Raw genomic sequence first — 57,671 nt, 5'->3', positions numbered from 1 at the left:
AAGACTCTTTGACAGCGACAGGGATTTTATTCGCTTCATCCAACCTTGCCGCTTTTGCTCGGATACGTCTTTCCAGTTGGTCAACCAGGTCGTCATTAGCAAGTCTCTCACGCTGACGCTTCCCGTCCTCGTAATAACCACTCATATTTCGCGCACCGGTAAGACCCAAATCTGAGACTTCCGCCTCACCGGGGCCATTTACGACACATCCAATAATGGACACGTCCATCGGGGTTAGAATATCTTCAACCCTCTGTTCCAACGCATTGACCGTACCGATAACGTCAAACTCCTGACGAGAACAACTGGGGCATGCGATGAAGTTGATACCACGACTGCGGATCCGCAGCGACTTGAGAATATCAAAACCGACTTTAATTTCTTCCACCGGATCTGCCGCCAAAGATACTCGCAGGGTATCGCCAATGCCTTCGGCCAATAACATGCCCAATCCCACCGCACTTTTCACTGCGCCGGCCCGCTGCCCCCCCGCTTCGGTAATACCAAGGTGAAGCGGTTGTTCTATTTGCTTGGCCAGCAACCGATATGCACCGACAGCTAAAAACACGTCCGACGCTTTTACACTCACTTTAAACTGATCAAAGTTGAGCTTGTCTAGGATCTCCACGTGCCGCATGGCCGATTCTACTAAGGCTTCCGGCGTTGGCTCACCGTATTTTTCCTGTAGATCGCGTTCAAGGGAACCACCGTTTACACCTATGCGAATAGGAATGTTCTTGTCTTTAGCACAATCGACTACAGATTTAACCCGTTCCATATTCCCAATATTGCCGGGGTTAATACGCAAACAGTCAACCCCATACTCTGCGACCTTCAGTGCAATGCGATAATCGAAATGAATGTCGGCAACCAGCGGAACGGAAACCCGTTCGCGGATCGCTTTAAAGGCTTCGGCGGCGTCCATGGTCGGTACAGACACTCTCACGATCTCGCCGCCGACAGCCACAATGCGATTAATTTGTGCAACCGTTGCATCTACATCGGTTGTCTGGGTATTCGTCATCGACTGAACGGCGATGGGTGCGCCATCGCCTATGGGGACATTTCCCACATTTATCCTTATCGATTTACGTCTTGATATAGGATTTTCAGTAAACATGCTTAATCCTGCATTGGTAATGAGAAGCGAGCGATACGACCGTCCTGAAACGCGGATATATCAACGGCTTCTCCTTCATAGGTAATACTCACCCCGTCCGGAGCACCAAGGGTTACTTTGAAAGGTGGCTGTCCACTAATCGGCATCACCCGTCCGGTATTTTTTACGCCATAAGCAATCGCTTCACCCGTAGCATCTTCAATGTTAACCCAGCAATCTTCGGCAAAAGTAAACACCAGCGAAACCGTCTTTGCGGCGTCGTTTACCGCAGCAGCTTGCGCTTCTTCTCCAACGTCTCTGTGCTGAGTCAGTGCGCCGCCGATATCATCGACCTGTCTTTCTCCTTGCTCAGCCAACGCACCGGCTGCCCCAACGCTCTCTGATAGCACGGAATTGCTCGCGTCGCTTATACCAATATCAGCTACACCAGCATCCAAGCTTTCGGAATCGCTTTCGCCGGCCAATGCTAACATCGATGCCTGAGGATCTGCGTCCTGTAGTTCCTCTGATACTGAAGGCGACGAAACAGGCGCGGCACCAGTATCCGCAGGTTCGCTATCAATCTCATTTCGGGCGGCTTGAGACGCGGAACCGGCAGCCACTGGCGGGTTGTTATCCGTGCCAATGGCGCTGTTATCATCAGGCTGCTGATACCACCAAACTACAGAAGCGGCAACAATGAGCAGAAGAATTATCCATGTCACCATCATCCAGCGGTCGTCATGAGCCTGTTTAGCAACTTTCCGGGAAAAACTCTGTAACTTAGCCGGTGGTTTGGTGGTGGTATGTAACTTTTCAAACTCGCTTATCACCAGTTTGTCATCCACGCCGACCTGCTTGGCATACATGCGAACATAGCCTTTCGCAAAAGTTACAGACATGTTTTCATCGAGGCGGTCTGCCTCTATGTCATCAATATTTCGTTGTTTCAGGAAGAGCTTATCTGCCATCTGAGCCTGACTTAGCCCAAGTTTTTCCCGGGCCTGGCGCAACATTGCACCTGGCGTAGTGGTGTTGTCGCCCATCGCTTCTTCTGCCTGACTTTCTTGTGAACTCATTAGATAACCTGTCAGTGTTATTGGGGAGCCGTCAAACGCAAACGCATACCCACCACAATATCACCGGGGTCAGGTAAGTCGTTCCATTCTTGAATTTTGGCCATTTTAAGATTGTATTTCAGTGATATACGGTAAAGGTTCTCACCCTTTTGAACCACATGGTATCGACTTTGTGCGCCAGCGTCATCGCTTTTTATCGCGGGTTCCATTTTTGGGTTGTGGCTGGGGTTCGTTTTGATCGGAATGGATGCCTGTGGTTTCACTGAATTTTGCGAGGTCACCGGTGCGCCAGTCGTCGCTTCAGGGGCGTGAGCAGCTTTGGGTTTTGTCGTTCTGACAATCTGCGCGCTAGCATTTGTCTGACTCAACATTTCAGCTTTGTAAGCTTTGGCTGCAACGCTTTGGGGGTACATGGTAACGAGCATTTCACCGTAACCTTCAGCCGTTTCAGTGTCACCCTTTCCAGTAGCGATTTCAATGGCAAGCTGTATGGATTCCGGACTCACACGGGCTACTTTTTCATAGCGTCGCATGGCATTTTCTGCCTCATTCCAACGCCCTTGACTAATATAAATTTGAGTTAGCATAAACAGACTTTTGGCTCTGCTGGGCTGATGATTCAATGCGCTAACCAAATAGCGCAAGGCTTCGTCAGTTTCTCCCTGAGCCTGTGCACAAATAGCCATATTCTCATATGTTTCCGCAGAGTTTGCATACTGCTGATTATCAAGCGCTTTAGTAAAATACTCCGTTGCTTCCTCATACCGACGCTGCTGACAAAGAAACGCGCCATAGCTGTTTGCAATATCGGGATTTCTCGGCGCCAGTTTCAGCGCATCTTCATAGGCCGAATCCGCACGCGCCCACTCCTCTACAGTTTGGTAATAGTAAGCCAGAGAGTAATGTGCGTCAGCGTAACGAGGGGCAAACTCCAGCGCCTTATCCAGGTTGACCTTGGCCTGCTGGTAATTTCCGTTCTTTAGATACGTCAACCCCAGTGAAATACGAGTCTTTGCAGCCTGCTGTAAATCGAACTCATCCCCCGAGGGGTAACCAGGAGTTTGACTGACACAACCCGAAAGCAGCATTACCGCACCAAGTAAACCTAATCGCATGAACTTTTTACCTTTATTGTAAATTGTTATTGCGCCATTTTTACTGAAATTGCTTCGCCTTTCATCTGTTTCTTTAGCATTCGTTTGGTTCTGTCTACAACGTCACCAACCAACTGGCCACATGCTGCGTCAATGTCGTCCCCGCGGGTTTTGCGCACTACCACGGTGAGACCATAGCTCATCAGCACTTTTGCGAAACGATCGATGCGAGAATTACTGGAGCAAAGATACGGTGATCCCGGATAAGGATTAAACGGAATTAAATTAATTTTACAGGGCGTCTCTTTAAGTACCTTCGCTAATTCATGAGCTTGTTCGGTGCTGTCGTTAATATTTGACAGCATGACATACTCAACCGTTACCTTGCCCTGATTTGCTTTCGACTTGCTCAGATAGCGACGCACGCCGGCCAAAAATGCCTCAATATTGTATTTTCTATTGATTGGCACTATTTCGTCGCGCAACGTGTCATTTGGCGCATGCAGAGAAATAGCAAGGGCGACATCGATTTGGTCACCCAGCATATCGAGGGCCGGAACAACGCCCGAAGTACTTAAGGTAACACGACGTTTTGACAAACCAAAGCCGAAATCATCGAGCATGAGATCCATCGCCGGCACCACGTTTTTTAAATTGAGTAGCGGCTCGCCCATTCCCATCATTACCACATTGGTAATAGGTCGTTTAGATGTGTCTTTGGACAGCCCTAAAAAGGTTGCCACACGCCAGACTTGCCCAATAATTTCGCTTACCGACAGATTGCGGTTAAACCCCTGTTGAGCAGTTGAACAAAACGTACATTCAAGGGCACACCCCACCTGAGAAGACACGCATAAAGTGGCTCGCTCCGCTTCGGGGATCCACACAGATTCCACTTCCTGACCGCCTTGCAGTGCCAACGCAAACTTGATAGTGCCGTCACTGGCTTCCTGATAGTATGCAATGTCAGGGGCGACAATCTCGGCGTGTTCAATAAGTTTGGCACGCAGGTTTTTGTTGAGGTTCGTCATCTCCTCAAAGTCACTGACACCTTGCTGATAAATCCATTTCATGACCTGATCGGCGCGAAAGGGCTTTTCGCCAATATCGGCAAAAAATGCCCGCAGTCCTGCGCGATTGAGATTTAATAGATTTGTCTTTGCCATAAAAATTGACGACCCCGGTTATGTCTGAAAACGATATTGACCACACCCCTTAACCTGACGCCTCGAATAACGGGTAGCCATAGGTGCTTTTCTTGCCACCCCTGAAGTGCGAATGCTTCAATGCGTTTTCCTGTTTTAGAGATAAACCGCGATGGGGAAAACGACAGCGAATGATGTGGTGTGCTGCACAAATTTTAGCCGCGCATTCTACCACAGGCATACGCGCTTAGAAAGCCAGGTTCAAGCAAATTACGCCTCCCTATCAATCCTTGGTTCGACAAACAAAACAATCCTCAGGCTTGAGTGCATTGTTCATCTTGCCGACCATTGGTAAAGTGGTCAGGCAAACACAACAATAATCTGGCTTACAAGCCGGAACGACTCGGAGAACCTAATGAAAAAATCTATCCTCGCGTCAGCGGTTTTGTCCGCTCTAACACTGATAGCGTGCAGCCCAAACGAACAAAGCAGCCAAAACGCGAGCAAACCATCTGTTAATGAGACGATTAGCTCGGAAAATGTTTTACTCAAGCCTAGTCCACTTCCTTATCAGGCACCGGAATTTGATAAGATTAAAATCGAACACTACGAGCCAGCCTTCGAACAAGGCATGCAAGAGCACATTGAAGAGATTAACAATATTGCGGTTCAGGCTGGTGAACCGACCTTTGACAACACTATCCTAGCCATTGAGAAAAGTGGTGAATTGCTCAACCGAGTTACCACCATATTTTTTAACCTTTCAAGCATCGTATCAAACGATGAAATTCAGCGTATTGAGGCTGAAATGTCGCCCCGCCTCACTGCCCACAGAGACAGTATTTATCTCAATGCCGCACTGTTTGAGCGGGTGAAATCAGTATATGAACAACGCGAAGAACTCCAAGGTGAAGACAGGCGACTGACAGAAAAGACCTACGAGAATTTCATCCGCGCTGGCGCTAATCTCACTGATGCAGAAAAAGATCAAATCCGCGGCATCAACGAAGCTATCACTAAACTGGAAACAGACTTTTCCCAAAACGTACTGGCATCGTTTAAAAATGACACCATTGTAGTGAATGATAAGGCACAGTTAGCCGGACTATCTGATGGCGACATTGCTGGCCTCAAGAACGCCGCTGAAGCCGTAGGCAAAGACGGTTATATGATCACTCTGGTGAACACGACCCGTCAACCCATTCTCTCCAGCCTGGAAAACCGTCAACTGCGCCAGAAGATATGGGAAACCTCTGCAAATCGCGCCTTGGACGTAAATGGCCCCATAATTCTCAAACTTACTAAATTAAGGGCTGAAAAAGCCGCACTATTAGGCTTTCCAAACTGGGCGAGCTATAAGATTGAAAACCAAATGGCTAAACAGCCTGGAAATGTCTTTAAGATCCTTGATGATTTAGCGCCTCAGGCGGTTGAAAAAGCCAAGCAAGAAGCCGCGGATATTGAAGAAGTGATGCACGCTGACGGCGTTGAGGGATCGGTACAACCCTGGGATTGGGCTTATTATGCAGAAAAAGTCAGAAAGGCCAAATATGATCTTGATGACAGTGAAGTAAAACCCTACTTCGAGCTCAACTCGGTATTGGAAAACGGGCTCTTTTTTGCCATGGAAAAGCTCTATGGTATTACTTTCAAAGAACGCACGGACCTGCCAGTTTATGTGGAAGATGCTCGCTTATTTGAAGTCTTTAACGACGACGGCTCCAACATTGGCTTATTCTATTTCGACCCTTATGCCAGAGAAGGTAAGCGCGGCGGCGCATGGATGAGTGAATTTGTAACTCAGTCATTAATGAACGGAACTAAACCCGTGGTTTACAATGAACTAAATATTGTCAAACCGGCACCAGGTGAACCAACACTTTTGTCTTTTGACGAAACGCAAACCCTTTTCCACGAATTTGGTCACGCCGATCACGGCCTGTTTTCACTGGTAAAATATGCCAGTCTTGCCGGCACGAATACCGCTCGTGATTTTGTTGAATTCCCATCACAATTCAACGAAGACTGGGCTATCGACCCGGCGGTATTAGCAAATTATGCCAAACACTACAAAACCGGTGAGTCCATTCCTCAGGCCCTGGTGGACAAAATGATGAAAGCCGTCACCTTTAACCAAGGCTTTAATACTGTCGAATACCTCGCTGCGGCGCTGCTCGATATGGAATGGCACATGCTGAGTACGGATGCTGAAGTCACAGATGTAGCTGCATTTGAAAAAGCGGCTTTGGCTAAGCACGGTATTGACTACGCGCCAGCGCCACCGCGATACAAGTCAGCGTACTTCAGTCATACTTTCGCCGGTGGTTATTCGGCGGGCTATTATGCCTACTTGTGGACAGAAGTACTCGCGGCGGACGCATTTGCGTATATGGCTGAACACGGCGGGCTAACGCGGGAAAATGGCGACCGCTTCCGCAAAGAAATTCTGTCAAAAGGAAATAGTGAAGATTTAATGGAAAACTATGTGGAATTTCGCGGTAAAACGCCATCTGTTGACGCATTGATGAAGCGTCGGGGCTTAACGGAGTAATAGCGCGAATCGATAAGTTCGCAGTTATCAAAAGCACCGGACTGACCGCAAATATGAAAGGGGGAAGCGAATATGGCTTCCCCCTTTTTCAATGACGCGCTAAAGGGCCATCAATTTAACGCCAGTTGCATAAGTCAAAGAGAAGACTCAGCACTTACCACAAAAACAGTGGCAGACATTGGCTCCAAAGTAAGGGTTTCTCCTACACCAAAGGTTTTGCCATCCCGCAATCGGGACAACCGGGTATACCCTGACAACACAGAGCCGTATTTTCCCAAATCAAGTACGATTTTTTTCTTATTCAGTACCACCATCAACATGCCATCATCCACGTTGCCTGTTGTTCTGAAGAAGGTATAGACACCATCGTCAGGTGCATAGTGTTTCATCTCGCCCTTAAAGAACTGTGGGTGAGTTTTGCGCAGTGAGAGTAATTGCTTAACCCGTTCCTGCGCCCAACGTTCGTCTTTGTTCAAGCCTTCACCTGTAAATCCATTTTTGCCCTCGTCCTCGCTCCAACCACCAGGGAAATCAGTTCGGATGATTCCGTGGTCATCACTCTCCCCGTTTTGCATGAGGATTTCCGTGCCGTAAAACACCTGAGGGATGCCACGGGTGGTAAGAAACACTGTCATTGCCATGTTCCATTTGTTGAGATCGTGATCGACTTGCGTGTAAATTCTGCTCATGTCGTGATTATCCGGAAATATCACCACATTGTTTGCATCGCCGTAAAGAAAATCTGTAGCCAGTGTTTCATACAAGTTAATAAACCCGGCATCCCAACGCTCTTCACTGTTTACCGCTCTGACCACTGCGGCCTGGAGGGGAAAATCCATGACTGACGGCAACGCACTGTGATAACCGTCATGGCGATAGCTCCCCGCTTGCCAATAGGACGTGATGGCAGGGTTAACCGACCACTCTTCTCCCACAATGTTAAGGTTTGGATATTCCTCCATTAACCGGCTTGTCCATTGTGAAAGGAAGTCTTTATCGGAGTAAGAATAAGTATCAACGCGAATACCACTTAAATTGGCGTACTCCACCCACCATATCGCGTTTTGAATCAGATAATTGGCCAGATGTGGATTGCGTTGATTCAAATCCGGCATTGTGGGGACAAACCAACCGTCGCTAAACCCTTTTTTATCACTCTCAATGACATGGGGATCGTGAAGGGTTTCACGTTTATGGCTGGTCCCAACAAACTTACCACCGTTATTGATCCAATCTGCCGATGGCATATCTTGCATCCAAATATGATGACTACCAATATGATTGAGCACCATATCCATAATCAGGCCAATTCCACGCTGAGAAGCAGCCTCACTCAGTGCAACATAGTCATCATTACTGCCATAACGGGGGTCAATCTGATAGTGGTCTGTGATGGAATAACCATGGTAACTGTAATTGTTCATGGCATTTTCGAGCAACGGCATGCTCCAGATTTGCGTAAAACCCAGCTCTTCAATGTAGTCGAGATGCTCAATGATCCCCTGAATATCTCCACCATGTCGTCCCCCCTTCTCGGAGCGGGCAGCTTTATCGGCGTAACCTGGTATATTGTCATTTGTTGTTGAGCCATTAGCAAATCTGTCAGGCGCGATGAGATAAATTGCATCTTCAGGACCGAAACCTTTGCGTTGGCGGGCACCTTCACTGCGTGATAAAAGAGGATAGTGCAGTATTCTCTCACTCCCGTCTTCGTCTCTAAACGCCAGTACCACATCACCTTCCTCGGCGTGTTTCGTGTCCAGTGTTACAAACAGGTAGTTGGGGCTATCTAACTGTGTCACCGATGCCACATTACCGTTGCCATTGCGCAAGACTACGCTGTCGTCGCCAACCCCCTGAGCATAGATCATAAGTTCAACCACAGGAGCTTCCATACCGACCCACCAGTTGGGCGGGTAAGCCACCAGCGCTTTTTGCAAAGGGGCGGAAAACCCCATTGTTGGGATCACCAGAAGCCACAACAACGCACATGAAGCCACCGAGAATTTGAAACGATTGAATGTCTGCACAACGACCTCTTTTTTAAAATATTGTTAAATATGGAACCTGCGTCGATTTTACTGGCTCAACTGCCCAAGACCAACGCCCTGAATACGTATTCAGGGCCTCTGTAAACGGCAATACTCACGCAAAAAGTCATCGTGACTGGCCAGCTTTCCCACTGGTTCGTTTTTGATTTTTTTAATACTGGCCATCAATTCGAAGAGTTTTTTCTCTGACATCCCGTTAGCCAATGGATGATAGTCACCTGCCTTAACACCCTGCCCCATCAGTACTTGTAGCCATGAACTCTCAAGAAATAAATCATTTTGAGCTCTGAATAAATTGCCGGATGCCGTAAACAACTCAATCTTGTGCATAAGGCTTTCCGGCACCTCCATATTTCTTACGTCCTTCCAGAATTGACTGTCGTTACGCTCATTCACGTGGTAGTGCAAAATAATGAAATCGCGGATTTGCTCAAACTCCATTTGCGATTGTTTATTGTATTCCTCAATTTGTTTTTGCTTTATTCCATCGTGGGGGAACAAGTGCACAAGACGCACCACAGCAGATTGGATCAGGTGTATACTGGTAGACTCCAGTGGCTCTAAAAACCCGCCGGATAAACCTACTGCAATCACGTTTTTGTGCCATTGCTTCCGTCTCCTGCCCGTTCTGAAATGAATGTACTTAGGATCGCCTATGGGCGCCGTCTCTAAGTTGCTTGATAGTATATCGAGGGCTTGGTCGTCAGTGTAATGATGACTGCTATAAACCAATCCATTGCCATTTCTGTGCTGTAACGGAATACGCCATTGCCAACCTGCAGTATGGGCAATTGACCGTGTAAAGGGGCTGGTTTTTTCGTGGCGTTCTGAAGGCATGGCAACAGCCCGATCACAGGGCAACCAATGAGACCAATCTTCGTAGCCGGTATTTAGTGTTTGTTGAATTAACAAACCCCTGAAACCCGAGCAATCGACAAATAAATCCCCTGATATTTTTTTACCATCTTTGAGGGTGACACTATCAATATAACCGCTGTCTGCATTTTGTTGCACGCTGGTGATGATACCTTCCGTGCGTGTTACGCCCATTTGTTCACATTTTTTACGCAGAAAACGGGCGTAAAGAGACGCGTCAAAGTGGTACGCATAAGGCATTTCAATTATCGGATCCGGTGAGGCAATGTGAGCAAATTTACCGGCTTCACAAGCCAGGTAGTTTAAATCGTAGTCCCAAAGGGAGTCTTCTAGGCCGAGCTGTTGAGCGCGCTTAAAATAATGGTGAAACTGGCAAAATGCGAAGCTCTTGCCCGGCGCGCCAAACGTATGGTAGTACTGCTCACCATTAACACGCCAATTTTCAAAGCGTATGGCGAGCTTCATGGTCGCGTTTGTTTCTCGTATGAAGGCCTTTTCATCAATACCGAGCATGTTATTAAGAAGCGTGATAGGTGGAATCGTTGCTTCGCCGACCCCCACCGTACCAATGTCCTCTGACTCAATAAGGTTGACGCTAACCGTTGCGCCGAGCAGGCGCTGTATTACTGCAGCTGAAATCCATCCTGCCGTTCCGCCACCTACAATAACCACATCTTTAATTACGTTTTTTGTCATTTGACCGTTACCATCACACCCTTCACGCTACGCGTAGCGTCAATTCACTCCAAAGCTATCACGTTGCTGTGATAAAAAGAAAAAGCTCCAATCAGATCGACCAATGGAGCTTCTAAATCAGTTATTTTGTGTAGTGTAAAACGCCCTCTTTAGACAAGAGGGCATGGTTCCCATTAGAAAGTGTAGTTAACTCCCAGCAGGAAGTTACGTCCAAATTGTTGATATTGCGTAATTTGACGGCCATCACCAGGGTTTGCTTGAACAGTGGGTTCGTCGGTTAGGTTTTGTCCTTGAAGGGTAATGCGCAAGCCTTCCAGTGACTCGATGCCTGATTCGCTGAAATCATAACCGATTTGCGCATCCCATTGCTCCCCACCGCGGTCGTCAATTTGCGCCAGTGACAAACTTATTGCCCGAGTTTCTGTACTGAAAGGGTCTCGCTTCGTACCCGAAACCCGCACTTCAAAACCATTGCTTTCATAGAAAGCGGTAAAAGAGTATGACTCTTCGGATAAACCGGGCACAGCATCACCGTTATCAAATTGTCCGTCCAGGAAAGTAGCGCTTGCGAACACACCAAATCCTTCCAGAGAATCGTGGATAATGTCCAAAGGCAAACTGCCCTGCAATTCCCAACCACGAACAAACCCCTCCAAGCCATCTTCGCGGAAACTTACCACACCGTTAAATGTACCCGGTGGAACGATATCATTCTCGTCAGCAACACCATCACCATTGATGTCCGTTTGGCCGGATGTCTGGTGGAAACCTTCGATATAAGAACCAGAGAAATCGCCAATGGTTTGCCCTGCTATGTGCCAGTTCGTTAAATCTTTATAGAAGAAACTAACGGCAAAGTAACCAGAATCCGCAAAATAGTTCTCGTATGCAATATCAAACTGGTTCGCTTCCAATGGCTTCAGCCTTGCATTACCAGCACTCGCTGACCAAGGGCCATTAGCAACGTTAGTGGAAACGATTTGTTGATCGTTAAATGTAAAGCTCACTGTGTTGTTAGGCCTCATGTCATCCATGCGAGGGCGACTTAGTACTTTGCCTAACGCCGTACGTATGAATTGGTTTTCAGCAACTTCAAAGCTTAAGTTTAGCGTGGGCAAAACGTCAGTGTAAGCATCTCCATCACTTATAGGAGTTATAGAAGTGAAGCCTGTAGGGCCGGTTGTGGTGTTAAAGCCATCACCAGTTTGGTCCACACTGATCACTTGTAAGCCCAAGTTACCAAACACCAGCACGTCACCAATTTCGGTATCAATGTCAAGCTTAGCGTAAGTGGTTAATATTTCTTCTTTAATGGTGTAAGAGTCGCCTAACCGACCATTTTCAAATAATTCCGCTTCGGTTTCGATATAATAGCCGTCTCTGTAGAGCGCCAAACCATCGTAGGCAACTACGCCTTCAATACCGATAAAGCTTAAATCTGCAGTTCCTAGCGGATTGGGAATAGGGTCAGCGTCGGGCCATACGGGTGACGTGAGGTAAGCACCATTGTTATCTTTTTGTTTTTCCCGTTCCTGATAATTGACGCCCGCAGTAAGCTTAGTAAAAATGCCCCAGTCTACATACCCTTTTACATCAAGTCTTATTGCGTCTAAGGTCTCATCAAATACGGGTTCGTTCACAAAACCATCTTGCGCAGTATTAGGGCCAAAGCCTTCTACTCCTTGAAAACGTTCCACAGGTCCTAGTGAGCCACCCCAGGCTTGTGGACCGGCGAGACGCACTAACGTTGGATCAGCAAGATCAACACTGTCCAGTGTAGGGTGATCGCTATAAACCACACCCGTTGATGTCATCGTCCAAGCGCGCGGGGTAAGCGGGCGCCCATCCACACCGGCACGACCAACACCCGAATAACTTTCAATATCTGTGATGGTTTTATCCACTTTACCGCTGGAAACATCCAGTGTTGCCGTCCAGTCTTCATTGACAATGTATTCTGCATTAAGACCAAAAGTGGTTAATTCAGCTTTTTGCTGTCTGGAGTCATTTCGAATGACGGACAGGTAGCCGTCGTAGTAACCTGACGTCACCAGCCCATTGTCTACGCCTGTTATGGTGTAATCCTGCGTGCCCCATGCAGCACCGCCTTCCTCTACACCGCGCCTTACGTCATTTTCTTCAAAGTCGATGTAGAGGGCGTCCAGCTGAATTTTCAGGTCTTCATTAGGTGCATACTCAATAACCCCGGCAATAGACGTACGCTCCAACATTGCCGAACGGGTAAACGAATCATGCCCGCCTAGAATAACGGTACCTTCAGGTACTTCTACGCCATCTGCTGCTTTACTGCCATCCGCATCTGCATAGCCCCAACCGCGGAAGTGTTGTTCCTGCCGTGGCGACTCCATGTCGGCAATAGCAAGCGCTACGCCGATGGTGTCGTTGGCAAATTGATCAACAAAGTTAAACGACACCCGGTGCCCTTTGTTATCAAAATCCGGATTACCGGACTCTTCCTGGTTAACTTCGTAATTGGCGTTAATCGCCATGGTCTTTTTCGCCGTTAACGGGCTCACCGTCTGAATATCGATGGTACCACCAATACCTTGGGTCATAAGACCGGCTTCAGGCGTTTTGTAAACAAGAATATTGGAAACAATTTCAGTGGGGTAAAGATCAAACTCAACCCCACGGTTGTCGCCCATGCCTAGCAATTCACGTCCATTGAGCGTTGTACCCACGTAATTTTCGTTGAATCCGCGGACGGACAAGCCACTTGTGCGACCATTGCGGCGTTCACCAGCAAGACCTGGCAAGCGAGCCAGTGACTCTGCAACAGATGTGTCTGGTAGTTTTCCGATATCTTCTGCAGATAGTGCCTCAACAATTGACGTGTTATTCATTTTAATCGCCTGCGCGCGTTGCAGGCTTCCACGAATACCACTGACCTGAATAACTTCAAGTTCAGCATCTTCAGGCGCATCTGTGTTCGCGTCTTGCGCAAATACGGGTGAACTGCCAAAAGCCATGCCACCTGAAATGAGCGCAGCTTTTATTAGGTTGGGTTTAAATTGTTTCATAAAACGGTGTCCCATACGGTTATTTTTGTTGTCTTTTTGTTGTTCTTCTAACAATTCAATGACAAAACATCTCGGAGCTAATGCTATAGAGGACTTAGATATTGCACAATTGGCTACATACGTATTCAATAAAATTAATGCAACACAGAGTTAACATTAATCACTCATAACGATAACGAAAGAAACAACCAGAAATAAATCAAGTACCCCCATATCAACGAGTTATAGCAAAACCCCGTTAATGATGTGCGGTGTAAACAGCAAAAAAGCACTGGCTAGATTTAAATAGAAAAACAAAGGTGCGAACAGGGATTTTGAGAGGAGTATTGGAAAGCAACCTCACTTACACCTGTCGTGTAAGCGAGTTGCTTTACCCTGTATTGAAACTAATGGTTTTGTGCGCCAGTGATAATCGCCAGCGTGTTTCAAAAAAATAAACAACTCATTGATGAAAAACGGAGCCGCAGTTTTTCGCCAACTGATCAAAAGCATTGAAAAAATCATTTCCCATGCTAATAAACCCTTGACTGGTGTAGTGCCAGGGATCTGATGCAAGATACTTATAATTATTTGTATCGGTCATGTATGCAGCGCAAACATCGCGTTCTACAAAAAGTTGTTGGGCCAGGTGAACGCGACTAATAAACGGCATAATGTCTTCTTCCCCCAAACCGGAATCAGTTATTCTGCCAATCACAACAGGGATATCATCGGCCCGAAGTGCTGCCCTGAATAAGGCCATTAAGTTTGTCAAATTGTCGAGATAGGCATTAGCAGACTCTGGGCTAGTGTGGGCGTCGGCCTCCCCTTGCATCCAAATAATTCCGGCGGGGGTTAGCACATCTTCTTCGCCATCACCATCAACATCCCGCGCTGCAAAAGCATTCTTAATGGCCCGTAAAGCAAAATCATACTGATTCCTCCCTTCTCCCTCGTAAAAAGCTGGATGCCAGTTACTATAACCTGTATTTAGGGCTATGCCCGTTCCCCCTACCGCGTACTTGATAATGGCAATTTTTTTGTTTGGATAGGCACGGGTAATAGCATGAGAAAAGCTCAGTTCAGGACCAAATCTATCAGAAAGGATATTTTGTTTACCATCGTAGCTGAACCCAGCACCGTGGCCGGGTTGAACCTTCTCCCATATACCAATGCCAGCACCAGGCTGATTGTCGAATGCGCCATTGCCGTGAAATATCCAAACATTTTGTTGTTGGTTTAAGCCATCGGGAAGATCTCGGGTGTAACCGTAGCCGTCCATGTTTGATTGTCCGGCGAAAAAAAACGTTAAAAACTCTGCGGAATACGTGAGGGTGGAAAATACCGACAGCGCAATAGCTAATATCAATTTCATATTTAGAGCCTAAGTATTCAAAAAAATATAAACGTGAAAGTGCATATTCACTCGTAGTGGAAACCTAGGTTAATAGATATCAATAAATTTACACTATGAATACGATTTCATTAACATGCCAGTCATCTTTCCTTCCAGAGCTGTGAATCATTCCTTGCGCTAAATCAAAGCAGCAGGATGATACTAAGCCATACTGAAGATATGTATAAGGTAGCTAATGTCTGTTTAACGGAGTACAAAAGATGAAATTCACTTTAATTTTGCTAAGTACACTGCTGTTGGTCGCTTGCGAACAAGGTGCGCAATCTCCCCGGGGTTTTAGTTTGCCTGAGGGTGACATGGAAAACGGTAGGAAAGTGTTTGAAAAGTACCGTTGTCATGATTGCCACCGCATTGCCGGGCAAAGTGCAGAAGATGATACCAATTATATTCTTGCTAAACCCATTGTGCTGGGAGGAAGCGGTGTTCGCGTTAAAACTTACGGCGAATTAGTGACCAGCATCATAAACCCCTCACACAAGCTTACGCCCCGCCAGCCATTAAGCTTAACAAGTAAAGATGGCGAATCGTTGATGCGCATCGTCAACGACGAATTAACCGTAGCAGAATTGATCGATCTTGTGGCCTACCTGCAGCCCCTTTACAAGGTCGAGCCTTACAGAACCAGTGACTATAGACTTTACGAACTGCGTATCCCTGACAAAGCTAACTAATTGGCTCAAAACTGCGTGTTTTCGCACTGCTGTGTGCAGTGTTTTGTGAGTCAGTACTACAATGCTAGTCCGGTTTTTCATTCTTACCGTAAAGCCATTCTGCACACAAAAAAGTATAATAGTAGTGTCGGTAACCGATCATTAATCATCAGGCATAAAAAAAGAGAGCCTACGCTCTCTTTTTTCTACGCAGACACAAATTATCGCGTGCGCGGACAAATTTCTTCGTCAGAGAAGAAGTATGCAATTTCTCGGGCTGCCGATTCCGGAGCATCAGAACCGTGAACCGCATTTTCATCAATAGATTCAGCATAATCAGAACGCAGCGTACCTGCAGCTGCATCTGCTGGATTAGTTGCACCCATGATTTCGCGGTTTTTTACTACGGCATTTTCGCCTTCGAGAACCTGAACCATTACAGGACCAGAAGTCATGAAGTCTACCAAGGCACCAAAGAACGGACGCGCTTTGTGTTCAGCGTAGAAACCTTCAGCTTGTTCTTTGCTCATATGCACCATTTTAGACGCAACAATACGCAAACCTGCAGTTTCAAAACGGTTGTAAATTGCACCGATGACGTTTTTAGCAACTGCATCAGGCTTGATTATAGAAAATGTACGCTCGAGAGCCATTCTTCTGTCTCCAATAAATCATTAAAATTTTGGCCGCGAATTATAGGCAATTCCACCGCACTTGACCAGAGATAATCACGTTTCAATATCCGCGCATCATGAGTTGCATCATATCAGCGGCTTGATGAATCTTGAATGACAACATTATTAATTAATGGATTGTTTTGCCAGCGCTTTGATTTTCGAGACAATTGCGCGTAAACCATTTCCTCTGGTGGGTGAAATGTGACGCTCTAAATCGAGCTCAGCAAAGTACCAGTCAATATCGAAATCAAGAATTTGCCGAGGTGTTTTATTATTAAAGGCCGCCATTACCAAGGCAAGTAGCCCCTGAACGATTACTGCATCACTGTCGACATCAAACTTTACCAAACCATTTTCAATACGTGAGTCGAGCCACACACTGCTCTGACAACCTTTGACAAGTTTGTCGGGTGTTTTGGCTTCGTCGCTTAATCCCGGGATGGATTTTCCCAAATCAATGATATATTGATAACGTTGTTCCCAATCATCAAAAAATGCCAAGTCATCGATGATTTCCTGACTGTCAGGCAATGTCATTGTCATGCTTACAACCTATTATTAAAAAAATAAACCCGCTTCCAGCTGGGCTTCTTCACTCATCATGTCTCGTGACCACGGCGGATCGAAAACCAAATCTACCTTAACTGTTTTTACGTGAGGTACCATACCAATGCGATACTCAACATCGCCAACCAGTACAGGGCCCATACCGCATCCGGGAGCCGTCAAAGTCATTTCCACTGCCACTTGTTTACTGTCCTGATCGACGTTAACTTTGTAAATCAGCCCCAAAGATACCAAATTTATGGGGATTTCAGGATCATAGATGGTTTCCAGTGCATCCCATACCTGTTTTTCATTTATCAGACCGTCGTCACTGGCAGGAAAATCCAGCACCATTGCCTTTCTCCCAATGGCATCGGCGTCAGTACCATCAATGCGATACATATTTCCCCGCCAGGTAATGGTGTAGTTGCCTCCCAACTCCTGGGTAATGCTGACGAATTCGCCACCGGGTATCGTGGTTATCTGGCCTGCGGGAACGAGCCGTGCTTTACAGTCACGCTCGGTGACTACCATTTTCTGTGCTATTGCCAAAACGTATTAACCGATATTAAAACTTTCGCCGCAGCCACATTCGTCCACGACATTAGGATTGTTGTATTTAATTACACCATTGATTCCTTCGCGCACATAATCAATTTCGGTGTTTCTCACAAACTGTACTGCCTCTTTTGCCACAGCCACGGTTAGCGTATCGCTGGCCTTAACCAGCTCATCATCGGGCAATGGGGCGTCAGCCAGATCAAGAACATACGCATAGCCAGTGCAGCCACTGACTTTGGTAGACAAGCGAATGACACTTCCGGGTTTGCCACTGATTTTTTTCTCAAAATGCGCCACTGCGCTGTCAGTCAACGACACCACAGTTTGAGACGGAACAAAGGTTTCTACAGACATTATTGCCTCCAGCTTAAGCTAGCATCATTTGCGCCTTGCGAAGTGCATCAAACAAGATATCCACTTCCTCAAGGGTATTGTACAAAGAAAAGGACGCACGAGCGGTGCCCGGTATGCCGAGCTTCTTCATTAGCGGTTGGGCACAATTGTCGCCAGTGCGAATTGCCACACCCTGGCGATCGAGAATAAAGCCCACATCGGCAGGATGCGCGTGACCAAGCATGAAACTCATCACACCCACTTTATCAGTTGCCGTACCTATAATGCGCATATCGGATAAGGACTCCGCGTGTTCGTGTGCCCGCGCCAGTAAGCGCTTTTCGTGAGCCTGAACGGCGTCTAAATCCAATGCAGAAAACCAATTCACTGCTGCGCCTAAACCAATCACCCCAGCAATGTTTGGCGTCCCGGCTTCCAGTCTGTTTGGCAGGCTCCCCCATGTGGCATCCTGGTAGGTGACGTCGGCAATCATTTCACCGCCGGTCAACCAGACAGGCCAGGTTTCCAACACATCCGCTCTGCCCCACAATACACCTGTTCCAGTAGGGCCGAACAATTTGTGACCAGAGAATGCATAGAAGTCACAGCCAATATCCTGCACATCCACACCACCATGAGCAATACCTTGCGCGCCGTCAACTGATACCCATGCACCCACCGCTTTAGCTCTGGCCGTCATAACTTTAACCGGGTTTACCGTTCCCAACGCGTTAGACACATGGGGAAAGGCTACCAGTTTTGTTTTCTCGTTAAGTAAACCACAGTAAGCGTCTAAATCTAATTCGCCGCGGTTATTGATGGGGGCAACGCACAAGGTCGCGCCTGAAACCTTACAAGCCTGCTGCCAGGTAACCAGATTTGCGTGATGCTCCATTTCGGTAACCACCACTTCATCGCCGGCCTTTAACTGTTGAGCCAGACCTTTGGCAACCAGATTGATAGCTTCTGTGGTACCCGCTGTCCAAATGACTTCTTCGCGCCGGTTGGCGTTGATAAATGTGGCAACATCATTCCTCGCATTTTCATACAATCGTGTAGCCTCATCCGACAAGGCGTGAGCGCCGCGATGGACATTGGCGTTGGTGGTTGTATAAAAAGACATTATCGCATCAAGCACTGCCTGTGGTTTCTGGGTTGTTGCCGCGTTATCAAGATAAACCAATGGTTTGCCATCGAGTTTTCTCTGCAGTATTGGAAACTGCGCCCGAATTGCCTTAACGTCGAGGCTCATTTTACCTCCATCTCGGCAAAACGCTTACTCAGTTTTGGCAACAGCCAATCGGCAATCGCGGTCTTGGGAATTTGTGCCACCAGTTCTTGTACAAAACCAAAATTCAACATAACTAAGGCTCTGCTTCGTGATATGCCACGAGTAAGTAAATAGTACAATGCTGTATCATCAATTTCTGCAACCGTAGCACCGTGCGCGCATTTGACGTCATCGGCATAAATCTCGAGTTCAGGCTTGGTATTTATGATGCCACGGCGAGACAACAACAAGTTGCGGTTGTTTAGTTCTGCCAGTGTTTTCTGCGCATCGCGATGAATGTGGATCCGACCATTGAATACCGCCTTTGCACCATCACCAATAATGCCGCGGGCATTTTCCTCGGTGGTGCCATTAGGCACTGCGTGCTCGATACACGAATGGAGATCAAATAACTCATTCTCAGCCAACAGGTAAATGGCGTTCATTTTCGCATTGGCAAACTCGCCAGCATGCCAGATATCCACATCCAAACGCGACAATTCACTGCCATACCCCACAAGAGTACTGTTTAAGCTAGCCAGTTCGCTCAGTTTGAAGTGACTGCCACCGACTTGCTTCGCCTTACCGGTAAACATAGCAAAACGGTAATGCTCAAGATGGGCTTTATAACCAATACTGTACTCTGCAAATGCCGTGGTCAGACTTTCGCAACTACCTTCACCGAATTCCATAACCGTTGCTCGCGCGCCGTCACCCAGACGAACAATGAGGCGTGTATGGGCATCGCATGGCTGACTGGAGAGATTGGAGATGCGCATGACAGGTTCAATGCTTGCGCCGGCAGCAACATCAATGAAAACGCCGTTTTCAGCCAATGCATCGTTAACCAGGCCGAAGGTGTGTTTCTGCGGTTTAACTTTCCCGTATAAAGAAGATATAGCAGCCTGTTGATCAGCATCGGCATCTTTAAACTGGCAAATCGATACGCCTTTGGGTAAAGCCAAAGATGCTGTATCGGTAATTAACTGCCCGTTAGAAAAAACAATGTCAATGACCTCGAGGTTTTCGATAACAGGTGCACTGGCGGTAGTGACGTCTTTGTTTTCCACTACGACGCGCTTTTCGACACTGCTCAATGGCGTAAAGCGCCAGCTTTCGGTGCGACGGCCAGGCCAGCCCTGCAATTTTAACTCGCTCAGAGCCGCGTCGCGAGCCGGAGACAAAAAGTCAGAAACATTCTGAGCGTTGTCAATGACTTGTTCTAGCCATTGGCTCATGCTTCTGCCTCCTCATATTGTTTACCCAAAAAAGCGTAGCCGCTTTTCTCTACTTCAAGGGCTAATGAAGCATCGCCACTTTTGACGATTTTACCATCTGCCAGAATGTGAACGAAATCAGGTTTGATGTAGTCAAGTAGTCGCTGGTAGTGCGTCACTACAATAAAACTGCGTTTACCGTCGCGCTGGCTGTTAACGCCATCGGCAACCACTTGAAGAGCATCGACATCGAGGCCAGAGTCAGATTCATCAAGGATGCAAAGCGACGGCTCAAGTAAAATCATCTGCATAATTTCGTTTCGCTTTTTCTCGCCACCGGAGAAGCCTTCGTTGACACCACGCTTTAAAAAATCCAACGGCAATTGTACCTGTTTACAGGCTTCTTTCGCTTTTTTCAGAAATTCGGCCGCCGTTAATGGGGATTCTCCCCGTTCTTCGCGAATAGCATTCACCGACTCTTTCATAAATTCCATGTTGCTGACACCAGGAATTTCAACCGGATACTGAAACGCCAGAAACAGCCCTTCCCGAGCGCGCACTTCCACATCCATATCAAGCAAATCTTTGCCGTTCATGGTCACCTCACCGCCCGATACCTCATAGCCATCGCGACCAGACAACACATAGCCCAATGTGGATTTACCCGCACCGTTAGGGCCCATAATGGCGTGAACTTCACCTGGATTAACTGCCAAATTAAGACCTTTAATAATGGCCTTATCTTCTACGTTGGCGTGCAAATTAGAAATTTTAAGCATGGCTTACCCCACTGAACCTTCGAGACTGATTTCGAGCAACTTGCCAGCTTCCACAGCGAATTCCATGGGCAGCTCTTTAAAAACTTCTTTACAGAAACCGTTGACGATCATAGAGACGGCTTTTTCCGTGTCCAGACCGCGTTGCTGGCATAAAAATAACTGCTCATCACTGACTTTTGACGTCGTCGCTTCGTGTTCAACAATGGCGGTTGGGTTTCTGCTTTCGATATACGGAAATGTATGTGCCCCACACTGATCGCCGATCAGCAGGGAATCACATTCAGTAAAATTACGAGCACCATCGGCACGGGGGCCCATCTGGACCAGACCGCGATAGGCATTGTTGCTTTTGCCCGCGGAAATCCCCTTTGAAATAATGGTAGAACGGGTGTTTTTACCCAAATGGATCATCTTTGTACCGGTGTCGGCCTGTTGACGACCGCGGGTGAGCGCGACAGAATAAAATTCACCAACGCTGTTGTCGCCTTTCAACACACACGACGGATATTTCCAAGTAACGGCAGACCCCGTTTCTACCTGCGTCCACGAAATTTTTGCATTAGTGTGACAAATGCCGCGTTTAGTAACGAAGTTATAAATACCGCCTTTGCCTTCTTCGTCACCTGGATACCAGTTTTGCACCGTCGAGTATTTAATTTGCGCATCGTCCAGGGCCACAAGTTCTACCACAGCAGCGTGCAGCTGATTTTCATCGCGCTGAGGTGCAGTACAACCTTCCAGATAACTCACATAGCTTCCCTCTTCAGCTACGATTAAGGTTCTTTCGAACTGTCCCGTATTCTGTTCGTTAATTCTGAAGTAAGTTGACAATTCCATAGGACATCGCACACCTTTAGGAATATATACGAATGACCCATCGGTAAACACTGCGCTGTTTAGCGCCGCATAAAAATTGTCCGTTCTTGGTACCACAGAACCAATGTACTTTTTCACCAGTTCAGGATGCTTGTGCACCGCTTCGGAAATGGGGCAAAAAATAACACCGGCTTCTTCGAGTTTCTCTCTGTAGGTTGTTACTACAGAAACCGAATCGAATACCGCGTCCACCGCTACCCCTGCGAGCATTTCCTGTTCGTGCAAAGGGATACCCAGCTTTTCATAGGTGCGCAGAAGTTCAGGGTCAACCTCATCGAGAGACTTTGGCTTATCCTGCATACTTTTCGGTGCAGAGTAGTAAGAAATAGCCTGGAAGTCGACTTTGGGATACGTCACGTGAGCCCACTCCGGCTCTTCCATTTTAAGCCAAGCATGATAGGCTTTTAAGCGCCATTCCAACATCCATTCCGGCTCGCCTTTCATTTCTGAAATGCGACGTATGACGGATTCGTCCAGCCCACTTTCGAATGTTTCTGATTCGATTTCAGAGTAGAAACCAGCATCGTACTTACGCGCCAGTGCCTGATCGATCTGTTCACTCATTATTGGATCTCACCTGTTTTGCCTGAAAAAGCGGGGTCTGTTATTACCTGGCCATGTCGGTCTTGCCTGATGTTACTTCACGTCTTCAACGCGCAGTCGACCCATCGCTATATCTGAAAATTATATAATACCCGAGTGTTTCACTCAAGTATTGCACCCACCTCGCAGCGGACATATTCCACAACCGCCTGCTGACAGCGGTTGCCAAAGGCGGGCGAATCATGCACTAAAGCCTTGTCATGTGCAATCTTTGCCAGCCGTACCACTAAAATCCGGTGGTTTTACCTGGTCTGCCTTAAACGGGTGACTACCTGATTTAGTTTTTCCACCACATATTCAATGTCGTTTTGTGTGGTAAAGCGGCCAATTGAGAACCTGATTCCGGCGTGAGCCATCTCTGCATCCAGACCCAGCGCAGCCAATACATATGAAGGCTCCAGACTGGCAGAAGTACACGCCGAACCCGATGATACCGCAATGTCATTGAGTGCCATCATTAAGCTTTCGCCATCTATTCCACCAAAACTCACATTCAAATTACCGGGTAGCCTCAGTTCGGCGTGGCCGTTGAGCCTAACATCACCCAAGGGTTTAATTCCGGCCCATAACGCATCACGCAAGGTCAGTATTCTCTGAGTCTCGTCTGCCATACTCTTGGTTGCCAAATAGATAGCTTCGCCCATACCCACAATTTGATGAGTTGGCAAAGTGCCCGAACGCAACCCCCGCTCGTGCCCACCGCCGTGAATTTGTGCCGCAATATGAACCTTAGGCCGGCGTCTTACATACAACGCGCCAACCCCTTTAGGGCCATAAAATTTGTGTGCTGACATGGACAACAAATCGATATCCAGGCACGCTAAATCTATGGGTAGTTTACCTGCGGTCTGAGCCGCATCGACGTGAAACAAAACTCCCTTCTGACGACATAGCTCTCCAATGCCCACAATATTCTGAAGCACACCTATCTCGTTATTCCCGTGCATCACACTAACTAATATCGTGTCATCTCTCAGGGCTTCAGCCACTTGTTGCACGGAAATCAATCCTTCGCTATCTACGGGTAATACGGTTACGTCTGCTCCTTGCGAAGCTAACGCTGCACAGGTATCCAATACCGCTTTGTGCTCGGTATTGACGGTTATAATGTGTTTACCGCGTTGTGCATTGGCCTCCACGGCTCCTTTGATGGCAAGGTTGTTCGATTCCGTTGCTCCAGAGGTGAACACCACTTCGCGCGGGTCGCAATTTAATGCTTCTGCAATCTGATTTCGCGCAACATCCACCGCCTCTTCGGCCATCCAACCCTGCCTGTAGGTTCTTGATGCGGGATTGCCAAAATTGCCATCCATGGTGAGGCAAGCCATCATTTTCTCCGCGACCCTTGGATCTACAGGTGTAGTCGCTGCATAGTCGAGATAGACTGATTTTGCATTCAATTTGGTCATGAAATCTGTACACTCACCTCAATGTCTTCAACGGCCTTCTTCAGTGAAACCTGTTTGTCTTGTCGCTTAGCAACGTCTTTCACATCGCGTTTTGACATCAGTTCACCCAAAGTGATGGAGTCGAGAAACACGCTGATGCGGTCACTTAAATCCTGCCACAGGTTATGAGTCAGACATTTTTCTCCCCCCTGACAATCGGCTTGCCCCTGGCACCGCGTTGCATCAACCGATTCATCCACCGCCCTGATAACGTCGCCCACTGCAATAGTGAGAGCACTTCTGCCTAGTAAATAGCCGCCACCAGGGCCACGCACACTGCTAACCAACTTTTCCTTTCTCAAGCGGGAGAAAAGTTGTTCGAGATATGACAGTGATATTTCCTGTCGCTCGGAGATGTCGGCTAGTGGCACAGGTCCTTTTGTAGAATGGAGGGCCACATCAAGCATGGCTGTCACTGCATAGCGACCTTTGGACGTAAGTTTCATTTTTTATCTCCCAACTCTAAGGTAGCGAATTTTCCCATTCCCTACTAAATTGGTCAAGTATTTAACCTTGTATTCTGCTCAAGTATTATCAATCGGTCATATCGTTTTTTTTGTTCGATTGATGAGCGGTATGCCGCATTCACACATTGACGTTCAGGGTTGCTTTAGTATGCCCACTGATTTCGGGACTAACGCTCAAACAAACCGTTTTTATTAGTCCTTTTTCACCGCTTTATCGATAGAAGAAAGCATCCCCCGGAGTATATTCAACTCTTGGGACTCCGGGCGTGCGCGATTGAACAACCGCCGCAATTTGGTCATTACCATTCCGGGATGATTCTTTACTATAAATTGTGTACTTGTCAGAGTGCGGGCTAAGTGGGTGTAAAACCTTTCTAAATCTTCGTTAAGAGGGTAGGCCTGTTCAATCGATTCACGGGCGTCCCGTTCCAGCCAGGCCATTCTTACTTCGTAGCAAAGGGTTTGTACCGCGGCGGCGAGGTTTAGTGAACTGTACTCTGGGTTTGCAGGAATACACACGTGAAAGTGACATTGTTGCAACTCTTCATTCGTCAACCCGTTGTTCTCCCGTCCGAATACCAGAGCTACAGGATAATTGGGTACTTCGGCAATGAGCTTTCTGCCACATGTTCGCGGTTCAAGCATTGGCCAGGAGTGTGTTCTGGAACGGGCCGAGGTACCAACTACTAACCCACAATCAGAGACCGCATCTTGCAGTGTTGCTACCGTTTTAGCATTGCCTAATACATCGCCAGCCCCCGCCGCCAATGCACTTGCATGCCCATCTGGCGCTTTGACTGGGTCGACCAGATACAAATTGCTTAACCCCATCGTTTTCATGGCCCTGGCAGTAGAACCAATGTTGCCGGTATGAGACGTATTGACCAAGACGATTCTGATATTTTCTAACATGACGCGTGTTACCTGTTTTACGGGTGGCGGATAATAGCACAACAGCGCTTTGGAAGGCTATTTGTCGCCACACGGGGTTGAATTTAGAATTGTCGTTGCATATTTTTATTGCTCTGTTAAACTTCGCGCGCTTTAGACGTTCGTGGACAATATTTGCACAACGTTTTATTTTTGATCTTTTACAATTGGTGGTTTATCTATGCATCCTATGCTGAATATTGCGGTGCGCGCTGCGCGTGTTGCCGGACAAATTATTGTGCGCGGTTTTGAAAATCGAGCAGACCTGACAAAAGAAATAAAAGGTGCCAATGATTATGTCACTCAGATAGACAAAGAAGCTGAGCAGGCGATTATTAACAAAATTCAGCAGTCTTTCCCCGAGCACAGTTTTTTAGGCGAAGAAAGCGGTGAAACCCATGGTACGAATACGGAGTTTCAGTGGATTATTGACCCATTAGATGGCACCACCAATTTTGTAAAAGGCATACCTCATTTCGCCGTTTCTATTGCTTTGTTACACAAAGGCCGTCTTGACCAGGCAGTTATCTTTGATCCTATTCGCAGTGAGATTTTCACTGCCAGCCGCGGTCAGGGTGCGCAATTGAATGGTTACCGCATCCGCACAACTAAGCCTCGAGATCTCACCGAAACGGTATTGGCCACGGCGTTGCCTTTTAAAGACAAAGGTCAGTTCGGTGAATACGCACTTAGCCTGAACAAGATTTTTCACGAATGTGGTGACATCCGTCGCGGTGGCAGTGCCGCATTAGACTTAGCCTATGTGGCCGCCGGCAGAATGGACGGTTACTGGGAGCGTGGTATTAAAGCATGGGATATCGCCGCAGGTGAGCTAATGGTAAGAGAAGCTGGTGGCCTGGTTACAGATTTTAAAGGCAACAACGACCCACTTTACAAAGGCGAAATTGTCGCAGGCAGCCCGAAAGTTGTTCAGGGTTTGGTTAAACACCTGAAATAGCCGTAACTTCAGAATAAAAAAACCGCTCACATGAGCGGTTTTTTTGTGCCTTAACAGGCCATTTAAGGCAATGGATCCATATCTGCGCCTTCCTTTTCCACTTGAGGAGGCATGAGATCTTCTTTACTTATGCCCAACGCCAATGCAACGGAGCTTGCAATGTAGATGGAAGAATAAGTACCGACGATAACACCGAACAACAATGCTGTAGCAAAGCCGTGAATAAGTGCCCCTCCCTTATAGAAAAGTGCCACCAACACCAAAATAGTGGTCAGTGAAGTAATGATGGTTCTGTTCAAGGTTTGCGACAAGGAAATATTAACAATTTCTGTCGGCTCGCCTTTGCGTATTTTACGGAAGTTCTCACGTATGCGATCGCACACAACAATGGTGTCATTCAGTGAATAACCAATGACCGCTAACACCGCTGCCAGTACAGTCAAATCAAACTCAATCTGCAGTAGTGAAAACAATCCCAACGTTAGGATCACATCGTGTACCAGAGCCGACACCGACCCCAGAGCAAAGCGCCATTCAAATCGCATAGCAACGTATACAAGAATACAGATAAGTGCTACCAGCATGGCTAAACCACCCTGTTCAGTGAGCTCATCACCCACCTGAGGGCCAACAAATTCAATGCGGCGCATGGTAACCGTTTCACCGTCAGCCCTGAGTGCACTCAAGACTTGATCGCCAATGGCGGCGGCTTTAACGCCCTCTCGCGGAGAAATGCGAATCAACACATCCTGACTACTGCCAAAATTCTGCACCACAGCATCCGGAAAATCAGCGCCAGCGAGTTCATCACGAATCCGCGCTAAGTCGGCAGAGTCTTCGTAACCTACTTCAATCAGGGTTCCTCCCGTAAAATCGAGCCCCCAATTTAAACTGTTAGTCGCCAAGGAAACAACAGAACCTATAATGAGCAGGGTCGACAAAAATATAGTCGCGACCCGCAGACGCATAAAGTTAACCGTGTGGTTCAAAGAAAGTAATTGCATAACAACGGTTCCTTATATGGGAAGCGAATCAACACGGCGCCCACCCCAAATGGCATTGGCGATAACCCGTGTGACCAGAATGGCAGTAAACATTGACGTGGCGATACCGATCATCAATGTTATCGAGAAGCCTTTAATTGGCCCTGTTCCCACTGCAAACAGGATCATACCCGCGATAAATGTCGTCACGTTTGCATCGAGGATAGTAGAGAACGCGCTGTCGTAGCCTTGGTGTATTGCCTGTTGAGGGCTGCGGCCGTCGCGTATTTCCTCCCGGATCCGCTCGAATATCAAAACATTAGCATCTACCGCCATACCGACAGTAAGTACAATACCAGCCATGCCGGGCAAGGTAAGGGTTGCCCCTGGAATCATCGACATAACGCCAACGATAATCACAAGGTTACTGAGCAATGCCACATTGGCAATCAATCCAAATGCCTTGTAATAAATAATCATGAAGATAAGCACCGCGGCCAAACCAAATACGATGGCCTGCATACCCATTTCGATATTTTCTGCCCCAAGACTTGGCCCCACTGTGCGCTCCTCAACAATTTGAATAGGAGCAATAAGGGCGCCTGCGCGCAGGAGCAATGCCAGATCACGGGCTTCTTTGGGAGAATCAAGGCCCGTAATCCTAAAACTGCTACCCAACTGCGCACGAATGGTCGCAATGCTGATCACTTCTTCGTGTTTTTCAAATACCAGTTTTCCGGCGTCGTTGCGCTCTCCGGTAGACTTGTATTCAATGAATACCGTTGCCATGGGCTTGCCTATAGCGCTGCGAGTAGCGCGGGACATCTTACTGCCGCCTTCGGAATCCAATGAAATATTAACCTGCGGAATACCATATTCGTCCACGCCACTGTTAGCGTCAGTAATATGGTTACCGGTCAGCATAATGCGCTTCTCCAGTAACTGCGGTCTGCCTGACTGGTCATTAATAAGCTGAGACCCAGCTGGAACACGACCGTTAATGGCATCGGCAACATCGTGGTCAAGATCGACCATTCTGAATTCCAAGGTAGCTGTCGCATTCAATATTTCCTTGGCGCGAGCTGTATCCTGAATACCGGGCAATTGAACCACGATTCGGTCTGCCCCCTGCTTTTGCACCAATGGCTCAGCAACTCCCAGTTGATTTACCCGGTTGCGAATGATAGTGATGTTTTGCTTTACCGCGTTGTCACGGATTTCCGCGAGCTTAGCTTCAGAGAATGAAGCCCGAAGAGTGAGTTCACCCGCGTCTTTGTAACTCAAATCGCGATTTTGATTGCGCAGGAAAAATTCAGCTTTATCCAGAGTATCCTGATCCCGGAACTGAATATCGAGATAGTCGCCCCGTTGGTTGACCGTTCGGTAGCGAAGGCCTTCTTCTCGTAATGATGTCCTAAAGGTGCTTTCAGCGTCTTCCAGCGACTTTTTAATTGCTTCGCTCATATCCACTTCCATAAGAAAGTGCACGCCGCCACGTAAATCCAAGCCAAGTTTCATCGGCGTACCACCGAGATCTTCAAGCCACTCAGGGGTATCAGGAGCTAGGTTCATCGCTACGTAGTAGTCCGTGCCCAACTCCCGTTCGAGCAATTCACGGGCTCGCAACTGACCATCACTGGAAGTTAACCTGATGAGGATTTGTTCGTTTTCGAACTCAATTTTTTTAACGTCAATATTATTCGCTTTAAGGGCGTTTTCTACGCGACCAACCATTTGCTCAGTCACTTTTGCATCGCGCCCGGCAGAAATCTGTACAGCGTTGTCTTCACCGTAAATGTTCGGAAGCGCATACAGCGCGCAAAGCCCGATGATGGCAATGACTAGCAGCACTTTCCAGATAGAATTTTTATTTAACACAGGAAATTCCTTTTACCAAAGAACCGGGCTGAAGCCCGGCTCCGGCAGAATAACTTAGATGGATTTCATCGTACCCTTCGGCAATACCGCAGAAACAGATGTTTTTTGAATAACAATATGGGTATCGTCATTTAAAGCAATTTCGATAAAATCTTTTTCTTCAGACACCTTAGTAATGCGACCAACCAAACCGCCTTGTGTCAAAATCTCATCGCCCTTACTAAGGGAAGATACCAGATTTTTGTGTTCCTTTACCCGTTTAGCCTGAGGGCGATATAGTAAGAAATAGAAAATCAGACCAAATACACCCAACATAATGAGCATTTCGAAACCGCCGCCCGCTGGTTGCCCTTCGGTTTGCGCGTATGCGCTGGAAATAAACAAGCTCATAAATACCTCTTATTTTAACGTGTTGTAGTTATAGTGCCGGCACCGGCATGTCTTTTTGTGCGTAGAACTCAGCAACGAACTCATCTAGCTTATTGGCTGCGATAGCGTCTCGTAACCCCTGCATAACGCGCTGATAGTAACGAAGGTTGTGAATAGTGTTCAACCTCGCGCCTAATATTTCATTGCACTTATCCAGATGATGGAGATATGACCGAGAATAGTTTTCACAAGTGTAGCAGTCGCAGTTTTCATCTAATGGGGATGTGTCATTGCGATGCTTGGCATTGCGGATCTTCACAACACCTTCAGTGACAAAAAGATGTCCATTGCGTGCATTCCGCGTTGGCATAACGCAGTCAAACATGTCAATGCCACGACGCACCGCCTCTACGATATCCTCCGGCTTGCCAACTCCCATGAGGTATCTGGGCTTGCTTTCTGGAATTTTCGGGGCCGTGTGGTCAATGATGCGAATCATGTCTTCTTTGGGTTCACCAACAGATAACCCCCCAATGGCATAACCGTCAAAACCAATATCCTCAAGACCTGCCAGAGAGATATCCCGCAGCCTCTCATACATGCCACCTTGAATAATACCAAACAACGCAGATGGATTGCCCTCATGGGCAGCTTTACTCCGTTTTGCCCAGCGCAGCGAAAGTTCCATAGAAACTCGCGCTTCCTGCTCTGTAGCGGGGAACGGGGTGCATTCATCGAAGATCATTACGATATCAGACCCGAGATCACGTTGGACATCCATTGATTTTTCAGGGGTAAGCAGGATCTTTTCGCCATTGATGGGAGAACGGAAAGTCACACCTTCTTCTGTAATTTTACGTAAATCACCTAAACTAAATACCTGAAACCCACCAGAATCAGTGAGAATTGGCTTGTCCCAATGCATAAAATCATGCAGATCACCGTGTTGCTTAATTATGCCGGTTCCAGGACGCAGCATTAAGTGGAAGGTATTGCCCAAGCAAATATGGGCGCCGCTGTCCTCCAGCTCTTCCGGTGTCATGCCCTTAACCGTGCCATACGTACCCACGGGCATAAAAGCGGGCGTTTCCACAACACCCCTGTCAAAAACCAGACGTCCGCGTCGGGCTTTTCCGTCAGTGTTAAGTAGTTCAAATTGCATTAAAAAGTTGTCCTCAACGCGCCAGCTCGCTAAAACAGCAGCCGGTAAGGATTAAAATTGGCGGCGATTATAACAGTTTCAGTACTCAGATCATGCACCGCATCGCAGGATATTTTAAATTCAGCACTTTGCCTATGCGCCTTCACCAGCCCGCGTAATAAACATACTGTCTCCGTAGCTAAAAAATCGGTACTGATTTTCGATGGCTTGCTGATAGGCTGCCATAACGTTTTCGCGCCCGGCGAAGGCACTAATAAGCATCATTAAGGTAGACTCGGGTAAGTGAAAATTGGTAAACATGGCATCAACCACACTGAATGTAAAACCGGGGTAAATAAAAATATCAGTGTCGTCGAAAAAAGGGGCAATGATACCGTCGTCTGCCGCCTTTGCCGCAGATTCAAGTGAGCGTACCGACGTAGTTCCCACCGCGATAACGCGCTTGCCTGCCCGTTTTGTGGCAAGTACAGCGTCAACAACCTCCTGAGGCACTTCTGCATATTCAGAATGCATCACGTGGTCAGTAATATTATCTACGCGCACAGGTTGAAATGTTCCGGCACCAACATGCAGGGTAACGAACGCAAGGTTTACCCCTTTGTTGCGCAGTGCAGTTAGAATATCATCGTCGAAATGAAGACCCGCAGTGGGCGCTGCCACAGCACCTGGTTTTTGATTATACACCGTCTGATAGCGCTCTTTATCGCTGTTTTCGTCAGCCCGGTCAATATAAGGCGGCAACGGCATATGACCGTATTGTTCCAGTTGAGAAAGCACGCTTTCTCGATTCTCAAACCTAATGAGAAACAACGCCCCTTCTCTGCCTGTCACTGTAACAGGAACCGCCTCTTCAAGTAGTAATTGCGTTCCTGGTTTTGGCGACTTGCTCGCGCGGATATGAGCTAGCACCTCATTGTCATCGCGTATTCTCTCTACCAGTACTTCAACCTGCCCCCCGGACGCTTTTCTGCCTTTCAGACGTGCGGGAATAACTCGGGTGTTATTGAACACCAACAAGTCGCCGGCCTCGACCAAAGACAACATGTCACCAAATTGCATGTGGTTAACCTTTCCAGTGGGGCCATCCAGGCATAGTAGCCGACTGGCAGTTCGCTTTTCCACCGGGTACTTGGCAATTAGATGTTCGGGTAATTCAAAAGTAAAATCAGATAGCTTCATGTCAATAAAATCGATGTTTTAAGAAATCTCACCATAGGGGGTATTAATTTGTATACCTATATATATTTCACAATACGCACAACTATTATACAGGAATAACTTAATCGGTTAAGATTTAACCCAGATAGTGATGATGTTCTCCCAAACAGCTCCTATTCTATTCCCGGCGATGTCGCCGGGTTTTTTTTGCCTGCGATAGTAAATTGCACGGGATTCTAACAAATTCCGCTTAGAAGGTGTGGAGAAATGCAGTACATCTTAAGCCATATGCTATAACTCACCCAGAATGTCCTGGACATCCGTCATCAATACAGGTCTGGCGTTCAACACGTGCATGATTTGCAAAAACAGGTCTGCCCCCATAATTCCCTTGTTTACTTTATTGCGCAGGTTGTCAGCACTCTGCTTTACACCAATCTCGGCCAAACGCTCGCTGAGTCCTTGGTATTTTACACCGCGCATAGACATTTCAGATTTCACCAGTCTTGCCACCACTTCCCGCCATTGATTCTTGCCCGTCAAAATGCCACCTTTGTGAGTTATAATTTACAAAAATATAATTTTTTACACATTAAAACACTTGAATTATTGATTGGCAAACCCATCTTGTCTAAACTGAATTTCGTGAATAGTGTCCTGCACTAAAAATTCGTTTACAGTGTAGCTGACATTTTCGCTTCAAATTGAAAAGGAGAAATATTATGACGTGGGATCTGGAAAAGCTTGAGTCCCTTCTGCAAGAACACGACGACGTTGTCATTACGCGGGAAGAGGACTGTTTGCTGATAGCCAACCAGGACGGCATTGACGCATGGCTGGCAATCAGCGGCGAGCAAATACTGGTGGAGAGTTTGTTGTTTCCCGCTTCACAGGTCAAAGATAAAGCCGCGCTGGACCACGAGATTTTATCCACCCATATGGTGTTTCCATTAACCACCGTAGGGATCTCTACTATTGGTGGTGACGAATACTACACGGCTTTTGGTGCGCTTAGTGCACAATCGAAAGCAGAAAGCATCGTGATAGAAGTCGAAACGTTGTTTCAAAACGTGGCTTCCTTTCTCGATGCATACGAAACACATTTGAAATAAATAGGTAGGAGAAGCGAATGTCTGTTTGGAAAAAACTTATTACTGCAGTAAAAGGCGGTGCTACAGAAGCAGCTCAGGCAGTTGCTGATAGTCAGGCTATCAGAATTCTTGAGCAGGAAATTCGGGAAGCGAAAGAAGAGCTGAGAAAATCTGATCACGCCAGAACGCAAATCCTCGCGAAGTGCAAATTATCTCAGCAAAAAGTCGACAGCTTTAGTGCATCTATAGCGGAGTATGAAAATCACGCCCGCAAGGCCGTTGATACAGATCGTCAGCTCGCCCTCGATTGCGCACAAAAGGTCGCCGATTTAAAAGCCGAACAAGCGCAGGAACAACAGTACCTGGATCAATTTAAGCAGTCAGAAAAGCAACTGGCACACAATATTCAGCAAGCCAAGGCCAATTTGCGTCGTCTTGAACAACAAGTTGATATGGTTAAGGCTACGGAAAGTGTGCAAAAGGCTCAGGTAGCCGTATCTTCGCGACACATGGGTGCAAACAGCAAGATGAAAACAGCCACGGAGTCGCTATCGCGCATTCAGGATAAACAGAAACTGCGCAATGCCGAACTGCAAGCTGCCGAAGAGTTGGCCTCTGAGGAATCCACAAGCGATCTGGAAAAGCGCTTATCAGAAGCGGGAATCAAAGGTGGCACGTCCTCTGCGGATGACGAACTAAGTCGCATCCTCGGCAAGTAATGACAAAGGGGCGAGTCGCCCCTTTTCGTTGCCTTCACAACAGTAAAATTGTTATAAACACTTGGATAAACATTACAGGATGTGAACACCGGCCATGTCACCATGGATACGCATAAGAAAAATCATGTTGCGTTACTTTTCTGAGTCACGCTGGTACACCATTGCCTCAATTTCAGTAATTTATGCCATTATCGCGTGGATGTTACTCTATCTTGCCGGTGAAGATACACTCATCAGCGGTGCGGATTTTTTCTACTGGCTGGCGGTTACAGCGTCAACTGTGGGCTATGGTGATCTGTCCCCGACTACGCCCGCCGGCAAAATCATTGTTGCCTTGTATGTCATTCCCGTAGGTTTGAGCATTTTTGCCATGGTAGTGGGACGCATAGCCGCCTGGGTAAGTTATCACTGGAAAAGAGGATTATTAGGAATGAAGCCGATTCATGTAGATCAGCATATTTTGGTGATAGGCTGGAACGAGCACAAGACCATGTTATTACTGGATTTGTTGCTCAAAGAGCGTGAAGCACTTAGCGAAAAACCCGACATTGTACTGTGTGTTAAGGCTGATATTCAAAACCCTATGCCTGATAAAATCGAATTTATTCGGGTTGACTCGTTTAATCGCGACGAAGATATGGACAAAGCCTGGGTAGCGTCAGCAAAGACAATTCTTATCGACAATCCGCAAGACGACGTAACCTTGACCACGGCATTGTACTGTACGAAGCGCAATCCCGACGCGCACAAGGTGGCCTATTTTACCGACGACACCCTGGTCCCTTTACTCCAGCAACACTGTCCCAAAGTAGAATGCACCCCTTCTGTGGCCGTTGAAATGCTCGCAAAGGCCGCTTTTGATCCGGGTTCCAGTGTTCTTCACCACGATTTGATCAGTGTTGATGCCGGCCAAGCACAATTTTCCGTCGATGTACCGGCTAACGAAAAATCCTTACCAGTCGCCAATGTCTTTATCAACCTAAAAAAGCACTACGATGCCATTTTTATAGGTTTTGCTCCCAAGGGCATTTACCAAAATTTGATCCTCAACCCGTCATCAAATACTGAAATCGCGCCAGGAGACAAAGTATTTTACATCGCCGACAGACGCCTCAACAGCATCGACTGGCGTATGTTAGGAGAGTAGTTATGTTCACAAAGTGGTTCGGAAAAAAAACAAAACCGGAGCAACCCAAAGCACCAGAAATCATGGGACTCTATTTGGGAGGCTCATTTGAACTGGACGACTTGAAACTCCGTCTGCTTGAACCCAGTTTGGTCATTGAAGGAGCGGCTCGCTCGCAATTGATACAGGCAGTAGGTGAAGCTCCTCTGGACTCAGGAGGCACACTGCTGCGATATTACACCGACGACGATGGTTTTCTCCAGGTAGTCACCGATGGAGGTCTGACAGAAAACCACGTTACAGATGTCAAACTCTGGTATTTTTATGAAACTAAAACCATAGGCACTGACCAACAGTGGCAAGATGCACTGTCATCTGTCATCTCACAGCCTGCTTACACCCTTAACGGTTGCACTTATCAGCGGGTTTGGGATGCAGTGGGTGAAGAGTCTCCCCCTGTTGCAGTAACCGAAAAAACTTATGAAGAAGATGGTGACGTTAGCACTACTGATCAGTTTATGATGTTGTACGAACGCCCCATTGAAGGCGGGCGCACTGAGTCTCTGCTTGTGGTTGGCGAAGAGAAAATCGTCGGCAACAATGCTGATCGCTGTCTGGTGTTAAGTACCGGCTTTGATATCGAACCATCAGATATAACCATTAACGGCTAAAGAGGAACTGCCATGGATATCGTACTTCAATCAATTTCAGGATTAGATAATTTCGCGCTCTATTTCGGCATTTCTGTTCTGTTCTTGTTTGTGTTTAAAATTGTCTACGCATTTGTCACGCCACACGACGAATGGAAACTGGTAAAAGAAGAAAAAAATGTCGCAGCTGCCGTTGGATTTGGTGGCGCCTTGATAGGCTTTGCCATAGCCTTATCCGGCGCAGCGTCAAACGCCGTTTCCATTATCGACTTTGCCATATGGGGCGTAGTTGCCATTCTCGCTCAATCGGTAGCGTTTGCACTACTTCGTTTTACCTTTATGCCTAAAATTGCAGAGCGCATCAACAACAATGAAGTATCCGCTGGTGTTATGCTGGCTGCAATGTCTGTCTCGGTAGGCCTGCTGAATGCAGCCTGCATGACATACTGATTTAAGGGGCAAATTATGACCCAGAAACGTAGTCATTACATTGATTTAAAAAAAATGCGCAAGGCGTTTTCACTTAAACCTATCGCGGTCGGTGTTGCAGGCATAATGGCCAGTGGCTGTGCCGATGACCGCCAGGAAGCGCAAATTTATACGTCCGTACAAGATTGTAAAAATGACATGCCCGAAGCGGTCGCACAATGCGAAGCCGCTTATCAAAAAGCCGTGGATGAAGCTGCGCGCACCAGTCCGCGCTTTAATTCAGAATACGACTGCGAGTATGAATTTGGCCCAAACCAATGCAGACAAGTACAAAGCAGTAGTGGCAGCTTCTTTATGCCTTTCATGGCAGGCTTTATGGTCAGTCAATTGTTGTCACCGGGCTCATTTTACTCACAACCTATTTATACGTCTTATTCCCGCCACTCGCCCTTCCGTTCACGTTGGATTACCGCTGATGGTTATGTTTTCGACGGCGATATTCGCAAGCGGAACTACCGGGTAAAACCCACTGTTTACAAGCCAAAACCAACAGTAACCCGTACGGTTAGTCGTGGCGGATTTGGCAGTTCAGTAAGGGCTAAGTCAAGCTGGGGAAGCAGTTCGCGTTCGGGGAGCTGGGGTGGCTGATCTGTGCTAAGAATACCAATAGCGCCGCGGTCAAACTGGAAGCAACAGGCCGCTGAGTATGGTTTTCACTTCCATACCATGTATGGTGAGCCTTACTGGGATGAAAGTGCCTACTATCAGTTTTCTCTATCGCAAATAGAAAATCACATTGAAGACCCCACCACAGAACTGCACCAAATGTGTTTGGATGTAGTGGATAGGGTTATTAAAAGCGAAGCTCTTCTGCAGCAGTTTTGTATTCCCGAGTCTCAATGGGATTTAGTGCGCCAATCATGGGACGATAGCGCACCGAGCCTTTATTCCCGTTTAGATTTGGTATACGACGGCAAAGGGCCAGCGAAGTTGTTGGAAAATAACGCCGACACACCTACCTCGCTCTACGAATCAGGCTTCTGGCAATGGTTATGGCTGGAGCAACTTGTTGACAGTGGTAAATTACCTCGGCAAGCCGACCAGTTTAACTCGCTACAGGAGAAGCTGGTCCATCGATTTGCAGAAATTGGCCGTCACTATCAACTCCATCAGATGCACTTTAGTTGTTGTCAGGATACGATAGAGGACAGGGGTACGGTTCAGTACTTACAGGATTGCGCGGCTGCCGCAGGCCTAAAAACAGACTTTGTGTTCATTGAAGACATCGGCGTTAGCGACACCGGTTTGTTCACTGATCTCGATGACAATCCCATCACAGATTGTTTTAAACTCTACCCGTGGGAATTCATGTTTCGCGATGGCTACAGTTCAATGCTGTATGAGGCCGGAACCAACTGGATAGAACCGGCGTGGAAAGCCATTTTGTCAAACAAGGCATTGCTTGCTTTACTCTGGCAGTTATTTCCTAATCATCCGAATTTATTACCGGCATACTTTTGTGATAAGACAACCTCACTCGACAGCGGAAAATGGATTAAAAAACCCATTTTCTCCCGCGAAGGCGCGAACATTTCACTGCTTGAAAACGGCAATGAAACCAAATTGTCTTCCGGTCCGTATGGAGAGGAAGGGTTTGTGATACAAGCCTATGCTGAGTTACCCCAGTTTGCGTCCAACTATACCCTCATAGGAAGTTGGTTGGTAGACGACATGGCCGCAGGCATTTCAGTGCGGGAAGACACTTCTCCGGTGACGCAGGATTTATCCCGCTACGTTCCACACATAATACTTTGAATATGATGCCTCTATTAAAAAAGCAAATTCGCTTCCTCGTTGCTCTCGCAGCAGTACTAATCGTCACTGAGGCCATTAACGTTTTTACCGGTAATGGATTGAATCAGTTTGGTTTGATTCCTCGCGAACTACCCAGCCTGCCTTTCATTTTCACTGCACCTTTTCTACACGGTTCACCAACCCACCTGATGACAAATCTGCTGCCATTGATGTTGTTTATCTGGTTGAGTATGCAGTGGGGGAACCGAACTTTCTGGCTCACAACCCTTACGATTTTTTTGATGGGCGGACTTGGCGTGTGGTTGTTTGGTCGCCATGCAGTACATATCGGCGCCAGCGGTATGGTCTACGGCTATTTTGGTTTCCTCTTATTGGCCGGATTTCGAAGCAAACGCGTTCCTTATCTAATCATTTCGGTGCTAGTCGCACTGTTATACGGTGGCATGCTATTTGGTATACTCCCGACTAAAGCATTTGTCAGTTTTGAGTACCACTTGTTCGGATTTATTGGTGGAGTCATCGCAGCTTGGGCTTGGGTGAAATAACACCATACCGTATACTGGCAACACAAACCGTTATTCAAAAGCTATTATGCCAACCAACACTGAAACAAAAAAACAGCAAAACCAGGGGTTCTTCGGCAACCTCGCATTTAATATTGTTATACCTGTGCTCATCATGTCATATGGCAGTGGCGAGGAGTATCTCGGCCCCGCCTGGAGCATTGTGGTTGCGCTCGCTTTTCCCATTGTATATGGCCTGTGGGATCTCAAACAGTCAGGTAAAGTAAACGGCTTTTCAATACTGGGTATTGTCAGTGTCATACTCACCGGCGGCATCAGCTTATTAAAACTTCCCGCCGAGTATATCGCGATTAAAGAAGCAGCGATTCCCGCACTTATCGGCATTGCGGTCCTCGTAACACAATTTAGCAAAAAACCCTTAGTCAAAATGCTCATCCTGAACGACCAGATCATCAATTGGGAGACGTTAAATAAATCACTGGACGAAAAGGGAAAACAACAAGAATTCAAAAAAAAGGTGGCGAATAGTTCATATATCGTCGCCAGCTCGTTTTTTCTCTCTTCTGCGCTAAATTATATCCTCGCCAAAATGATTCTGGTTAGCGAACCAGGTACTACAGCTTATACAGAAGAACTGGGCAAAATGACCATGTTGAGTTACCCGGTTATTGTGATTCCGAGTATGATTTTACTGGTCACGGCACTGTGGTACCTATTTTCACAAATTGGAAAGATTACGGGCGAAGAACTGGACACGTTTCTCAACCAGTAATTGCTATCGCCTTATTCTGGTAGCACAACGAATGTATCCGATGGCTACCGGCTCACCTTATCCTTTATCAAGAGCTAAAAAAGCCGCTTACAGCGGCTTTTCCTCTTTTCTAATCTCAATGCATTACTGACAACGCCAATCAGATTTAAAATCACAGCTATCTTGCTTTTCAACGTTGGTGTCAACCGTTGCCGATGGCGCTGTACCAGAACTCACACTGTTTTTGAATTCCGCCCGTGTAGGATGCTGAGACAAATAACGAAACATATTTCTGGCAATGTCCGTATTGTCCAGTTGACCAACAAATGCGGTATAACCAGCTCCAAAGGCAAACACTTCCACGTCAACACCTGTGTGACCACCAGTTGTCCAGCCAGTATGGGTCTTTTCGTCGAGGAAACCTTTAATTACTTTCCAACGCTCCATTTCATCCGCAACGTCCGCTAACGCAGTGAGTTGCTTTTTATCTTCTGCATCCAGGCTGAAACCCAACTGCGATTCGACAAACAGAGCCACGTCGTCTTGCGAGGCCATTGCTCGGGCAATACTTTCCACTGACCCTTTCATATTATGCAATAACTCAGGCTTCCACGCGTACTGACCATTGGCACCCACAGATAAACCGCCAGTACTGTGATCTGCCGTCAACACAACCAGAGTGTCCGGATGAGCGTCAACATAACGTTTTAGGTACCGCATGGTGACGGCGAGATCATCCATTTCAGCCATTGCAGAAGCAATATCATTTGCGTGCCCGGCCCAATCTACCTGACTGGCTTCTACCAGAAGGAAAAATCCCCGGTCGTTTTCCAGGTGTTTTATGGCCTGTTCCGTCAAATAAGAGAGCCGGTGACGGCGTTTATCATCCAGGGCTGGCGGCAAGCCAACTGGCGCAAATAAACCCAGCACATTACTGCCTGCTGGCACTGCGGCAAGTCGGTTGTAACTGTCAACATACTCGTAATTATTATCGATAAACGACGCCACCAGATCTCTGTCTTCACGCTCAAAGTAATCTGTACCGCCACCTAACATCACGTCGGCCACAAAGTTGCCATTTATACGCAAATCAAAAAAGCTATCCGCCAGCGCATTGTAGTTTTTCCTACTCTCATTGTGAGCAATATAGGCGGCAGGCGTGGCGTGAACTATCTGCGAGGTAACAGCGATACCGGTTCTCATTCCCTGCTTTTTGGCTTGCTGTAACACAGAAGTAACCGGCTGTTTATTTACATCTACGCCAATCGCACCGTTGTAAGATTTTATTCCTGAAGCAAGCGCTGTTGCCGCAGCAGCAGAGTCAGTAACATAACCTGACACGGCAGCAGGGTACGTTGAGGCGTTGCCAACTAACATATCGTCAAAAATGACAGGGTCAACCTGAGGCGTAGTTGGATCATCCTTATAATTGCGGTAGGCCGTGGTATATGCTGGGCCCATGCCATCTGCCACGACCATGATGATATTTTTAGGTACTGAAGCAGTACTGGTCTGAATCTTTGTTTGGGTGCCCTGGGTAGCGGTATTCATACACCCCTGAACGGTCAATGCGCCAAGCACAAGTACATAGCAGCCGCGTTTGATGAATTTACTGCGAAACATGTTCAATTCCATGAAGTCAAAATTGCTCCATAGTGTAAAGCACAATGCGGCCTTCAACAAACGGTTGGGACAGGGTCATAAAAATTTAAAAAAAGCTGTTTTTTTAGTCACTGCGATAAGATTTCCCGCATTCGTGATTGCGCTACATCTACCAGCATATCTGGCTGAAACTTCGATATAAAACGGTTACACCCTACCTTCTCAACCATTGCCTCGTTAAAACTGCCACTCAATGATGTGTTTAGCGCGATAAATAAATCCGCCATTCTTTCATCAGCCCTCACTTCCGCAGTTAAACGATAGCCATCCATTTCCGGCATTTCCGCATCGGTGAACATAAGCATGATGTGCTCCGACGGCTTAACCCCGTCATCAGCCCAGGATTTAAGTAGCGCCAGAGCTTCAGCGCCGTTATGGCACTCAATGCAACACAACCCAATTTGTGCCAGGGTATCTTTAATTTGCTTCCGTGCTGTCGCGGAATCGTCCACAATTAAAACCTGCCGGTTTTTCATAGCGTTTACGATATCCGTATCTAACACATCATCTGAAATTGAAATATCGTAGTCGATAATTTCAGCGAGGACTTTTTCCACATCAATAATTTCAACCAGCTGTTTCTCGCCTTCAAAGTCTATTTGCGTGATGGCAGTAAGGTAGTTGGCTTTACCTATGGAACGAGGTGGTGGCTGAATGTTTTGCCACGAAGTATTTACTATACTCAGTACTTCCCCTATTAAAAACCCCTGCACAGAGCGGTTGTATTCCGTAATAATGACGTTTTGCACTGTTGACTCGTCACCAGTGGTTCGAATGCGAATAGCCTGCCTGAGATCAATTACCGGAATAGATCTCCCGCGATAAATTGTTACACCCGACAAGTTCGTGTGAACGCCTGGCATGGTATTCATTTTTGGCACGCCGATGACTTCTTTGACTTTAAAAACATTAATCGCAAAAGTATGCCTGGAGCCCAACCGGAACATTAACAATTCCAGTCGATTCTCACCTACGAGTTTAGTTCGCTTATCTACTGATGTAAGAATACTGCTCATCAATCATCTCTGTATATGCATATATCTCTAATAATAGAGTGTCCTGCGAGATTTATCCTTTAGCTTTAGTCGTAATTTCAAATTTGGAATAAACACTAAAAGCTTTCAAACCACACAACACACCAAAATTCACACAATAAATGACGAAAATGAAACCTATATATTTTCTTTATCAAAACTATCGTTCTAGGATGAAAAGGAGTCGACGATAACGCCCCCGGCGAAATCGAATAAAACACAGTTTCAGGAACAATCGGGAGAGACACCAATGTCGCAATATCAACAAGACATCGATACAGTTGCTACGCTTAAAGCCTCGCAAAAAGGGGCATGGGAAGGTATAAACCCAGAATATGCTGCACGTATGAAAGCACAAAATCGGTTCAAAACCGGTCTGGATATTGCCAGGTTTACAGCTGCTATCATGCGAAAAGACATGCAAGAGTACGACGACGATAGTGCAAGCTACACGCAATCTCTTGGCTGCTGGCACGGCTTTGTCGGGCAGCAAAAAATGTTGTCTATAAAGAAACACCACGGAACGACAAACAAACGCTATCTCTACCTGTCTGGTTGGATGGTAGCGGCACTGCGTTCTGAGTTTGGTCCCCTGCCAGATCAGTCAATGCATGAGAAGACATCGGTGCCTGCATTAATTGAAGAACTATACACGTTTTTGCGTCAAGCAGATGCCAAAGCCCTGGGAGAGCTATTCAAGCAACTGGATGTCGCCAAAACCAACTGCAAAGATGTCGCAAAGATTCAAGCCCAGATTGATAACTTTGAAACACATGTGGTTCCCATCATTGCTGATATTGATGCTGGCTTTGGCAACGAAGAAGCGACTTACCTGCTAGCTAAAAAAATGATTGAAGCTGGTGCTTGTTGTATTCAGATCGAAAACCAGGTGTCTGATGCTAAACAATGTGGCCACCAAGATGGAAAAGTAACAGTCCCGCATGAAGATTTTCTGGCCAAAATCAACGCCGTTCGTTATGCCTTTCTGGAGCTCGGCGTAGACGATGGCGTGATTGTCGCCAGAACCGATTCTTTAGGTGCTGGCCTGACACAAAAAATTCCCGTATCTCGCGAGCCTGGCGATCTGGCAGCACAGTACAATAGCTTCCTGGATACAACTGAAATAACGGATGTATCAGCACTAACAGAAGGCGATGTGGTATTAAAACAGAACGGCAAACTCGTCAAGCCAGTTCGTTTGCCTAATGGCCTTTTTAAGTTCAAAGATAACACGGGCTTTGACCGTGTGGTACTTGACTGTATCACCTCCTTACAGCACGGTGCAGACCTACTTTGGATTGAAACAGAAAAGCCACATGTACGTCAGATAGCAGATATGGTTGATGCTATTCGAGAAGTGGTTCCAAACGCGAAACTGGTATACAACAACTCGCCTTCTTTCAACTGGACACTGAACTTCCGTCAGCAGGTATTTGACGCCTGGTCGGAAGCAGGAAAAGACGTATCCGGTTACCAGCGGGACAAGCTAATGTCTGCCGAGTACGATAGCACAGCGCTAGCGGCGGAAGCCGATGAAAAAATTAAAACCTTCCAGCGTGATGCATCAAGGGACGCAGGTATCTTTCATCACCTGATTACCTTGCCGACGTACCACACTGCGGCACTGTCTACAGACAATCTGGCACAGGGCTACTTTGGTGACGAAGGTATGCTTGCTTATGTGAAAGGCGTCCAGCGAAAAGAAATCCGCGGTGGCCTGGCATGTGTGAAGCACCAAGCAATGGCAGGCTCTGATCTCGGCGATACGCACAAGGAATACTTCTCTGGCGAGGCTGCCCTAAAAGCGGCCGGTGAAGACAATACGATGAATCAATTCGACGTCTAACAACTCGTATCGCCCCTTATCCGGCTCCTTCGGGAGCCTTTTTTATTCATAATTTTTATCACAAAGCGTACGATTATCGCTATATTTACACCTTTTATACGATAGAATCCGTTAATCTGAGACTAAAGTATCATCCTCAAGGTCTTCATTAACGGGTAAAACCTGAGACCATGAGTTCATCAGACAGAAAATACTGCATATGTAACAGATTGCAGTAGTTAATAATAAGAATTTGGAGCATTTAACCCATGAATATTGCCAAAGTAGACTTGAACTTGCTGGTCTATCTCGATGTGCTGCTGCGAGAAGGGAGTGTTACCCGGGCCGCAAATCAGTTGAGTATTACTCAACCGGCGATGAGTAATGGTCTTAAGCGCCTCCGGGATTTATTTAAAGATCCATTACTGGTGAGAACCAGTGAAGGCATGACTCCAACGAAACGTGCACTTGAGCTACAACCGGTTATTCGCGACGTGTTGAGTAAGTTGGAAAGCTCAATTCAGCCTGAAACGGATTTTGATCCAGCCTCCAGTTCTAGAACCTTTCGCATTATGACCAGCGACTACGCGGAAAGTACTCTGCTTTTGGAATTGGTTGGTCGTTTGGGCGTAACGGCCCCCAACATCACCCTTGATCTGATCACGCCCAGTGACGTGACCTTTCACGACGTAGAACAAGGAAAAGTGGATATGGCCATCAACCGTTTTGATGAGCTTCCCTTATCTTTCCACCAAAAGGTCATCTGGTACGACTCCTTTAGTTGTGTTCTCAGTGCCACGCACCCCCTGGCCCAGCGCTGGGATTTAGACAACTACCTCAACGCTCAACATATTTGGGTTAGCAAAACTGGCTTCGGCGTTGGTGTGGGTATTGACCCCAACGAAGTACAAAAGCTCGGATGGGTAGATGCCGAACTGACGAAAATCGGTAAACAGCGGGCAATACGGGTTTTTACCCGGCACTACCACGCTGCATTACAGATAGCAAAAACCCAGAATTTAGTGGCTACATTGCCTACAAAAGCGGCCCGACTGTTTAAAGATGATCCTACCGTTATCGTCAAAGAACCACCGTTTGACATTCCCCCTATCGCGTTAAAAATGGCATGGAGTGCCCTACTCCATCACGACGCTGGGCATATTTGGCTGCGCAGATTAATTGCAGACGTAGCCACCGAAATGAGCGGTACCTAATCACTTATCGCCCTGGTGTTATCACAGCAAAAGTAAAAGGGCATCACCATAATTCACAAAAATTATGGCAAAAATAGAAACCATAAATTAAAAATAATGTCACTTTCTCTCTACACTGTGCCTACGACCCACAATTAGAGAGTCAGTATGAGAGATTACGTACAACAGGGCAGACTTCAGATAGCTGAGGGACTTCACACCTTCCTGCTTCAGCAAGCGATTCCTGGCACGGGGATTGACCCAACGACCTTTTGGCGCGATTTTGAGAAACTTTTGGTAGATTTGAGCCCCCAAAACCAGACGCTTCTCGACAAACGAGCCAGTTTGCAAGAAAAGATTGACGCGTACCATCGCGCTGAAAAACCGGCTTGCGGGGAAGTCTATTTGGATTTTCTCCGCAGTATTGGCTACTTGCAGGAAGCGCCTGTCAAGGCAACCGTCACTACGACAAATGTTGATCCTGAGATTGCCACAATGGCAGGACCACAATTAGTAGTGCCGATTAACAACGCCAGGTATGCCCTAAATGCCGCAAACGCCCGCTGGGGAAGTTTGTACGACGCACTGTACGGCACAGATGTTGTCAACGACGAAGGTGGTGCCGAGGCAGGCCCCCATTACAACCCTGTACGCGGTGCAAAAGTCATTAAAACGGCTAAAGGCTGGCTCGACAAGATGTTGCCTTTAGCCAACGGTTCTCACAGTGCTGTTAATACGTACACCCTAAATAATGGCCACCTGATTGCAATCCTCAGTAACGGCAAAACCACTTTGAAGAACCCGTCGCAATACTTAGGGTACACAGGGTCAGCAGAGTCGCCGGATAGCATTTTATGCATTAACAACGGGCTTCATTTTGAAATACAACTTGATCCGACTCACCCTATCGGTAGCGTGGATAAGGCTGGCGTGAAGGACATTCTTTTAGAAGCAGCACTTTCCACCATTATGGATTGTGAAGACTCTGTAGCTGCAGTGGACGCGGAGGACAAAACACTGGTCTATGCGAACTGGCTGGGGCTGATGAAAGGCGACCTGTCATTGTCAATTCATAAAAATGGTAAAATCATTACCCGCACCATGAACCCAGACAGATGCTATGTCGATGGTCGAAACCCGGAAAACGTCATCACACTGCCGGGCCGCAGCCTGATGTTTGTTCGCAATGTAGGTCATTTGATGACAAACGATGCCATCCTTCTCGACAACAAACCGGTATTTGAGGGGTTGATGGACGGGGTCATAACGTCGTTGATTGCTAAACATGACTTACTTGGTAACGGTCAGTTCAAAAATACCAGATGCGGCAGTGTTTACATTGTAAAACCCAAAATGCATGGCCCTGAAGAAGTTGCCTTTACCAGTGAGCTGTTTAGTCGGATTGAAGCCATGCTGGGGCTGGAACAAAATACGTTGAAAATGGGGATCATGGATGAAGAACGGCGAACCAGTATCAATTTGAAAGCCTGTATTGCAGCAGCATCTGATAGAGTCGCATTTATCAACACTGGTTTTTTAGACAGAACCGGTGACGAAATTCACACATCCATGTTTGCAGGGCCTTTTGCCGCTAAGGGAGAGCTTAAATCCATGCCTTGGATCCAAGCTTATGAAAAAGCAAATGTGATTACTGGTCTTCAGTGTAAACTGCGCGGCCGTGCGCAAATTGGCAAGGGTATGTGGCCGGTGCCGGATCAAATGGCGGCAATGATGAAAGCCAAAATAGCCCACCCGCTCGCAGGTGCAAACACGGCCTGGGTACCCTCTCCTACCGCAGCAACCCTGCACAGTCTTCACTATCACGAGGTTGATGTAACAGCCGTACAAAAAGAAATGGAGAGAGAGGATTTCGATGGCGTTGCAGATATTCTATCTATACCGCTTCTGGCCGATCCTGGCTCGTTAACTGAAGAACAAGTTCAACGGGAGGTCGATAACAATGTTCAGGGTATTTTGGGTTATGTAGTGAAGTGGATCCACCAGGGTATTGGCTGTTCCAAAGTACCAGATATCAATAATGTCGGTCTCATGGAAGATCGGGCTACGCTGCGAATATCTTCTCAACATTTGGCGAACTGGCTCCACCACGGCCTCATATCTAAAACACAGGTTGAAACGTCTTTGGCGAAAATGGCCGTATTAGTGGACAAACAAAATGCCCGGGATCCCGACTACATTCCCATGTCGGATCAACCCGATGAGTCCGTTGGCTTCCAAGCGGCAAGGGATTTGATTTTTGAAGGTATACGCCAGCCCAATGGCTATACTGAGCCCTTGCTACATCAGCGACGAAAACAAATGAAATCCCGCAGGTAATGCTCAAAAGCCACAGCCGTGGCTTTTGTTTTATTTCTCATACCATAGCTTCAAAATATAGTCTTATTGAAGAGATGAAATACTTTCCCACACAATATACCAAGTGTATCCTCAGTTTTATGGAAGTTTGCCAATCAGCTGACTATATTCTTTGGGGAGAACGGATGGTTCCCCAGTATTACGCAGGTATAAGTTATGTTTAATACTTCACGTGCAGCGAAGTGGTATTGGCTAAAACAAGGTATAGAGTTGTACTATGAGTAAGCACTCGATTTTCGACACAATTAATAAAAAGATCCGCAAAAGCCGGGTCGGTAAAATGGTTACCGGTTTTCAACAATTGCGCGAAGCAAACTACATTTCTACCCACTTCAGTACGTACCTTGAACCTGTTTTGGCGGTAAATGATGACCTCAGAGAGTCTGTGTTTAAAATTCGCCACAACGTGTACTGTGAAGAACTCGCTTTTGAACCTGTAAACCCCCATGGAATTGAAAAAGACGAGTTCGACAGTTACTCCCGTCATTGCTTGATCAGGCACATTAACAGCAATGAAATGGCGGGAACTGTAAGAGCAGTGAGACCGTTGCAAGAAGGCCAGTTACTGCCCATCGAAAAATACTGCAGTGACTCCATCACTCGCGACGATTTGCGACCCACGCAATTCAAGCGCCACGAAATATGCGAGATCTCACGGTTAGCTGTACCCAAGTATTTCAGACGACGTCGAACCGATGATTTCGACGGTTCAGCAACGGGTGCCATTAATCCGGCGACCTATTCTGAAACCGAACTTCGCTGTTTCCCATTCATTGCAGTGGGGTTATATTTTGCAGCCGCGGCATCTGCATTGGAGTTTGGTGTTAAGCACGCATACGTGATGATGGAGCCTCGACTAGCGAGAAGCATGGGCTACGTGGGGATCAAATTCCAGCAAATCGGCCCCGTAGTAACCTATCATGGACGTCGCGCCCCGTATTACATTAACCGGCCACTACTGGAAGGTAGTTTGAAACCTGGCTTCGCCTCCATGTTAGAGGAAATTCGACTTAAATTGCGAGAGCAGATCCCTATGCTCCCTGAAGAACGGAGTGACTACCTGCGACAGTTCATCGATAAATAAACCGTCGCACACAGATCAAACGTTATAAAAATCGCGGTACCATTCAACAAACTTGCCGATACCTGTTTCAATATTTGTTGATGGACGGTAGCCGGTGTCTTTAACTAAGGCTTCTACATCTGCGTAAGTATCAGGCACATCTCCTTGCTGTAAAGGCAGTAATTCTTTTTCCGCTTCCTTACCAAGTGCTTTTTCCAATGTTTCAATGTACGTAAGAAGGTGAACCGGTGTCTGTGCGCCAATGTTGTATACCTTCCACGGTGCTTTGCTAGAGCCGGGGCTAGGCGCCTTGCCTGTCCATTCAGGGTTGGGTTCTGCCGTGTTATCAAGTGTCGCAATAATCCCTTCTACAATATCGTCGATGTACGTAAAGTCACGACGATGGTTACCAAAGTTAAACACTTTGATTGGCTTGTCTTCAAGAATTGCTTTAGTAAACAGGAACAGTGCCATATCTGGTCTGCCCCATGGCCCGTATACCGTAAAAAAACGCAAACCAGTGGTGGGTAAACCGTATAAATGGCTATAGGTATGAGCCATTAGCTCGTTGGCCTTTTTGCTTGCAGCGTAGAGCGACACAGGGTGATCTACGTTGTCTTCAACAGCAAATGGCATACTCTCGTTTGCCCCATATACCGAACTGGAAGACGCATAAACCAGATGCTTTACCTTGTTGTGACGACAGCCTTCCAGAACGTTCATAAATCCGACAATATTGGCGTCGATATATGCATGAGGGTTTTCCAGAGAGTAGCGCACACCAGCTTGGGCCGCTAAGTGAACCACTTTATCAAATTTGTGTTCAGCGAACAGCGCCTCCATGCCCTCGCGATCTTCAACCGCCATCTTGACAAAAGTAAATTTGTCACTAGTTGGCAACGCCTTAACCCGCGCTAACCGCGCTTCTTTAAGAGAAACGTCGTAGTAATCATTCAGGTTATCCAAACCCACAACTTCATCACCGCGCTCCAACAATACCATCGAAACGTGAGAACCAATGAAGCCAGCGGCCCCTGTTACCAATACTTTCATGGATACTATTCCTTATAAGCGAATATCAACGCTCTGTTTGTCAAACATGTATTTAAGATCAAAAATAATACTTTCAGCTTTACACAAACCTCTTAACTCATCCTGGGTCCACGCTTTAAACTGATTGTGAGCGACGGCGGCAATGACCGCGTCGTAGTGCTTCTGTCTGGGAGCGTCAACCAGGGTGAGATTATACTCATGTTGTACTTCTTCTGATTCTGCCCAAGGATCATAAATATCCAGATTCACGTTGTAATCTTTTAACTCTTTTGCAATATCAACGACTTTGGTATTACGGATATCCGGACAATTTTCTTTGAAAGTAATTCCCAGCAGCAGAATATTCGCGCCGTTCACCATAATTTGCTTTTTCAGCATGGCTTTTACCAAGCGGGAAACCACGTACTCTCCCATGCGATCATTAATTCGCCGCCCCGCTAAAATCACATCAGGGTGGTGTCCCAACTCCTCGGCTTTATGCGTCAGATAGTAAGGGTCAACGCCAATACAATGCCCACCTACCAGGCCCGGGCGAAATGGTAAAAAGTTCCATTTGCTGCCAGCAGCTTCCAGCACTTCTTCCGTATCAATGCCCACTTTTTCGAATATCATCGCCAGTTCGTTAATAAGGGCAATATTTAAATCCCGCTGTGTGTTTTCGATCACCTTAGCGGCCTCTGCAACCTTGATTGAGCTCGCTTTATGGGTGCCCACTTCAATCACTTCGTTGTACAACGCGTCCACTTTATCCGCAATTTCGGGCGTACTGCCCGATGTCACTTTAACGATGCTTTCCAGGCGGTGTTTTTTATCACCCGGATTGATTCGCTCCGGGCTGTACCCGGCATAAAAATCTTCGTTAAATGTGAGCCCAGATACCTTTTCGATAATGGGAATACAAAACTCTTCTGTTGCCCCCGGATACACTGTGGACTCGTATATGACCGTTGTGCCTTTTGCAATTACCGAACCAATCATTTCACTGGCTTTGAGCAGCGGGGTCATATCAGGTTGCTTGTTTTTATCAATTGGCGTGGGTACAGTGACAATGATTACATTGCACTCGTTCAACGCGGCGCTATCATCGGTAAACGACAGATACTGCGTTTGCTTTAACTCGTCTTCAGAAACTTCAAGCGTATGATCTTTAAATGTTTTTAATTCTTCGACACGCCGGCTGTTAATGTCAAAACCCACCGTATCTCTTTTTCTGCCAAACGCAACCGCCAGAGGCAACCCTACATAACCCAGGCCGATAACGGCAATTTTTTTGAATTCAATCGTCATAATACTGGTGCTTCCCAATCCTTTTTCAGAAATGTTGTCATATTTTTCCCGCCTTGGAAATGTTTCAAACAGGCGACAGTGCCACCTTATCTATCAAAATAGCTGATGCTTTTCAGCAAGTGCATTTATATGTTTGACCGGAATCGCATACGTAATACCGCTGGGCGCACTAATTGCCGCTTCTTTTGTTTGTTTCACAAAGACTTTATTTATAACCGCAATAACTTCACCGCTATTTACATTATAAACTGGACTACCGCTATTACCGGGGTAAGCCGTCACGTCCAGTTGATACACCATAAAAGGGTTTTTAAGGCTTTTCAGAAAAGCCTGAGATAATTGCTGGCTATTAGAGGCTGAAATAATATTGGGTGTATAAGCGGCAACAATACCCCTGTGTGTAGCAGGATACAACCCGAGTACGGCACCGATAGGAAAACCGGTCACTGCTATTTCTGTTCCGTCTCGTACGACCTCATCCGGATCGGCCAGGGGAATAGCTGGGAGTTCGCCTTTGATTTTCAATATGGCCAGGTCATGTAACGCATCACTATATACAGATTCAACTTCTAAGATTGCGTGCTTTTTACCTTTGGGGACGAAAACCACGCGGTTAAACTTTATGTTGTCCTGCTCGGGCACAGCGTCGATAACGTGAAAATTGGTGACAACATAGCGTCCGTCAGCCACCGCAAAACCAGTACCTTTTAATTGATGACTGACCGTCGCCAATGGCGCGTAAAAACCCACGCCTACGACAGCGGGTTTCACACTGTCCACCATATCTGCCAGTGAGGCAGCGCCGACACAGGAACAAAAACAACAAAGTAATAGTAACAGGCGCAGCTTTTTCATCTAAAATCCTTTTGAACGTTTTCAATTATTAACAAAGACGCTGATTTAATGTCATCATAGCGTGATATTATTAGAACAGTTGTACTGACGCTGTCTCGTAGGATAACCGAGTATCATATGAATTTTAATTACGACGTAGCATTTTCACGAAATATTGGCTGGCTAACGCGGGAAGAGCAATCACTGTTGCGAACAAAACGCGTAGCTGTAGCCGGTTGTGGTGGCGTGGGAGGCCTGCATTGTTTAACGCTGGCAAGGCTGGGTGTCGGAAAAATTAACATCTCAGATTTTGACCAGTTCGACATTCATAATATGAACCGTCAGTGCGGTGCGTTTGTGTCAACAAAAGACAGAAACAAAATCGACGTCACTACTGAAATGCTCACTGATATTAATCCTACCATGGAAATTGGCGTATACCCCGAAGGGATAAACGAAGACAATGTGGATGATTTTTTAGCAGGCGTTGACCTTTATGTGGACAGCCTTGATTTCTTCGCCCTTCGGGCGCGCAAGCTGATTTTTGCAAAATGCTATAACAAAGGTATACCGGTGATAACTGCGGCACCACTGGGAATGGGTTCAGCGTTTCTATGTTTTATGCCCGGCAAGATGACGTACGAAGAATACTTCCGATTTGAAGATAAACAAACTGAAGAAGAGCAACTGATACAATTTTTAATTGGGCTGTCGCCGGCAATGCTACAACGGGATTATCTGGTTGACCCGTCCTCCGTGGACTTTAAGGCACAAAAAGGGCCGTCTACGGCCATGGCCGTAAACTTGTGTGCTGGTATTGCCGAAACTCAGGCGTTAAAGATTCTCCTCAACAGAGGTAAAGTACTGCACGCCCCATACGGGTTGCATTTTGACGCTTATAAAGCAAAATTCAGTAAAACCTGGTGCCCATTTGGGAATCGCGGCCTTCTTCAACGACTAAAGTACAATATTGCCAAAAAAGTTGTGCTCAAATAATACACAACAACAGTGTCAGAGATTTTTACAGAGGTATATCCTGACAACAAAAAGAAATAGAGAAAAACTTCAAAAACAATAACTTAAAAAGTTGGCATCATAACTGCTTATTACCTAGGGAGGCCTAACAGCCGAACTAATATGAATATGGAGATGGTTATGAAATTTAATAAAGTTGTAAAATCCCTCGCATTAACTGCTGGTTTGGTGGCGTCTTTCACTAGCTCTGCTGAATTCTTGGACTTCACTGTTGACGAAAGTGCGTATGGCAACGGCGAAATTACTGGTGACAAGTTTAACGGTTCCTATTTCGAAACTTTAGAATTTGACGGAATGGGTGGTTTTGCTACTGGCGCATTCGCGACATTCACTTCGATTGTTGCCGATGAAGGTACAAATCCTCAAGGCGCATCTGTCCTTGGTTTCAACAACGTAAACTTCCCAGGTACAGGTTACAACCTGTATGCAGTATTAACTGCCAGCGGTACTGCTAACGCTTTAGAAACCGAGTTTACTGCAACTACGGCTCAGTTTTCTTTGTGGATTGACCCTAGCTTTGACACTGTTTCAGACAACTTGTTGAATGGTACAGTTACAGATGCAAGCGCAGATGACATCTTAATCGGTTCTGCATCTACAGTACAAAACGCATACGGTGAGTACGAAAATGGTACTGGTAACTTCAACTTCGATTTTACTGACTTCGTGTTGACTGCAGATGGTATGAACTACTTTGTTGACCCAGCACCTTTCTACTCAATTGTTACTGTTAACGGTGATTTTGACACCCTTGGTAACCTGCCTGACGTAAGTGGTGACTTGTCTGCAGTATTCACTAACCCTGTGAATGTACCTGAGCCGTCAACGGTTGCAGTTTTGGCCTTAGGTCTGTGTGGTCTTGGCTTCACAGCTCGCCGCAAAAACAAATAATTTTTCTACTTGCTAGAATAAAGGCAACTTCGGTTGCCTTTTTTTATGTCTGAAATCTAACAACACAACATAAGGCTTCATACTTTTAATTTGTTACAATAAAGCTTACAGTGATTGGGTGTAAACACATTGGATAGATTTGTAATTTATGGATAGAAAGACAATGAATAGATTAGTCACCGTTTTGGCATCTTCTCTCTTATTGATGGCATGCAATAAGGTAACAGTCGAACAACGGATGACTGAAGCAGAGTCAGCTTTAAGTGACGGGAATTACAAGCGCGCTATCATTCAACTCAAATCTGCCGTTCAAGACTCTCCCAATGACGTGCGGCCAAGGATAGAACTGGCCAAAATTTACTTCGATGTTGGAGACATGGTAAGCGCTATAGCCACATTCGACAAGGCACTGACACAGCGAGCCAACATTAACGATTTCGCCCAGCCCTACTTCCTTGCACTCTATTCAATGGCTGATCTTGATATATTTGAAGTTACCCTTGAAGAGTTCAAAGACGACTTAAAAGGGTCTCAACGAACTTCAGTAGAGTTAATTGCCGCCGTCATATCAGGTAGATCAAAATCAGAGGAAATGGTGGCTAAACACTTGTCGCTAGCGCTAGAAACTGCATCGCCAGACGATTTAGAGCGAATAAAAGATACCGAGTTTGTGATTAAGCACTTTCTCTTGTCGGATGATGTTGAAAAGAAATCAACGCTGTATGCGCTAACAGAAAAATATCCAACTGACTGGTTATTGCGATCTCTTATTGCCGAAATTCAGCAAGCTATTGGTGATTTTGATCTTGCTGCTCAATCATACCAGGATCTTCTTTCCTTGAAGCCATACTTTGCTCAATTAAACTTAAAAATAGCCGAAGTACTGCTAATGGCGAGAAACTATAGCGAGGCAGAGAAATATATTGATAAAATACTAAGTATATCTTCAACAAACCCATTAGCGAATCAGCAAAAGGCGCTTATTGCACTTTCTCGCAATAACTTTGACGATGCGGCAAAGTATATCGAAATTGCCATAAACCAAAACTTAGTGACACCAACAGCTATCTATGTCGCCGGTATTTCTCACTTTCAAATAGGCAATTACGAACAAGCACTTTCATATCTCGAAAAAATCGTCGGCGCATTGCCGCCAAGCCACCCGGGTTTGCAGATGTATATCGCTGCGAAACTCAGTGCCGGAGATTCTCTCTCAGCCTATAAAATGTATGAAAAGTATCCCTCATTAATCTCTAGCAATAACCGTTTGGCGACAAAAGCAGCGTCAGCGTTACTTTTTTCTGGAGAAAAAGGTGAAGCAGCAGCTATCCTGGATAGGGTGAATGCTGAGACTTTCGAGTCATCAGAGGACAAACAGCAACTTGGCTTGCTAAAACTAAGCGCTGGTGACAAAGCAGCAATGAGTTTGGTGGAAAGCTCGTCAAAACAGATAATCAGCGAAGCAAATGAGAATGATAGTTACAAATCCAAGATTCTACTGATTGGAATTAAAGCAAGTAATGGCGAAATTGAAGAAGCGCGTAACATCATCGCTGAATGGATAAGCGATGATCCTAAAAATATAGACAATTACTTGATTTCCAGCGAGTTTGAATCGTTTTTAGGCAATACTGAAGCCCTAGATGCCATATATGAAAAGATAAAATGGTTGTCGCCGTCGAACCCGCAAGCGCTGAGATATTATGCTAGCAAAGATTTGCAGGAACAAAATTTTGATGATGCACTGAAAGCGTACACATCTCTACTCAAACGATATCCGAACGACGAAGTTGTTTTAGCCGGTGCTACGATTGCAGCATCAAATACCGTACAGACGAGAGCCGCTTATCAAAACATCGTACAAATATTAAAGGAAAGTGGAACTGCCACTCCTTTGACATTTTTACATGCCTCCTATTTACAGGGCGATTATAAAAATGTGATTTCGTTATCCCGAACCAGTGTTTTTGACTACAACACACAGCCAAAAGCTGACTATCTAGTTGCCAGTTCCTATCTGGAACTTGATCAACCCTTAGCCGCCATTGATGCGCTAAGAAGAAATATTAAAGCCGGGTGGATTACGGAGCAGGTATTGGAAGTCTTTGTTGAAGCAAAAATGGAAGCTGAGGGTAACCGATCAGCACTGCGAATCCTTAATAACTCACCGGACGTCCTCAAACAAAGTAACCGTATCAAATTACTGCGCGCCCATGTCCTGGTCAATGACGGTCAGTATGATGCTGCGCTAAAGGTGCTTACAAGCCTTCCCGCGGAAATTCAAAATAGTGCCCGCGCTAAGCAAATTTTCGGTAGAGCAACGGCCGCTAAAAATGATTTTGTCACTGCGTTACCCGCTCTAAAAGAAGCGTATAAATCGCTTGGAACGCTCAAATCTGCTCAACTCTTGTACAAAGCGCTTAAAGAAACAGGAGATATAGATGCAGGGTTGACCGTATTAGAAGAAATGGCTCAACGAACGCCTGGATACGACAACGCTGATCTTTTCTATATTAGCGAATTGTCAAAAGTTGACGCCAAGAAAGCGGTAGCTGAATACCAATCGCTGCTTAAAGCTAAGCCGAAACACTGGCAAGCTATGAATAACTTAGCCTGGCTTCTTCTACAACAAGGACAGGTAGACGAGGCAAATCGCTGGATAATGAAAGCGTTGAGTCTACAACCGAGTAATAATGCACTTCTAGATACAAAAAATAAAATCGAAAGTGCTATCAAACAGTAAACTTGTCGCAACACAGACTATCAAGAACGAACTATGAAACCCAAGTTATTATGGATCAAAGCAGATGAGCTATACCCTTTAAATAGTGGTGGCAAAATCCGCACATACAACATGATGGTACAGTTAAAAAACCATTATGATATTACCTATTTCACGCTGAAAGAGCCGGGCTCTGCGCCAACGCCCAATATAAGTGATTATTCAGATCACCAGGTTTTCGCGCGGTGGAAGGACAACAAAAATAGTAAGATATCTGTATTCACCGATGTAGCGAAAAACGTGATTGCTACCTCCCTGCCCTACGTAATAGATAAATACACGACTGACGCCATTCAGCAGACCCTTCGCACCTTGCTGGAGAATAGTACATTTGATGTCGTAGTTTGTGACTTTCTGTCATTATCGGTAAACCTGACTGCTTTACCTAAGAAGAAAGATACCACCTACATTTTGTTTCAACACAACGTAGAAAGCTATATTTGGGAACGTCATTATAAAAACGCAGGCAACCCTGTGAGTAAAATTTTCTATAAAAATCAATGGGAACGCTTTTCGTCTTTTGAACAAAAAACATGTCAGTGGTTTGATGGCGTCATTGCAGTAAGTGATTTTGATAAAGACGTATTTATAAACGAATTTGGCCTTACGAACGTCTTGGGCCATGTCGAAACAGGGGTGAACCTTGAATTTTTTGCTGAAATCCCCCGTAAACCAGTCGACAATTCACTGGTTTTTCTCGGTTCTATGGATTGGATGCCCAACATTGATGGCATCGAAGACTTTATCAAGCACTGTTATCCCCTGATTAAAACAGCTGTGCCTGACGTAACACTCACCATTTTGGGTAGAAACCCGCCGGAAAAAATCACTCAATTAAGTGAAACTGACACCAGCATCACCGTTACAGGTACGGTGGATGATGTCAGACCATATTTAGCCGCGTCTGCAGCGTCCATCGTACCACTGCGCATTGGCGGCGGCACACGAATCAAAATCTTTGAAACCATGGCTGCTGGTCTCCCTGTGATCTCTACCACCATAGGTGCAGAAGGACTACCTATCACCCATGGTGAAAATATCATGATTGCCGATGACCACAAGCAATTTGCCGAGGCGACGGTTTCTCTACTAAAAGACAATTTACAAGCAGCTGATATTGCGAAGAATGGTTATCACCTAGTTAAAGAAAACTATAGCTGGCAAACGGTTACTCAAGATTTCGTTGATATGCTCAACACAGCAAGAAATAAATAGGATTTTTCATGAACATCAGTATTTTTGGATTAGGATATGTGGGTGCTGTATCGGCCGGTTGTTTAGCCCATGATGGTCATCACGTTATCGGTGTGGATCCCACACAAGCTAAGGTTGATTTAATTAACGCTGGTAAAACGCCAATCATTGAAAAAGACATCGGCGAAATCATTGCGTCAAGTGTGAAAGAAGGCCGGTTGCGCGCGACCACTGATTGCAAGGATGCTGTTGAAAACAGTGATGTTTCTATTGTATGTGTAGGCACACCAAGTCAGTTAAACGGAAGTTTAGACCTCAAGTTTGTCCGTCGCGTATGCGAAGAAATTGGAAGTGTAATTAAAGATAAATCAACCCGCCATATTGTTGTTATTCGGTCAACAATGTTACCAGGTACTATGGCAGATATCGTACAACCCACTCTGG

General features: G+C 46.4%; 51 protein-coding genes (2 of these 51 only partly in view). 21 read left to right on the top strand and 30 right to left on the bottom strand.

Translation table 11 applies throughout. From position 1 onward, the window contains the following. The 4 genes in view from ispG to KO518_RS08235 are tightly spaced (at most 26 nt apart) and all read right to left on the bottom strand, a layout consistent with a single transcriptional unit that may run on beyond the window. On the bottom strand, positions 1-1,120 hold the 5' portion of the coding sequence (ispG, locus tag KO518_RS08250) for a flavodoxin-dependent (E)-4-hydroxy-3-methylbut-2-enyl-diphosphate synthase (RefSeq protein ID WP_216025337.1). It extends 2 nt beyond the left edge of the window; the window shows 1,120 of its 1,122 coding nt (coding positions 1-1,120); its start codon is at positions 1,118-1,120; only part of the stop codon is in view: it crosses the left edge, with 1 base visible at position 1. 2 nt (positions 1,121-1,122) lie between these two features. Next, complete coding sequence (locus tag KO518_RS08245) at positions 1,123-2,178, bottom strand: RodZ domain-containing protein (RefSeq protein ID WP_216025336.1); 1,056 nt, start codon at positions 2,176-2,178, stop codon at positions 1,123-1,125. Positions 2,179-2,195: 17 nt separating this feature from the next. After that, complete coding sequence (gene pilW, locus KO518_RS08240; RefSeq protein ID WP_216025335.1) at positions 2,196-3,293, bottom strand: type IV pilus biogenesis/stability protein PilW; 1,098 nt, start codon at positions 3,291-3,293, stop codon at positions 2,196-2,198. 26 nt (positions 3,294-3,319) lie between these two features. Next, positions 3,320-4,438: a bifunctional tRNA (adenosine(37)-C2)-methyltransferase TrmG/ribosomal RNA large subunit methyltransferase RlmN gene (locus KO518_RS08235; RefSeq protein ID WP_216025334.1), complete on the bottom strand. Its 1,119-nt coding sequence runs from the start codon at positions 4,436-4,438 to the stop codon at positions 3,320-3,322. A 394-nt stretch (positions 4,439-4,832) separates the two neighbouring features. On the opposite strand from KO518_RS08235, the gene KO518_RS08230 reads away from it, so the two are divergent. Beyond that, on the top strand, positions 4,833-6,968 hold the full coding sequence (locus KO518_RS08230; protein WP_216025333.1) for a M3 family metallopeptidase: 2,136 nt from the start codon (positions 4,833-4,835) through the stop codon (positions 6,966-6,968). A 134-nt stretch (positions 6,969-7,102) separates the two neighbouring features. On the opposite strand, the gene KO518_RS08225 is transcribed toward KO518_RS08230, so the two are convergent. The 4 genes from KO518_RS08225 to KO518_RS08210 all read right to left on the bottom strand — a co-directional run bounded on the left by KO518_RS08225 (position 7,103) and on the right by KO518_RS08210 (position 14,986). Beyond that, complete coding sequence (locus KO518_RS08225; protein ID WP_216025494.1) at positions 7,103-8,926, bottom strand: alpha-amylase family glycosyl hydrolase; 1,824 nt, start codon at positions 8,924-8,926, stop codon at positions 7,103-7,105. Positions 8,927-9,088: 162 nt separating this feature from the next. Then, positions 9,089-10,591, bottom strand: a complete 1,503-nt coding sequence (locus KO518_RS08220; RefSeq protein ID WP_216025332.1) for a tryptophan halogenase family protein — start codon at positions 10,589-10,591, stop codon at positions 9,089-9,091. Positions 10,592-10,764: 173 nt separating this feature from the next. Further along, positions 10,765-13,632, bottom strand: a complete 2,868-nt coding sequence (locus tag KO518_RS08215) for a TonB-dependent receptor (protein ID WP_216025331.1) — start codon at positions 13,630-13,632, stop codon at positions 10,765-10,767. Positions 13,633-14,074: 442 nt separating this feature from the next. Beyond that, the gene (locus tag KO518_RS08210; RefSeq protein WP_216025330.1) at positions 14,075-14,986 is read right to left on the bottom strand and encodes a sialate O-acetylesterase; all 912 of its coding nucleotides are present in this window, start codon (positions 14,984-14,986) and stop codon (positions 14,075-14,077) included. A 242-nt stretch (positions 14,987-15,228) separates the two neighbouring features. Between KO518_RS08210 and KO518_RS08205 the strand changes: the two genes are divergently transcribed. Further along, a complete protein-coding gene (locus KO518_RS08205; RefSeq protein ID WP_216025329.1) occupies positions 15,229-15,699 on the top strand; it encodes a c-type cytochrome in 471 nt (156 codons plus the stop codon). A gap of 200 nt (positions 15,700-15,899) precedes the next feature. Here KO518_RS08205 and ndk read toward each other — a convergent pair whose 3' ends face one another. The 11 genes from ndk to trmJ form a co-directional block, all read right to left on the bottom strand. Then, the gene (ndk, locus tag KO518_RS08200) at positions 15,900-16,331 is read right to left on the bottom strand and encodes a nucleoside-diphosphate kinase (protein ID WP_216025328.1); all 432 of its coding nucleotides are present in this window, start codon (positions 16,329-16,331) and stop codon (positions 15,900-15,902) included. A gap of 147 nt (positions 16,332-16,478) precedes the next feature. Then, a complete protein-coding gene (locus tag KO518_RS08195; RefSeq protein ID WP_216025493.1) occupies positions 16,479-16,892 on the bottom strand; it encodes a SufE family protein in 414 nt (137 codons plus the stop codon). Between the two features lie 21 nt (positions 16,893-16,913). Continuing rightward, on the bottom strand, positions 16,914-17,447 hold the full coding sequence (gene sufT, locus KO518_RS08190; protein WP_216025492.1) for a putative Fe-S cluster assembly protein SufT: 534 nt from the start codon (positions 17,445-17,447) through the stop codon (positions 16,914-16,916). A 12-nt stretch (positions 17,448-17,459) separates the two neighbouring features. Beyond that, the gene (locus KO518_RS08185) at positions 17,460-17,816 is read right to left on the bottom strand and encodes an iron-sulfur cluster assembly accessory protein (protein ID WP_216025327.1); all 357 of its coding nucleotides are present in this window, start codon (positions 17,814-17,816) and stop codon (positions 17,460-17,462) included. Positions 17,817-17,829: 13 nt separating this feature from the next. Further along, positions 17,830-19,047 (bottom strand): aminotransferase class V-fold PLP-dependent enzyme, encoded by a 1,218-nt coding sequence (locus KO518_RS08180; RefSeq protein ID WP_216025326.1) that lies wholly within the window; start codon positions 19,045-19,047, stop codon positions 17,830-17,832. Further along, entirely contained in the window at positions 19,044-20,303 is a 1,260-nt protein-coding gene (locus tag KO518_RS08175; RefSeq protein WP_216025325.1) for a SufD family Fe-S cluster assembly protein, read from the bottom strand. The genes KO518_RS08180 and KO518_RS08175 overlap by 4 nt, the downstream gene beginning before the upstream one ends. Then, positions 20,300-21,061, bottom strand: a complete 762-nt coding sequence (sufC, locus tag KO518_RS08170; protein WP_216025324.1) for a Fe-S cluster assembly ATPase SufC — start codon at positions 21,059-21,061, stop codon at positions 20,300-20,302. Before sufC ends, KO518_RS08175 begins: the two co-directional genes overlap by 4 nt. A gap of 3 nt (positions 21,062-21,064) precedes the next feature. Further along, entirely contained in the window at positions 21,065-22,501 is a 1,437-nt protein-coding gene (gene sufB, locus KO518_RS08165; protein ID WP_216025323.1) for a Fe-S cluster assembly protein SufB, read from the bottom strand. A 281-nt stretch (positions 22,502-22,782) separates the two neighbouring features. Next, a complete protein-coding gene (locus KO518_RS08160; protein WP_216025322.1) occupies positions 22,783-23,949 on the bottom strand; it encodes an IscS subfamily cysteine desulfurase in 1,167 nt (388 codons plus the stop codon). Continuing rightward, positions 23,946-24,434 carry a Fe-S cluster assembly transcriptional regulator IscR gene (gene iscR, locus KO518_RS08155; RefSeq protein ID WP_216025321.1) on the bottom strand — a complete coding sequence of 163 codons (489 nt, stop codon included), beginning with the start codon at positions 24,432-24,434 and terminating at the stop codon, positions 23,946-23,948. Before iscR ends, KO518_RS08160 begins: the two co-directional genes overlap by 4 nt. A gap of 213 nt (positions 24,435-24,647) precedes the next feature. Further along, complete coding sequence (gene trmJ, locus KO518_RS08150; protein WP_216025320.1) at positions 24,648-25,367, bottom strand: tRNA (cytosine(32)/uridine(32)-2'-O)-methyltransferase TrmJ; 720 nt, start codon at positions 25,365-25,367, stop codon at positions 24,648-24,650. A 199-nt stretch (positions 25,368-25,566) separates the two neighbouring features. On the opposite strand from trmJ, the gene suhB reads away from it, so the two are divergent. After that, on the top strand, positions 25,567-26,343 hold the full coding sequence (gene suhB / locus KO518_RS08145; protein ID WP_216025319.1) for an inositol-1-monophosphatase: 777 nt from the start codon (positions 25,567-25,569) through the stop codon (positions 26,341-26,343). A 62-nt stretch (positions 26,344-26,405) separates the two neighbouring features. Here suhB and secF read toward each other — a convergent pair whose 3' ends face one another. The 6 genes from secF to KO518_RS08115 all read right to left on the bottom strand — a co-directional run bounded on the left by secF (position 26,406) and on the right by KO518_RS08115 (position 32,436). Beyond that, positions 26,406-27,347: a protein translocase subunit SecF gene (gene secF, locus KO518_RS08140; protein ID WP_216025318.1), complete on the bottom strand. Its 942-nt coding sequence runs from the start codon at positions 27,345-27,347 to the stop codon at positions 26,406-26,408. Between the two features lie 12 nt (positions 27,348-27,359). Then, entirely contained in the window at positions 27,360-29,204 is a 1,845-nt protein-coding gene (gene secD / locus KO518_RS08135; RefSeq protein ID WP_216025317.1) for a protein translocase subunit SecD, read from the bottom strand. 54 nt (positions 29,205-29,258) lie between these two features. Continuing rightward, positions 29,259-29,594, bottom strand: a complete 336-nt coding sequence (gene yajC / locus KO518_RS08130) for a preprotein translocase subunit YajC (RefSeq protein WP_216025316.1) — start codon at positions 29,592-29,594, stop codon at positions 29,259-29,261. A gap of 28 nt (positions 29,595-29,622) precedes the next feature. Continuing rightward, positions 29,623-30,735, bottom strand: a complete 1,113-nt coding sequence (gene tgt, locus KO518_RS08125; RefSeq protein ID WP_216025315.1) for a tRNA guanosine(34) transglycosylase Tgt — start codon at positions 30,733-30,735, stop codon at positions 29,623-29,625. A gap of 132 nt (positions 30,736-30,867) precedes the next feature. Next, entirely contained in the window at positions 30,868-31,914 is a 1,047-nt protein-coding gene (gene queA, locus KO518_RS08120) for a tRNA preQ1(34) S-adenosylmethionine ribosyltransferase-isomerase QueA (RefSeq protein ID WP_216025314.1), read from the bottom strand. A gap of 270 nt (positions 31,915-32,184) precedes the next feature. Continuing rightward, positions 32,185-32,436, bottom strand: coding sequence for a DUF6471 domain-containing protein (locus tag KO518_RS08115; RefSeq protein WP_216025313.1), 252 nt, complete (start codon positions 32,434-32,436; stop codon positions 32,185-32,187). A 179-nt stretch (positions 32,437-32,615) separates the two neighbouring features. Here KO518_RS08115 and KO518_RS08110 point away from each other — a divergent pair, with 179 nt between their 5' ends. From KO518_RS08110 to KO518_RS08070, 9 genes are all read left to right on the top strand, one after another. Then, on the top strand, positions 32,616-33,005 hold the full coding sequence (locus KO518_RS08110; protein WP_216025312.1) for a YjfI family protein: 390 nt from the start codon (positions 32,616-32,618) through the stop codon (positions 33,003-33,005). Between the two features lie 17 nt (positions 33,006-33,022). Then, on the top strand, positions 33,023-33,703 hold the full coding sequence (locus KO518_RS08105; RefSeq protein ID WP_216025311.1) for a PspA/IM30 family protein: 681 nt from the start codon (positions 33,023-33,025) through the stop codon (positions 33,701-33,703). A gap of 94 nt (positions 33,704-33,797) precedes the next feature. Beyond that, a complete protein-coding gene (locus tag KO518_RS08100) occupies positions 33,798-34,850 on the top strand; it encodes a potassium channel family protein (RefSeq protein ID WP_216025310.1) in 1,053 nt (350 codons plus the stop codon). Between the two features lie 2 nt (positions 34,851-34,852). After that, positions 34,853-35,500, top strand: a complete 648-nt coding sequence (locus KO518_RS08095; RefSeq protein ID WP_216025309.1) for a YjfK family protein — start codon at positions 34,853-34,855, stop codon at positions 35,498-35,500. 12 nt (positions 35,501-35,512) lie between these two features. Continuing rightward, positions 35,513-35,929, top strand: coding sequence for a DUF350 domain-containing protein (locus KO518_RS08090; protein WP_216025308.1), 417 nt, complete (start codon positions 35,513-35,515; stop codon positions 35,927-35,929). A gap of 15 nt (positions 35,930-35,944) precedes the next feature. Beyond that, positions 35,945-36,556, top strand: coding sequence for a DUF1190 family protein (locus KO518_RS08085; protein ID WP_216025307.1), 612 nt, complete (start codon positions 35,945-35,947; stop codon positions 36,554-36,556). Positions 36,557-36,559: 3 nt separating this feature from the next. After that, positions 36,560-37,723 (top strand): glutathionylspermidine synthase family protein, encoded by a 1,164-nt coding sequence (locus tag KO518_RS08080; protein WP_216025306.1) that lies wholly within the window; start codon positions 36,560-36,562, stop codon positions 37,721-37,723. Between the two features lie 5 nt (positions 37,724-37,728). Continuing rightward, a complete protein-coding gene (locus KO518_RS08075; protein ID WP_216025491.1) occupies positions 37,729-38,268 on the top strand; it encodes a rhomboid family intramembrane serine protease in 540 nt (179 codons plus the stop codon). 46 nt (positions 38,269-38,314) lie between these two features. Next, a complete protein-coding gene (locus KO518_RS08070; RefSeq protein WP_216025305.1) occupies positions 38,315-39,019 on the top strand; it encodes a VC0807 family protein in 705 nt (234 codons plus the stop codon). Between the two features lie 123 nt (positions 39,020-39,142). Here KO518_RS08070 and KO518_RS08065 read toward each other — a convergent pair whose 3' ends face one another. Both KO518_RS08065 and KO518_RS08060 read right to left on the bottom strand, forming a co-directional pair. Beyond that, on the bottom strand, positions 39,143-40,549 hold the full coding sequence (locus KO518_RS08065; RefSeq protein WP_216025490.1) for an alkaline phosphatase: 1,407 nt from the start codon (positions 40,547-40,549) through the stop codon (positions 39,143-39,145). Between the two features lie 179 nt (positions 40,550-40,728). Next, complete coding sequence (locus KO518_RS08060) at positions 40,729-41,676, bottom strand: chemotaxis protein CheV (protein ID WP_216025304.1); 948 nt, start codon at positions 41,674-41,676, stop codon at positions 40,729-40,731. 268 nt (positions 41,677-41,944) lie between these two features. Here KO518_RS08060 and KO518_RS08055 point away from each other — a divergent pair, with 268 nt between their 5' ends. The 4 genes from KO518_RS08055 to KO518_RS08040 all read left to right on the top strand — a co-directional run bounded on the left by KO518_RS08055 (position 41,945) and on the right by KO518_RS08040 (position 48,172). Continuing rightward, complete coding sequence (locus KO518_RS08055; RefSeq protein WP_216025303.1) at positions 41,945-43,540, top strand: isocitrate lyase; 1,596 nt, start codon at positions 41,945-41,947, stop codon at positions 43,538-43,540. Between the two features lie 248 nt (positions 43,541-43,788). Then, the gene (locus KO518_RS08050) at positions 43,789-44,733 is read left to right on the top strand and encodes a LysR family transcriptional regulator (protein ID WP_216025302.1); all 945 of its coding nucleotides are present in this window, start codon (positions 43,789-43,791) and stop codon (positions 44,731-44,733) included. A gap of 147 nt (positions 44,734-44,880) precedes the next feature. Then, complete coding sequence (locus tag KO518_RS08045; RefSeq protein ID WP_216025301.1) at positions 44,881-47,049, top strand: malate synthase G; 2,169 nt, start codon at positions 44,881-44,883, stop codon at positions 47,047-47,049. Between the two features lie 256 nt (positions 47,050-47,305). Further along, positions 47,306-48,172: a PEP-CTERM/exosortase system-associated acyltransferase gene (locus KO518_RS08040; RefSeq protein ID WP_216025300.1), complete on the top strand. Its 867-nt coding sequence runs from the start codon at positions 47,306-47,308 to the stop codon at positions 48,170-48,172. Between the two features lie 15 nt (positions 48,173-48,187). Here KO518_RS08040 and KO518_RS08035 read toward each other — a convergent pair whose 3' ends face one another. The 3 genes from KO518_RS08035 to KO518_RS08025 all read right to left on the bottom strand — a co-directional run bounded on the left by KO518_RS08035 (position 48,188) and on the right by KO518_RS08025 (position 51,346). Then, positions 48,188-49,204, bottom strand: a complete 1,017-nt coding sequence (locus tag KO518_RS08035) for an NAD-dependent epimerase (protein ID WP_216025299.1) — start codon at positions 49,202-49,204, stop codon at positions 48,188-48,190. A 12-nt stretch (positions 49,205-49,216) separates the two neighbouring features. After that, entirely contained in the window at positions 49,217-50,491 is a 1,275-nt protein-coding gene (gene tviB, locus KO518_RS08030; protein ID WP_252736017.1) for a Vi polysaccharide biosynthesis UDP-N-acetylglucosamine C-6 dehydrogenase TviB, read from the bottom strand. Between the two features lie 93 nt (positions 50,492-50,584). After that, positions 50,585-51,346, bottom strand: coding sequence for a serine protease (locus KO518_RS08025; RefSeq protein ID WP_216025298.1), 762 nt, complete (start codon positions 51,344-51,346; stop codon positions 50,585-50,587). A gap of 117 nt (positions 51,347-51,463) precedes the next feature. Between KO518_RS08025 and KO518_RS08020 the strand changes: the two genes are divergently transcribed. From KO518_RS08020 to KO518_RS08000, 5 genes are all read left to right on the top strand, one after another. After that, positions 51,464-52,321, top strand: coding sequence for a ThiF family adenylyltransferase (locus tag KO518_RS08020; RefSeq protein ID WP_216025297.1), 858 nt, complete (start codon positions 51,464-51,466; stop codon positions 52,319-52,321). Positions 52,322-52,480: 159 nt separating this feature from the next. After that, positions 52,481-53,251: a flocculation-associated PEP-CTERM protein PepA gene (pepA, locus tag KO518_RS08015; RefSeq protein WP_216025296.1), complete on the top strand. Its 771-nt coding sequence runs from the start codon at positions 52,481-52,483 to the stop codon at positions 53,249-53,251. A 163-nt stretch (positions 53,252-53,414) separates the two neighbouring features. Continuing rightward, complete coding sequence (locus tag KO518_RS08010) at positions 53,415-55,994, top strand: tetratricopeptide repeat protein (RefSeq protein ID WP_216025295.1); 2,580 nt, start codon at positions 53,415-53,417, stop codon at positions 55,992-55,994. A 33-nt stretch (positions 55,995-56,027) separates the two neighbouring features. Continuing rightward, positions 56,028-57,248: a glycosyltransferase family 4 protein gene (locus KO518_RS08005; RefSeq protein WP_216025294.1), complete on the top strand. Its 1,221-nt coding sequence runs from the start codon at positions 56,028-56,030 to the stop codon at positions 57,246-57,248. An 8-nt stretch (positions 57,249-57,256) separates the two neighbouring features. Beyond that, a protein-coding gene (locus KO518_RS08000; protein WP_216025293.1) for a nucleotide sugar dehydrogenase crosses the window boundary here: on the top strand, positions 57,257-57,671 show its 5' end (the start). The gene runs 899 nt beyond the window's last position; the window shows 415 of its 1,314 coding nt (coding positions 1-415); it begins with the start codon at positions 57,257-57,259; its stop codon lies beyond the right edge, outside the window.

Origin of the sequence: Aestuariibacter sp. A3R04 (genome assembly GCF_018860805.1) — a bacterium.
GTDB lineage: Bacteria > Pseudomonadota > Gammaproteobacteria > Enterobacterales > Alteromonadaceae > Alteromonas.
This window is presented reverse-complemented; position numbering and strand designations above follow the sequence as displayed.

What these genes read in the sequence shown, in the direction of transcription:
- pilW (WP_216025335.1), bottom strand. Translation starts at nt 3,293, where the DNA reads ATGCGATTAGGTTTACTTGGTGCGGTAATGCTGCTTTCGGGTTGTGTC.
- KO518_RS08035 (WP_216025299.1), bottom strand. Translation starts at nt 49,204, where the DNA reads ATGAAAGTATTGGTAACAGGGGCCGCTGGCTTCATTGGTTCTCACGTT.
- KO518_RS08040 (WP_216025300.1), top strand. Translation starts at nt 47,306, where the DNA reads ATGAGTAAGCACTCGATTTTCGACACAATTAATAAAAAGATCCGCAAA.
- KO518_RS08045 (WP_216025301.1), top strand. Translation starts at nt 44,881, where the DNA reads ATGAGAGATTACGTACAACAGGGCAGACTTCAGATAGCTGAGGGACTT.
- KO518_RS08205 (WP_216025329.1), top strand. Translation starts at nt 15,229, where the DNA reads ATGAAATTCACTTTAATTTTGCTAAGTACACTGCTGTTGGTCGCTTGC.
- KO518_RS08070 (WP_216025305.1), top strand. Translation starts at nt 38,315, where the DNA reads ATGCCAACCAACACTGAAACAAAAAAACAGCAAAACCAGGGGTTCTTC.
- tviB (WP_252736017.1), bottom strand. Translation starts at nt 50,491, where the DNA reads ATGACGATTGAATTCAAAAAAATTGCCGTTATCGGCCTGGGTTATGTA.
- KO518_RS08230 (WP_216025333.1), top strand. Translation starts at nt 4,833, where the DNA reads ATGAAAAAATCTATCCTCGCGTCAGCGGTTTTGTCCGCTCTAACACTG.
- KO518_RS08235 (WP_216025334.1), bottom strand. Translation starts at nt 4,438, where the DNA reads ATGGCAAAGACAAATCTATTAAATCTCAATCGCGCAGGACTGCGGGCA.
- KO518_RS08025 (WP_216025298.1), bottom strand. Translation starts at nt 51,346, where the DNA reads ATGAAAAAGCTGCGCCTGTTACTATTACTTTGTTGTTTTTGTTCCTGT.
- suhB (WP_216025319.1), top strand. Translation starts at nt 25,567, where the DNA reads ATGCATCCTATGCTGAATATTGCGGTGCGCGCTGCGCGTGTTGCCGGA.
- KO518_RS08010 (WP_216025295.1), top strand. Translation starts at nt 53,415, where the DNA reads ATGAATAGATTAGTCACCGTTTTGGCATCTTCTCTCTTATTGATGGCA.
- KO518_RS08050 (WP_216025302.1), top strand. Translation starts at nt 43,789, where the DNA reads ATGAATATTGCCAAAGTAGACTTGAACTTGCTGGTCTATCTCGATGTG.
- KO518_RS08105 (WP_216025311.1), top strand. Translation starts at nt 33,023, where the DNA reads ATGTCTGTTTGGAAAAAACTTATTACTGCAGTAAAAGGCGGTGCTACA.
- iscR (WP_216025321.1), bottom strand. Translation starts at nt 24,434, where the DNA reads ATGAAACTTACGTCCAAAGGTCGCTATGCAGTGACAGCCATGCTTGAT.
- KO518_RS08060 (WP_216025304.1), bottom strand. Translation starts at nt 41,676, where the DNA reads ATGAGCAGTATTCTTACATCAGTAGATAAGCGAACTAAACTCGTAGGT.
- KO518_RS08210 (WP_216025330.1), bottom strand. Translation starts at nt 14,986, where the DNA reads ATGAAATTGATATTAGCTATTGCGCTGTCGGTATTTTCCACCCTCACG.
- KO518_RS08005 (WP_216025294.1), top strand. Translation starts at nt 56,028, where the DNA reads ATGAAACCCAAGTTATTATGGATCAAAGCAGATGAGCTATACCCTTTA.
- yajC (WP_216025316.1), bottom strand. Translation starts at nt 29,594, where the DNA reads ATGAGCTTGTTTATTTCCAGCGCATACGCGCAAACCGAAGGGCAACCA.
- KO518_RS08185 (WP_216025327.1), bottom strand. Translation starts at nt 17,816, where the DNA reads ATGTCTGTAGAAACCTTTGTTCCGTCTCAAACTGTGGTGTCGTTGACT.
- sufC (WP_216025324.1), bottom strand. Translation starts at nt 21,061, where the DNA reads ATGCTTAAAATTTCTAATTTGCACGCCAACGTAGAAGATAAGGCCATT.
- KO518_RS08055 (WP_216025303.1), top strand. Translation starts at nt 41,945, where the DNA reads ATGTCGCAATATCAACAAGACATCGATACAGTTGCTACGCTTAAAGCC.
- KO518_RS08160 (WP_216025322.1), bottom strand. Translation starts at nt 23,949, where the DNA reads ATGACCAAATTGAATGCAAAATCAGTCTATCTCGACTATGCAGCGACT.
- KO518_RS08245 (WP_216025336.1), bottom strand. Translation starts at nt 2,178, where the DNA reads ATGAGTTCACAAGAAAGTCAGGCAGAAGAAGCGATGGGCGACAACACC.
- KO518_RS08065 (WP_216025490.1), bottom strand. Translation starts at nt 40,549, where the DNA reads ATGAATACCGCTACCCAGGGCACCCAAACAAAGATTCAGACCAGTACT.
- KO518_RS08110 (WP_216025312.1), top strand. Translation starts at nt 32,616, where the DNA reads ATGACGTGGGATCTGGAAAAGCTTGAGTCCCTTCTGCAAGAACACGAC.
- tgt (WP_216025315.1), bottom strand. Translation starts at nt 30,735, where the DNA reads ATGCAATTTGAACTACTTAACACTGACGGAAAAGCCCGACGCGGACGT.
- secF (WP_216025318.1), bottom strand. Translation starts at nt 27,347, where the DNA reads ATGCAATTACTTTCTTTGAACCACACGGTTAACTTTATGCGTCTGCGG.
- KO518_RS08220 (WP_216025332.1), bottom strand. Translation starts at nt 10,591, where the DNA reads ATGACAAAAAACGTAATTAAAGATGTGGTTATTGTAGGTGGCGGAACG.
- ndk (WP_216025328.1), bottom strand. Translation starts at nt 16,331, where the DNA reads ATGGCTCTCGAGCGTACATTTTCTATAATCAAGCCTGATGCAGTTGCT.
- KO518_RS08095 (WP_216025309.1), top strand. Translation starts at nt 34,853, where the DNA reads ATGTTCACAAAGTGGTTCGGAAAAAAAACAAAACCGGAGCAACCCAAA.
- KO518_RS08085 (WP_216025307.1), top strand. Translation starts at nt 35,945, where the DNA reads ATGACCCAGAAACGTAGTCATTACATTGATTTAAAAAAAATGCGCAAG.
- trmJ (WP_216025320.1), bottom strand. Translation starts at nt 25,367, where the DNA reads ATGTTAGAAAATATCAGAATCGTCTTGGTCAATACGTCTCATACCGGC.
- KO518_RS08020 (WP_216025297.1), top strand. Translation starts at nt 51,464, where the DNA reads ATGAATTTTAATTACGACGTAGCATTTTCACGAAATATTGGCTGGCTA.
- KO518_RS08100 (WP_216025310.1), top strand. Translation starts at nt 33,798, where the DNA reads ATGTCACCATGGATACGCATAAGAAAAATCATGTTGCGTTACTTTTCT.
- KO518_RS08225 (WP_216025494.1), bottom strand. Translation starts at nt 8,926, where the DNA reads ATGGGGTTTTCCGCCCCTTTGCAAAAAGCGCTGGTGGCTTACCCGCCC.
- pepA (WP_216025296.1), top strand. Translation starts at nt 52,481, where the DNA reads ATGAAATTTAATAAAGTTGTAAAATCCCTCGCATTAACTGCTGGTTTG.
- KO518_RS08090 (WP_216025308.1), top strand. Translation starts at nt 35,513, where the DNA reads ATGGATATCGTACTTCAATCAATTTCAGGATTAGATAATTTCGCGCTC.
- KO518_RS08215 (WP_216025331.1), bottom strand. Translation starts at nt 13,632, where the DNA reads ATGAAACAATTTAAACCCAACCTAATAAAAGCTGCGCTCATTTCAGGT.
- KO518_RS08180 (WP_216025326.1), bottom strand. Translation starts at nt 19,047, where the DNA reads ATGAGCCTCGACGTTAAGGCAATTCGGGCGCAGTTTCCAATACTGCAG.
- sufB (WP_216025323.1), bottom strand. Translation starts at nt 22,501, where the DNA reads ATGAGTGAACAGATCGATCAGGCACTGGCGCGTAAGTACGATGCTGGT.
- KO518_RS08175 (WP_216025325.1), bottom strand. Translation starts at nt 20,303, where the DNA reads ATGAGCCAATGGCTAGAACAAGTCATTGACAACGCTCAGAATGTTTCT.
- KO518_RS08195 (WP_216025493.1), bottom strand. Translation starts at nt 16,892, where the DNA reads ATGACATTGCCTGACAGTCAGGAAATCATCGATGACTTGGCATTTTTT.
- KO518_RS08075 (WP_216025491.1), top strand. Translation starts at nt 37,729, where the DNA reads ATGCCTCTATTAAAAAAGCAAATTCGCTTCCTCGTTGCTCTCGCAGCA.
- queA (WP_216025314.1), bottom strand. Translation starts at nt 31,914, where the DNA reads ATGAAGCTATCTGATTTTACTTTTGAATTACCCGAACATCTAATTGCC.